The organism is Lentilactobacillus parabuchneri DSM 5707 = NBRC 107865 (genome assembly GCF_001435315.1).
Classification (GTDB): Bacteria; Bacillota; Bacilli; order Lactobacillales; family Lactobacillaceae; genus Lentilactobacillus; species Lentilactobacillus parabuchneri.
The window spans coordinates 230687-276450 of the sequence record NZ_AZGK01000003.1 but is presented as its reverse complement, the minus strand read 5'-3'; the positions used below and the strand labels follow the sequence as shown (position 1 = coordinate 276450).

Genomic DNA, 45764 nt, shown 5'->3' with positions numbered 1-45764 from the left:
CGACAACTATTTAAATATACCACGCTGATTGATTTGAGTCAACAACTTTTTTGAAACCAATTTGATTTGCTTAGTTGTCACTCACAAAACAGCATCTATAAATATATCGAAAATCTCATCATTCGTCAAGCGATTTTTAAAAATCGATCGTAAAATTTTTTTGTCAAACACTAAATTGGTACAGGAACGATTTTGAATGGCTGATCTGGGCAAACAAAAAGCAGAACAATATCACATTGTCCTGCTTGATCGAGCTATTTTAATTCGGGGGCATCTGTCTTGTAAAGACTCATCGTGGACTTGCCACCATTTTTTGCCTCAATACTGGTTGGATGTTGCTTTTGTGCATTTTTCAGGTTCTCCAATGCTTTGGTGTATTGATAGGTGAAGTCTTTACGATCAACTTTCTTGAATCCTTTTGGTGTGTAGAACCGTAACAAGTCACCCCAAATGACACGATCGGATAATGATAATTCAGTCGTCACGTGGTTTTGGATACTGGCAATTTCCATTTTTTGCTTGCCAACCGGGTGGATTTGCTTGCCGGTCTTAGTCAAATAAACATCGCCGCCAACTTTTGTATACTTCGGTGTTACAAAGTCCCCATCTCGGAAAGCAACGCGTTGGTCGTGCTGCTTGGATAACAAATCAGTCCCAAACTGAATCGTATTGTTGTTTTTGTCACCCAGCAAATGCAAGATCGTTGGTAAAACGTCAATTTCGCCACCATACGCGTGGTTAACGCCACCCTTTAGACCTGTCGCGTGAATCATAAATGGAACTTTCTGGAATTGTGCTAAATCATAATCGGTAATAGACTTCTTATGCAACAACTGAGCAATTGCAGGCCGATGGTTATTTGAAATGCCATAGTGATCACCATAAACGACAATCATACTATTTTTCATCAACCCACTCTTACGAAGGTAACTCATAAATTCACCAAACGCCTGGTCCAAGTAATGAGCCGTTTGGACGTATGGATCGACAGTCTTGTCGCCAGTTTTGGTTGCTGGAAAATCAGTATTTTGTTTATCCAACAAATAAGGATAATGGTTGGTTAAGGTAATCAGCTTCGCGTAAAACGGTTGTGGAAGCTGTTGAATGTAACTTGCAGCATCCTTAAAGAAGATTTTGTCTTTCAGACCATAACCGACACTATACGACGGTTTGGTCTTGTAGTACTGAGAGCTAAAGAAATAATCATAGCCCCACGATTTATAGGTGCTGTCCCGATTCCAAAAACTTGGGACATCCCCGTGAAAGGCTGCAGTCGTATAACCCTGTTGGTCCAAAATAGCCGGTGCGGCCTGATACGTATTTTGCGCACCATAAGTCACCATTGCAGAACCCTGCGGTAAGCCATACAGGGAGTTTTCAAGCATCATTTCAGCATCGGACGTCTTCCCTTGGGCAACCTGATGATAAAAGTTGTCAAAACCAATGGTATTCTTGTTATGGAAGAACTTGTTCAGATTAGGCGTAACTTCTCGGCCATCTACTTTATAGTCAATCAAGAATTGCTGGAAACTCTCCAAATGAATGATAAAGACGTTCTTGCCCTTTTCTTTGCCAAAGTACACCGGATTGGCCTTGGCCCGCGAGTGTTTTAGGTACTTCAAAATACTGTCCATATCACTGGCCTTAGCCTTGGACCGGGTTGCCGATTCTTTTTGTGTTTGATAGGCATTGAATGCCGCATACTCATTAAGGCCAAGGTATTTAACGATGTAGTTATTATCAAACGTTCGGGTCAACAGTCCGGAACGATCTGAGCTAGCCAGCCCATACTCACCACCCATTAAAATCAGCGACAAAACAGAAATTAAAAGTGCATAACGTTTCTTAAACGGTTCGGCATCAATCCTGATAATGTGAAATGCCAGCAAAATCACCAAGATAATAATATCCAGAAAAATAAAGAAGTCACTAAAATGAATAATTTCAGCCAGACTCTTGCCAAGATTGTTCTGGACGTTGCCACTACCTTTGATGATCCCAAGCGATAGAAAATCCGAGAATTCCCGGTAGTAAACAATATTGGCAAAAATCCAAATTGTCTCCAGCGTATCAATAATCATCATTAGCCAATACGACAGCCGGCCGCTGAAATAAAGGGCAATTCCAAGCGTCAGTAGTGCCGCAGGAATCGGATTAATTGCCAGGATGAATTCCTGAAGGCCGCCTTTCACCCCCAGTGTGAATTTAGTTTGATAAACGATGTACGTTTTAACACAAAACAAAATAACGACTAGTAAAAAGAAGCCGATCCTGGTATTTAAGAGATTTGAAAATCGATATTTCTTCTCCGTTAACATTCCTGTTCCTCCAAATATTTCTGAAAACCACACATTTACGCCGGCTTATCAGAATCATCAACTTTATCTGGTTTGAGCGCCAGAGCAAACGCCCCGGCAGCCATCCCAAAGTAGTACGTTAAAATCCGCCAAATGATCATCGCTAATACGAGTTTGCTGTTACTGGATATAAAGCTGTGAAATAGCGATTCAAAACTAAATTCAGCCCCTCCTGACCCTCCTGGAATCGGAAAGAGCGAAATGATCATGACGATCATAATGTGAAGACTGGTAACCATAATCACGTTGGCACCGGTCACCCCCAGTGCCAGCATGATGAAATAGGGAATCAGATAGTAAAATGACAGTTGAAAGAAAGTCAACACCACCACTTTTAACAGTAGCTTTGGCTGTCGCCCAATTCGGACACTTTCTTCAAACAGATTATCAATTTTGGCGTACATTGTATCCTGCATCGAATAAAATTTTTCATCCTTAACAAACCATTTAACCGGATGAAATAGCAGTTTAGCTAATTTTTTAGTGAATGTGGGCCAATACATGATTAATAACAGGCCGACAATGACAAAAAAATGAATCAAAAACCCAAAAAGGACAAATAATGCCAGAACCTGTAATCTACTGGCAACAAAGTGAAATCCGATCACCAAGCTGAAAAAAAAGTTAACCACAATCATTGCTTGATAGACCACAAATTTCATCAGCAGCACCGAACTAGCCTTACCACCATCGATTCCGGTCTGAAGCATGACGATCAACTGACCGGGCTGGCCGCCTGAAGAAAAAGGGGTAATCCCATTAAACAATTGCTCAACCAGCGGGACTCGTATGGCATCCTTGAATGTAAAGTGTTTGACCCGATTTGACACTAAAACCTTGGTAATCACACCTTCGATCAAAAGATAGAGACAGATACATAAAAAGGCAACCAATATCCACCACAGATTGAGGGTCAATACATCGTGAATTAATAAACTGAGCTTAACGTCCCTCATTGAGTAGGCAATAATTGCAATCCCAATTAATACCATTGTCAAGAGCGTAATTTTATTATTTCGTGACATGATTAACCTTCCTTAGCTTGCTCATTATAAAAATCGTACCAAACTTTGGCTAAATGGTTTTCAGAATAACGTTCGCTGGCAATTTTTGTTGCAGCTTGCAACTTGGCCAACTTATCCGGATCCAAAAGAAGTTCATTGAGCTCCGTATTCATTTCAGACACGTTGGCTGCGGGGAGATAATAGCCGCTGATAATCGATTGGTAAAGGTCCAAGTCGCGCAGCATGACGGGTGTGTTCGTTGAAAAAGCTTCCAATACCGACATTGGAAAAAGTTCATTATAAGAAGGTAAAAGAAACAAATCAGACATATTATAATACTGAACCATCTTTGAGCGCTCAATAATCCCCGGAAATGCCAAGTTACTTGGTGGGTCCTTGACAATTTTTTCGAGTTCCGCATAGCCTTCGGTAATTTTGCCGAATGAAAAACCACCCGTCCAAATAAATTGGACACCGGGATTTTGTTTGGCCAGCTTAACGAAATCCAAAACACCCTTTCGAGTTTGGATCTGCCCGCTACCAAGAACGGTGAACCGTTTCGGATCGTAGCCATGTTTGACCCGCAATGACGCTTTAGTTGCAGCGTCAACCGGGTAAAACGTCTCTTTGCTGACAAAATTTGGAATATAAGTGATCCGCTCTTTGGGAATTCCGTATTGTTCCAACTTGGGAATAAACGATGGATTGACAACCACAATATGGTCCATCCGTTTATAAAAGGCGATCACATATTTATAAAAAATCGCTTTGAAGGGTTGTGGAATTTTGATGCTTCCCTCTAGTGTTTCAGGGATAAAGTGCACATAGCCAATCTTTCGACCGCGCTTTTTGGAAAATGTTGACAGATAAAAGCTGGGATTAATTGTATGATAGTGGCTAATATCCGCGGGGGCATAGCTGTTTATTTTGATTTTAAAGTCGTCAGGAAAGTGATCCTTTAGCATTCTCACGAGTTCCAAATAAGCACTGCCGACGCCTTGTCCTTTCACCTTATCTGCGGTTGAGAACATATTAATCTTTAACATACAAACTCCTTACAACAAAAATTTAATCAATATTGGTGGTCGCATCTTTTTGAAGTGCCTGTTCAACGACAACATCATGGTAAAAATTAATCACCCGCTTGCCGAAGGTCTCAGCAGAAATTGCGTTGAGCTTGGTCTTCAAAATTTGCTTGGCTTTGGGTGTTTCCACATCAATTTCGTGTTTCAGATACTGTGTCACAATTCCCACAAAATCATCGTCGTGTTCAAACGTCTGACCAAGTGTCTCAGTACTTAAAAGTCCGTTGGTGTAATCACTGGCACTGACGACGACCGGAAGTCCGGCCGCCAGCGCTTCAATATAGGTCAACCCCTGTGACTCCGATTTGGAAGTTGAAACAAAGACGTCGCAAGCCCGATAAAAGGCGTTGACGTGATCATTTTCAACCTCGCCGGTGAATATTACGTGATCATCAAGCTGTTGATCATGCACCTGCTTCATTAGATCATCTTTCGCAGGGCCGTCGCCGACAATCATTAGGACTGCTTTTGGAACCTGCTTGAGAATTTGCGGGAGGTAGTCAATGATTTCTGAAATATTCTTTTCATAAGCCAGACGGCTAACTGAAAGCATCAGCGGTGTGTCCGGTGAAATGTGATATTCGCTTCTGATATCCGTCTTGATTTCTTCCGCGTACATATCAACGTCAATGCCAGTTGGGATGATGCGCATCTGACTTTTGACACCATAATCGGTGAGCTTGTCCAGCACCCGATCACTGGGGGCAACAACGCCGGCCAGATGATAACAAAACGCCAAAGTTCCCTCTTTAACGTGAACTGGTCTCAACAATTTACCATTCGCCACGTAATGCAGGTAGTCTTCATACATCGTGTGATAGGTGTGGATGCAGGGAATATTTAAATTCTTGGCAACAAACTTGCCAATCATCCCCATTGAAAATTCGGTCTGCGTATGCACAATATCCAAGTTTAATTCCTTAGCAATTTCATAAGCTTGAAACAAGCCCCGCACAGCAATTCGCCGGTCGGTAAATGAGATAAATGGAATGCTGGAGAACCTGAAAATATTTTGCTCGTAGGTATCTTTATCAACGTGAGGATCTGTCGTTGTGAAGATATAGACCTGGTTTCCCTGTCGCTCAAGTTCATTTTTAAGGGTCTTAATCGAGGTTGCAACGCCGCTAACCTGTGGAAAATATGTATCTGTAAAAATCCCGATATTCACGGCTGACACCCCTTTCTGGAAAAGTCTGATTCATTTTCTCAAATCGTGAAATACATCATTGCGTGCTTGCCCTACATAGGGGTATAGTCTCACAATCATTGTAATTATATTGGTTTGGTTCTGCTATTGCAAACCGCCAAAACGAAAAGAACAAGCCGTTAATAGACGGTCTGACGCCCTTAACAGCTTGTTCTTTAAGTTATTTATAAATCTATTGGCCGTCATTAAGCGCCTGATGGATGAAGGCAACCACTTCTTCGCTGGTACTGGCCATGGTCAGTGCCTTGTTGGCAAGCGTCACCATTTCCCTGGAATCCAAACGCCGGATCAGCGCCCGGGATTTCAAAATCGACGATGCATTCATCGAGAATTCATCGAGGCCCATTCCGACTAAAATTGGAATGGCCAACTGGTCGCCAGCCATCTCACCACACATGTACGCAGGTAAATGGTTGTCATGACAGGCATCGATAATATTCTTAATTAATCGCAAAACCGCCGGGTTGTATGGTTGATAAAGGTACGAAACGTGACGGTTACCACGATCGGCCGCCATGATGTATTGAATCAAATCGTTCGTTCCAATACTCATGAAATCAACTTCATTGGCAAACTGATCGGCTAAAATAGCCGCTGCCGGTACTTCAACCATAATCCCAACACGGACTGGCTTAACCGGCACCTTTTCACGAATCAGCTTAATTCGTTCCTGATTCAGAATTGTTTTTGCCCGCTGCAGTTCGTTAATCGTCGTAATCATTGGAAACATGATGGACAACTTTCCAAATGCAGAAGCGCGCAATAATGCCCGCAGCTGTGTCCGGAAAATATCCGGTTTATCCAGGCTCATCCGGATAGCGCGGTAACCCAAAAATGGATTATCTTCCTTAGGAACCTTTAGATAAGGTAAATCCTTATCGCCACCAATATCAGCGGTTCGAATAATCACCGGTTTGTGGTCCATCGTCTCCAGAACCTGCTTATAGACCTTGAATTGCTCATCCTCTGTCGGAAGATGATTCGTATCCATATACAAGAATTCCGTTCTAAATAAGCCAATTCCTTCAGCCCCGTTTTCAACGGCCCCTTGAAGATCGTCCAAAGTACCGATGTTGGCAGCCAAAATTGGATGCTTCCCGTCTGAAGAGCTGGTCGTCTGAAAACGCAGATTGGCTAAGCGATTCTGACGTTTTTGGTAAGCAGTCTGTTTTTGAGTAAATTCTTCTTTTTGCGCTTCTGTCGGATTAACAATCACATTTCCGGTTGATCCGTCAACAATGACGGTCTCCCCGTTCTTAATTTCAGAAAGCGAACCGGTGAAGCCAACAACGGCAGGAATTTCTAATGAGCGTGACATAATTGCCGAATGAGACGTCCGACCTCCCATGTCTGACACGATTCCTTTAACGTAAGTCGGTACAAATTGCGCCGTATCACTTGGGGTCAGGTCGTGAGCAATTATAATCACCGGTTGATGAATGAGCGCCGGGTCAACTAATGGCACACCCAGCAAGTGGCTCAAGACACGCTTGGTAACATCATGAATATCACTGGAACGTTGTCTAATATACTCATTATCGGTCATTGAATCAAAGATTTTGATATAACTATCAGTCACCTTGGTCAATGCATACTCAGCGTTCAGCTTATCCTTCTCAATGGTCGACTTAATCCGCTTCAGTAGTTCCGGGTCGGATAAAATCGCCACATGAGCTTTAAAGACCTCAGCTTCATGGCTGCCGAGGTCTTCAAGTGTTTTTTGTTGAATTGTTAAAAGCTCGTCTTTTGAGACATCGATCGCAGCATAAAGCCGCTTAATTTCATCAGAGGCATCAGTAACCGTTCGCTTCTTGAAGCTTAGATCAGGTTCAGTTAACCGAAATGCAGACGCAATCGCAATTCCGTCACTTGCGGCAATCCCCTTAAAGGCTTTCATGAAATTATTCAGTCAGTCCTTCTGCTTTCATTGATTCAGAAATGGCATCAATTGCTTGTTTTTCGTCGTCACCGTCCGCGGTAATTGTAACGGCAGCACTTTGGCCAACACCGAGTGACATCACACCCATAATTGACTTCAAGTTAACAGACTTGTCTTGATATTCAAGTGTAATGTCTGAGTTAAACTTGCTTGCTGTTTGTACCAAAAGTGTTGCTGGACGTGCGTGAATTCCAGTTTCTGCAATGATGTTATATTGACGTTTTTCCATTATTAATCAATCTCCTCTGATAAGACTTTAAATTTTGAAGATGGGACTCAAAATTTAGAATTTTTCTTTACTTAGTTAAGAATAGCAATATATACTGCAAAATACAAGTTTAAACTTAACCGCTTACAAGGTTTAAGATGATTTTTTTTCTGTTTGGTCCCGTTCGTAAATATACGTAATCACGCCACCCTCACTTGCGGTGCCGATAATTCGCTTCCGGTGGTCAAAATTCATGTAGGCGGTTTGAAACGTCATAAACGAATCGGGCCGAACCTCAATCTTGTCAATGTCTCCAGCCTCAAGCTGTCTAAGCAGCTGACTGTAGTCTGGTCGGTCTTGTGTCAAAGAACACATCTCCTTTCAAATGAATAAAAGTTCAATTACTTGATTACAAATAGTGTTGTTGTATAATATTTTCAAAGGTCAAAGTTGGTCAGTAACAGTTTGTCCTTCTTTATCCTTTATTTCTATATTAAAGGAGGAAAGCAATTAATGCTATGTCAAAATTGCCATAAAAATCCCGCAACCATTCATCTGTACACGAACGTGAATGGGCAAAAGCAAACCATTAACCTTTGCCAAAATTGCTATCAACTCCTCTCGAACAAACAAGGTAATACAGGAGGTGCTCAAAATATGGCTCAAGATCCATTTGGTTTTGGTGGATTAGATGACATTTTCCGTGCAATGCAAGGCGGAAACGTTGATCCAACCAATGGTCAACAAGTGCCACCAACCCAACCAATGGGACCCAACAATGGCGGCCCTAATCGCCCACAAAATGGCGGTCAGGGTGGCAATTCACTGCTCGGTCAGTATGGTATCAACTTAACGCAACTTGCAAAAGACGGCAAAGTTGATCCCGTCATCGGTCGAGATAATGAAATTCAACGTGTCATTGAAATCCTGAATCGACGTACCAAAAACAACCCGGTTCTCATTGGAGAAGCCGGTGTGGGTAAAACTGCTGTTGTTGAAGGCCTGGCTCAAGAGATTGTCTCAGGTAACGTTCCTTCCAAACTTCAAAACAAGCAAATTATCCGCCTTGACGTGGTTTCACTTGTTCAAGGAACGGGCATTCGTGGTCAATTTGAACAACGAATGCAGCAGCTAATCAAGGAAGTTCAAGACAACCCGGACATCATCCTGTTTATTGATGAAATCCATGAAATTGTCGGTGCCGGAAATGCTGAAGGCGGTATGGATGCCGGAAATGTCCTTAAGCCGGCTTTGGCTCGGGGCGAATTCCAGTTAATCGGTGCTACGACTTTAAAAGAATACCGTGATATTGAAAAGGATTCAGCACTTGCACGTCGTCTTCAACCCGTAACGGTCGATGAACCAAGTCCTGAAGAATCCGTTAAGATTCTAAAGGGAATTCAAAAGCGTTACGAAGATTATCACCACGTTAAGTACACCGATGACGCAATTGAAGCAGCCGTTAAATTATCCGATCGTTATATTCAGGATCGGTTCTTACCGGACAAGGCGATCGACTTACTCGATGAAGCGGGTTCCAGAAAGAATTTGACCATCAATGCGGTTGACCCACATACCGTGGATGAAAAAATTCAAAGTGCTGAAAAGCAAAAGCAGGCAGCCCTTAGGAGCGAAGACTACGAAAAGGCCGCTTACTATCGGGACCAAGTTACCAAGCTCGAAAAAGCCAAGAACACTGACAATGTTTCTTCAGCAGATACCCCACAGGTCACTGCGAAGGATATGGAACAAATTGTCGAAGAAAAAACTGAAATTCCAGTTGGCGAATTACAAGCCAAAGAACAACAGCAGCTTCGTAATTTAGGCCCTAACCTTGAGAAACACGTGATTGGTCAAGACGAAGCCGTGGAAAAAGTTGCCCGGGCAATTCGTCGTAACCGAGTTGGTTTCAACGGAACGGGACGTCCAATTGGCTCATTCCTATTCGTTGGCCCTACCGGAGTTGGTAAGACCGAGTTAGCTAAGCAATTGGCTTATGAACTGTTTGGCTCGAAGGATTCGATGATCCGGTTTGACATGTCTGAGTACATGGAGCCGCATTCAGTGGCCAAGTTGATCGGTTCGCCTCCTGGCTACGTTGGGTACGAAGAAGCCGGTCAGTTGACCGAACAAGTTCGTCGTCACCCATACTCATTGATTTTACTGGATGAAGTTGAAAAGGCACACCCTGATGTTCTTCACATGTTCCTGCAAATTCTTGACGACGGTCGTTTAACCGATAGTCAGGGCAGAACTGTTTCATTCAAGGACACCATCATCATCATGACCAGTAATGCCGGTCAGGGTAATGCGGAAGCCAACGTTGGGTTTGCTGCTGCGGCAAGCGGAAAGACTCATTCAATTATCGACAAGTTAACCGACTACTTCAAGCCGGAATTATTGAATCGGTTTGACGATATTGTTGAATTCCACGCATTGTCAAAAGACAACCTACAAAAGATTGTTTCGCTGATGATCGACGACGTCAACAGCATGCTTAAGCAACAAGGATTGGTCATCAACGTGACCGACAAGGCAAAAGCCAAGTTGGTTGAGTTGGGATACAATCCGGCAATGGGTGCTCGTCCACTTCGAAGAGTTATCCAAGAGCAGATTGAAGATAAAGTTGCCGACTTCTACTTGGATCACGAAAATGCTGCCACATTAACAGCTGACGTGGACAGTAAGGGCAACATCGTTATCAAGGCACCTGGGCAAGCACAAGCCCAATCAGCGCCAAAACCCGACTCAAACAAGACTGATAAGTAATTTGAATTAAATCGTGGTTTTACAAACCAAAGGTCCGAATAAAACGACATGTTTTGTTTGGACCTTTTTTGGTTTCAGCTATTCCCCAACTGAATTGGGGATTAAATAGCGGGTTTTGATCGACAGATATTTTTGGAAACTAACTTTGAGAACCGTCCACCAAGCTCAAAATTAAGGTCAAGTTATAAAAGTTTGGGCAATTTTTGATTTGAATGTCTTTGTCCAATCACCGACTATGCTATAATTTTCAGTAGAACAGTTCAGAACGGAGCGTTAAGTAATGAAGTTGATGGGTTGGCTTAAACAACAATTAAATATATTTGTGTCTCCGCGTTCCCATCGTTATTCAGGTCGGCGAGCGCATCGACGTGATTACCACTTAAAAAAGCGTCGGCGGCATGTTGATGTCGATTCACTTGCGGATGCCCAGCCAGATGCTCAATCTGACGTTAAACCGGTCACAGATGACTCAGATGGGTTAATAGGTGCGTCAACCCACACCCCAGATCCAGTTGAAACCCTTAAAATCCAGTCACACGTCACTTTCTTTTATCTGGATGAGGACGACAACCCCATCAAAGCCCCTGATATTTTAAGCGGCACCACGGGCGAGCGATTTTCACTCCAACTGCCCCACTTTGACAATTATTATTTGGTGACGATTACCAACTTTTCAACCTACTTTGAAGAGACGGATCAACGCGTCACACTCCGATACGCCTTAAAGGAAGGATTACCCGTCCTTGTCTATTACCTGGATATTGATACCGGTGAATTTCGTCATCAAGTCACGATTCATTCGGGAAAACTCGGTCAATCTTTTGACGTCGAGGAAAAATCCATTCCCGGATACCGCGTTATCAATAGAACCGGTAAGACCTATGGCCTATTTGATAAACAAATTCACAGAATTATTTTTTATTACCGCCGAAAAGACTGGCAGACTGTCCAGCCAGTTGAATATTACGTCCGTTTAAAAAAACGACATGTTGTGTTCAGCGAACCAAATGGTCACGAATTACAATCCAGCTTGCCAGCAAACGCCGTTATCAAGATTTTTGCCCGCATTGAAACAACTGATCATCAAAACTGGTTAAACATTGGCGGCTTTGAGTGGATCAAAAACAGCGACTTGGAGCCAAGTGATCCACCAATTAATCACTTTCTGCCGCCAATTACCAAAACTTCCAGAAATCCGGTCATGTGGTTTGGAACGATTGATTTTGTTTCCGACCAATCGGTGGATGTCTTCGATAAGCCTTACGGATCCCGAGTTGGTCAGTTGATGGCTGGCAGTCGAGTATCGATCAAAGCTCGCATTATCGATGATCAAGGACTGATTTGGTACGAGTTGGCAGATCAATCCATCATCTTTAACAAGTATGTCAACGTTGATTCTTAAAAAACCATTGGTTGTTGGTTAAAATGTAACAATACCAAGCAATTGATGAAGCTAAATGTCCTAATCGAGTTTGTGATTACGCAAACCGATTAGGACATTTTTTAACATCCGAAGTAAACGTTCAATTGAAGCGTCCGAACAGAAAAATTGAAATCAAGCTGATCAGTATGAAAGCCGCCGCGAACGCAATCATCATGATTGCCTTTTGTATTTTATCTTTTCCGAGAACTCGCTTTGTTCGTTGCGTTTCAACCTCACTTTCGGCTACGTAGGCCACAATTTCAGAAAATGTTTTGAGGTCTTGGCGGTTTTTCAAGCGTTCGAGCTTAAACGAGCTCAGTAACATGATCGCAAAACAAATAATCGGCAGAAAAACCACGGTTGTCGATTCTTCAAAATAGAACACCGGTCCAATCGAAATAGCGCCAATCATCGCAGCGATGAGCATGATCAATGTATAGACAGACATTGCCCGGTTTACTTGTTTATTGGACAACTTATCTTTCATAGCCTCCAAATCTCCTCTAATGAGTTCATCCACAGAAACGTCAAAAAGAACACTCAACAATAAAATATTTTGAATATCAGGATACCGTTTATTGGTTTCCCAATTTGAAACGGTTTGTCGTGACACATAAACTTTACGGGCCAATTCTTCTTGAGAAAGGTTCTGAATTTTTCGGTAAGTTTTAATTTTGTTTCCAATGTCCATTTCCTCAACCCCTTACTGAAATTATACCTGAATAAGAAAATATAATCTGTCATCAAAGTTAATCACCCAGCTAAAATTACCCATGTAAACAAACTTTGACACGACAGACTTCAATATTTGGCCTCAGGAGGAAAATTTCACAAAAAAAGCACAAACCGCAATCGCGCAGTTTGTGTTTTTTGATTTGCTATTTTATTAAATGATGCCTAACTATTACAGATTTTTATCCATATTAAACGTCAATTTGGACAACGTCAGGCCCTTTTCAATCAATTGATGATTGAACTTCTCAGTGGCAATCCGCATCATTTTAACGACATCGTGATTTTGGCCAGTCAAGTAATCCGTTAGTTCCTGACCCTTCAACGCCTGGCTTTCATCAATTGCATTTTGAACGTGTCGGCGCAACTGTTCCTTCATGTCGGTTAAGAAATCGACATCATCTTGGATAAATTCAGAATAGTGCGATTCAACCAACATCGACAGCTTACGATACATCCAGTAGGCGCTGACGTCATCGCAATGAACCGGCGTGTTGGCGTAGGTATCGTCGGTGTCGGTCGCATTGGCAAAGAACGGGACGTATGGTGAAAATGCCGGCACACCAAAGCATAACCACATAATCGCGTTACTATTATTATCAACGTCATTGCGAATTTGGAGGACATGGGAATTTTGGGTCCGGTTCATTGAAATCGGCCGGAATAACGTCTTGGTCGCCTCATTTCCGCGACTAAACGGATCGTAAGGTGTTTCATTGTAGTGAGACCCTAAGATGTATTCCACATCTTCAACACTGATTTTATGATCAGTATGACAAATAAACGGCAAGTCTGATGAGGTCGGTGACTGCTCAATTTCAGGGTTCAAATACTTCTGGCCAAACCAAACGCGTGGTGTGTTGTAATGGCGGTCCTTTTCGTTATCGGTTCCAAAAATATGACGGAAGTTAAACCCTTCCTTGTCAGTATTCAAGTGATACTTCTTAACAAATTTTTGAATGCCATCGGAGTACATAAAGTTGTCGGAATCTTTAAAATCAACTTGCTGAATTGCAACCTGGTTGGCAGCAATGGCATACGCGTCGTCTGGAATCCGTTGGGCAACCCAATGGTGACCAGTGACGATTTCCATATACCAAACTTCATGCTTGTCACTAAATAAGACACCGTTGCCTTCAGGTGACCCATATTTTTTAATCAGGTCGCCGAGATATTTGACACCATCGCGGGCGGAGTCAATGTATGGCAGAACCATGGACTGCAGTGAATCTTCAGCCAGGCCATCCTTAACCAGCGGATCAAACGCCAACGCCCGTTCATTTCCATAAACACTTTCGGTAGCACTCATCGCAACGTTTTTTTCGTTAAAGCCACTTTCGGCATAGACCCCTTCTTTGTCAACTTCGACATTTGGCGTCAATGAGTAGCGATACGCTTTCTTAGGAAGTGGTGCCTTAAACCCGTTTTGGTTGGATGCCCATTCGCCTTCTTGATGATCATTGGCCGGCTCAACGTAAAAACGCTGAGGGGTCAGTGGCAGGAATGTATCGTCATTTCTGGCAATCATCGTCGATCCGTCAATGGAAGCCTTTTTGCCGACAAGAACGGTTGTACATGCTGATAAATGTTTGGAAGCCATTGTCATATCTCTTCTTTCGAAATTTAAATTATAGTTTAGCGGTTAATTGAACATCTGGATATTTGTCCTTGAACCAACGCAGGGCAAATTCGTTTTCAAATAAGAATAACTGATTGCCGGCGCGATCCTTGACCAATAAGTTTCGTGATGACGACATCTTTTCGTCCAGTTGCTCAGGATCAATCCAGCGGGCAATTTTATGGCCCATCGGATCCATGTTAACTTCAGAATTATATTCGTTCTGCATTCTGAACTGGAACACTTCAAACTGCAGCTGACCGACTGCCCCCAAAATATAATCATTGGTGGTATAGGATTGATACAGTTGGACTGCGCCTTCTTGAACCAATTGGTCAATTCCCTTATGAAATGACTTTTGTTTCATGACGTTCTTTGCAGAAACGCGGACAAATAGTTCTGGTGTAAATTGTGGCAGCTTTTCAAAAGCGACTTTTTTCTTACCAGAATAAATGGTATCGCCAATCTGAAAATTACCGGTATCGTATAACCCGATAATATCGCCGGCAACAGCGGTTTTAACGTTCTCCCTGGTATTGGCCATGAACTCGGTCACATTGGATAGCCTCAGCTTCTTTTGCGTCCGATACAGGTTGACGTCCATCCCCTTCTCAAATTCTCCGGAACAAACCCGAACAAAGGCAATCCGATCCCGGTGATTGGGATTCATGTTGGCCTGAATTTTGAAGACGAAGCCCGAGAATGTCTCGTCATCTGGTTGAACAACGTCCCCATCTTCCGTCTTATGTGCACTCGGTGCCGGTGCGTACTTCAAATAGGCGTCAAAAAAAGTCTTGACCCCAAAGTTAACCAACGCGGATCCGAAGAATACAGGTGTCATATCTCCGGTCGCAATTTTGCCTTCATCAAATTGATTACCGGCCATATCCAAGAGGTCAATGGCGTCCTTGGCATCTTCAAACTGCTCGTCTTCAGCCAATTTCTCGTTGTTGATCGGATTGTTATTGTCATCCAAATCAACAATTTCCGATGGTTTATTATCTTTGGCATGATTATAGAGTTCCACGTTATGATTATAGCGGTCAAAAATCCCAGTCAGAGTCTTTCCCATGCCGATCGGCCAGTTCATTGGGTATGCTTCGATTCCCAAGACGTTTTCCAGCTCGTCAATCAAGTCCATCGGTTCACGACCGTCGCGATCGAGCTTGTTCATAAACGTAAAAATTGGAATTCCCCGCATTTTACATATTTGGAATAGTTTCTTGGTCTGCGGTTCGATTCCTTTGGCAGAGTCAATGACCATGACAGCTGAATCAACGGCCATCAAAGTCCGGTAAGTATCTTCCGAGAAATCCTCATGACCCGGGGTATCCAAAATGTTGATTCGTTTACCGGCATAATCAAACTGCATCACAGAACTGGTAACCGAAATACCACGTTTCTGTTCAATTTCCATCCAGTCGGATTTGGCATAGTTGCCGGTCTTTCTGGCCTTAACCGTTCCGGCCGAGCGAACAACGCCCCCGAACAAAAGCAATTGCTCCGTGATAGTCGTTTTACCGGCATCAGGGTGAGAGATAATCGCAAATGTCCGCCGGGTACTGTCTTCCTTTTCTAATTGTTGGGTATTCATATTTACTTCCTTTCAGACGAGTCAATAACTAATTAATTTTAACACGTTTTGGCCTTGACTCCTAGAACCCTCGCTTCATTCAAACAAAAAGGACTCATGCCATAGAAGTCCCACACAAGTCCTCGTAAATCAAATGATTCAGTTGCTTACATGCCACTTTCAACCTGGTGCATCACGTAGTTGACAACTTTTAATGAACTTAAGCCATCGTTAATCGCACAGAAACGATTGTAAAAGTTCATAAACTTCTCATTGGCAGACATATCGGGATGGGCCAGCGCATGGTCAATTTCTTCAAGGAGCTGCTTGGAATTGTTGGCAATCTTTCCGGGCAAGTCTTTTTCATAGTTGAGGTAGAATCCCCGGAGTTCTTCCTTGTACAAATGATAGTCGTAAGGGTAGAACAGAATTGGCCGTTTCAAGTAGGCGTAATCGAAGAAAACAGATGAGTAATCAGTGATCAAGAGATCGGAAACCAGGTACAAGTCACTAATATTTGGATAATCTGAGAAATCATAGACAAAGTCTGAATACTCGGAGATATCCAACGCATTTGAAATGAGATAATGCATTCTCAAGACTAGGACAGTGTCATCGCCAAATGATTGACGGAAATCGTCAAGATTAAATGGCAGTTCAAAGGTATACTTCCCCTTTTCGGCAAACTGGTTGTCCCGATAAGTCGGTGCGTACATGACCACTTTCTTATTCAGTGGGATTCCGAGTTGTTCCTTGATGGCGTTAATATCTTCCTTTTGAGTATTAATCAATTCATCGTTCCGTGGATACCCAATCTTTAAAATCTGGTTGTTGAAGCCAAAGGCCGAACGGAAAATCTGCGTTGAGTAATCATTTGGTGAAACCAGCGCATCCCAACGGTTTGCTTCTCGAACAAAGTTCTTGTGATACTTGGCCGTCGTAGTCCCCGGCATTGAAACATTTTCAATATCCAAGCCAAGCTTTTTAAGCGGTGTTCCGTGCCATGTCTGGATATAAGTCACGTAGTTCGGCTTCTTAACCCAAGTTGGGAAGCGGGCATTGCTAATCCAAAACTGTGATTTTTCCAAAACCCGGACCCATTTGTTCGTCCGACGGATCACATAGGCAATCTGATTCTCCTTACAAAATTTCTTCTGTGAGCGGTCAATTGACCAGATCATTTTGATGCCGGGATACAACGTTTTGAAAGTCTTATAAATTGCAAACGGACTGTCACTAACCTGACGACCCCCAAAGCTTTCAAAAATAATCGTTGTGTTCTCATATGGTGAGTGACCAGATTTGAACAAGAAACGCATTCGGACCAAGTTCAGCTTATCTTGAACCATGCGAATCACATCAACCACGGTTGACGCTTTGCCGCCCGCAGCCCCGAGCTTTTCAAAGACTGAAGCGCCTTGGAATTCTTTGACCAAAATGCCATTGTCAAAGCGCTTCTCAAGGGTAATCATACGGTTGCCGGGTTGTTTAATTTCAGTTGATTGACCTGCCAGAGATTTGGAGATAATCAAACGCTGCTTGATTTCTTTTCCGTTTAATTCATATTCAATGTAAAGCTCACCAACTGAATTCTGAGGAATATCCGTGAGTGGGATCGCTACCGTGAACATTCCCTCAAACAACTTTTTGGTGACCGGGTATTCCAATTTCCCGGCCGTTGTATGATTTTTAAGAATAATCCGCTGGTTCTTGATAATGGTGCCGTTAATCTTGTTGTAGCCAGTGATTTCCAAGTTTTGATCGGTCAAGTTGACGGAGTTAATCATAAATTCCTGATCGGATTGATGTGTCCGAAGGTTGAATAATGCCATCCCCTGCGCATCACTGTTAAATTGATAATAACTGGTGAGCTCTAACTGGTGGCGATCACTTAAATATTCACTTTCAACCTGGATAACGCTTTTGTTGGACAAACTATTGTGAATCAAAAAGATCTGCCATTCAAATTCAGTTTGATCTTCCGATTCAAAATGAAAGTCCTGCGCATCAATATTGACCCGGACAATGTTGTGGGTCAAGATCTTGCTGATCGGCTTCATGATTGATGCCAGGCTATTTTTTTCGACAAACAAAAAGTAGGCGTTTTCTAGTGAAGCCGAAACGTCCAGCAGTTCGAATTCCAGAACCTGTTTTCCCTTTTTTTGATGGACTCCTGATAATATCGCTCGCAATTTGATTTCCCCTTAATAATTAAAGATTCGTTTTCCAGGCAGGTACTTGGATGCATCGACAATGTTATCAATATCAATATACGTCCGGGCATCCTTAATATCCATGTTCAATAAGACCTGGTGATAAAAGGCGTTAATATCGTCATAGCGATGATAATCACTGTACGACAGTGCTTTGGTAAACGTTGACCGCCCTTGTCCTTCAAACGTTCGAAGCATCTCGTCGGTATTATTGGTTTTTTCATCGACCAATTCAGACAGATCTTGCGGAGCGGCAATAATTGAGCTTTGCGTCACACTGTAGGTGACTTTTTGATTTTTAATGTAGTTGGTGAATCGGTAGACGAGCTGCCCCTTGGCATTCAAAAGCAGACTTTCAACCAGATTGTCATCTTCAAACTTTTCGATTCCAAATAACTGATCTTGGTGATCATAGGTGTTGATCTGAATAACCCGACTGGATTTGTCAAATAACAGTGTATGTAGTCTAACGGCGTCATCCCCAAATAACGTTTCCGCAACAATGTCGCCATCGTCATCAATATACCTGGTTAGTGGTAATTTGCCAAGGTGGGCATCATAGGCTCTTAGATCATCGAGCGAAGGGTTTAAGAAATCGCCTTGCTTTAAGTCGATGCCTTCGTGATCCGCATAGATGTCCGCCAATGAGATCAACCGCACTGCCGGTCCGGCTGCCGGTAAATCAAGGCGGGTAAATTCACGTTCTGCCTGCCAAATTTCATCAAAATCAGTCATTGCCAAAAGGACAACGACTTGAAAATCCGTTGTGAGTAATGACATTAACTGCTTTTTAAAGGTTGCTTTTCGAATACCTTGAATGGATGTTACCAAAAAGATTGCTCGTCCCATAATTTCCTCCTGAATAATCAACTGCAAATGGGACAAAGGGCCCCGCGCGTCCTGCACGGCCAATATTTTTTCGAATCAACTATCCGAAAAATGACGGCCGTGCACCCGACGCGGCCCCTTTGCCCCACGTTCATGCGATATCACCATTGAGATTAAAGGGGCTGGCGGCAAAACATGAGTTTTGTCCCAGCCCCTTTTGAGTCACGAATGCTACCAAGCTAAAACGTGCGCCAAAAAGCAGCTCAACTCGGTCTTTATGCTTGCCAATCCTTAGTGTCGGTAAGACCTAAGTCTTCCTTGATCTTGGTCGTGGAAATGCCTTCGGTTCGAGGCAAATAAACAACTTCGCAATAGTCCTTTAAGAAGTCGAATTTCCCTTTCCAGTCGTCACCCATGACAAAAACGTCGATATCGCGATCTTGAACGTCGTGAATTTTTTGGTCCCAGTTGGTTTCCGGAATCACTTCATCGACGTATTTAATGGCTTCAAGAATATACTTTCGATCTTCGTATGACGTGTATGCTTTTTTACCCTTTTCAGCGTTAAACTCATCTGACGACAAGCAAACGGTGAGGTGATCACCAAGTGCCTTGGCACGCTTTAATAAGCGGACGTGGCCCTTGTGCAGCAAATCAAACGTCCCATACGTTATTACTTTTTTCATACAATCTCCTACTTAATCAATACTTTGAATGTTAGCTTAAAATAAACACATCTTAAATAGTAGCATAATCACGGTCAACGTCAATGTTTATTAAAGATAATTAACGTTTTTGTGTTATTCCAGCTGGTAAATATTATACAAGTGAACCACAATCACTTTTACCACAGCGTACAAAGGAACGGCTAAAATCATCCCCATCAACCCGGCAATGTTTCCGGCAGCCAACAAAATAATAATGATGGTCAGTGGATGAATTTCCAGCGACTTGCCGATCACGTTCGGATAAACCAGATTACCGTCAATTTGTTGAACGATTAAAACAACCACGATATTCCAGACAACTGACCAAAAGCCACCGTGAGAAAATGACACGATTAAGGCGGGTGCAATTCCAATGTAAGGTCCAAGGTATGGAATGATATTGCAAATTCCGGCAATCACACCCAACAACAATGCGTATGGCGTGCCGATAATCACATACCCAATCGCCGTGAAGGTCCCGACAAACAAACACTCGATCATCTGACCGGAAATATATTTGGAGATGGTGTGACTCATTTTACCTAATAAATCCATCGTTTGTTCACGGTGACGTTCGGGCAAGATATTCTTGATGGTCGGTGCCAGCCGATAACCGTCCTTAAGCATATAAAACAGGACAACCGGAACGGTTACGGCAATAATCACCACGTTGGCTGCCGCTGAAATGATCCCGCCTAACCCGGTCGTCACGCTGTTAAAGATCGTCTCGGCATACTTATTGACGTTGCGGGATAGTTTGTCTGTCATCGACGTAAGGTCAATGTTTTTCAAAAATGTTTGGGAATTGATTCCCTTAAACATCTTGTCAACTAACTGTTGGCCCTGTTTGGCAGCGTCCGGTAACTGGTTGGCCAACGTGATTAACTGATTGACAATCTTTGGAATAAACACCGTTGCGGCAAGTGCGACCAGCCCCAAAAGCAGCAAAAATACCAGGGTGGTCGCCCACGTCCGGGTAATATGGTGCTTGCCAAAGCGAACCTTCGTCAATAAATTGACAATCGGATTCAGCATATAAAACAAAATGCCGGCCAGAAGAATTGGAATAAAAACCGTCGAAAAGAAGATCGCAATTGGCGAAAACATAAAACTGATCTTGGTACAGATCCAAATAATCGCAACCACAATCAAAATTTCTAATGACCAAAACATGAGCGGAGATTTTTTTAATCGTTCGAGCATTTGTAGGCTCCTTACGTTTTTACTTTAGCACTGATTTTTTACTTATAAATTTCATTGTATCATAAAACAAAAAATGACCAGTGCAAAAATTGCACCAGTCACAAGAAGAATTCCTCATTGATTCTGACGAGACAACTCTAAGTATCGTTCATACCAAATGGCAATAAATTCTTTTGAGAACGGGCCCTTTTCATTTTCGATCCAGTCCACCAAAATTCTCACATTGCGTTTTAAGATATGATCGATCTCCGGTCCATAATTCCAACGCTTGCTAAATTCCAGATACTCATCGGCATCCAGTAATTTTCGCCTGCCGTCGGGGAAAACTTTGACATCCAAGTCATAATCAATATATTTTAACGCCTCTTTGTCAAGAACGTATGGGGAGGCCAAATTACAATAATAGGCAATCCCGTCGTCTCGAATCATCGCTACGACGTTAAACCAGTAATGTTTATGAAAATAAACCAGTGCCGGCTCTCGCGTTACCCAATGACGCCCGTCATCTTCGGTAACCAATGTATGATTATTACATCCAATCAGTGAATTTTCGTTTGTTTTTAATACCATCGTATCTCGCCAAATACGATGCAAGCTGCCATCATGCTTATAGCTTTGAATCGCAATGAAGTCTCCTTCTCCAGGTAATTTTTGAAGTCGTGGCATTTGAATACCCACTTTCTGACTAAGCTAACAGCATCGATTGTTACCAATCCATTTGTCATTATATCAGAGTGCGCATTAATATCGAAATTATTTTATTCAGTCAGTTTGGCAATGGCGATGGTGATGTCGTCCATCAAGAACCCTTTTCTAAAAAGCGCCTGTTTGGTCTTTTGGGTGCGTTCATATGGCTGCAGTTTGGCGTATTGCCGAAAGTACTTAGCGGCCACTTGATCAATCACGTCATGATCTTGTTCTGCCATCTCATCGGTATCGGTTTGGTTGATAATCTCTTCGATGTCCCCATACGGAAAGCCACGGCGCATCAGGAGTTCCTTGGTCTTGTTAAGGGCCATTTTGGCTGAATCACGTTTGTAGCGTTTCAACTGTTTTTCGGCAACTTCAACGCCAATTTCAATCACATCATCTGCCGAATAGTAATGGTCAAGTGCTGTTTCAACTTGATTGGCAGCAACCCGTTTATCCTTTAGATGACGGCGGATCCAATCCGGGCCATTCTTACGTTCCCGGACAACCGTCCGCACATAACTGTCGGCGTATCGTTGGTCGTCAATCAAATTTTGATCGACTAAAATATCAATCACTTGATTAATGGCCTCCGGATCGTCTGATAAGTCGGCCAACTTGTCTCTGACTTCGTACTCGGTTCGCAGGTTGTGGGCCAAATAGTTCAGTGCGCGACTATGTAATTTGGAAATGTTATCGGCGTTTTTTAGCTTGTCAATCAGCTGATCGTCAACTTCCATGCCCTTGAAGACCCGGTATTTAATCAAGACTTCTTCACTGATTGGAAATGCGTATTGACCGTCAACGTAGACGTTAAAACGACCCTTTCGCTTCTGCGCTTCGATTTTTGTAATTGTGTTTGCCATGAAAAAACCTTCCTTGTGGCGTGATTGAAATTCACTTTGACTTTTCAATTTGGTATACTGAAACCAATTTAAGATAGAGGATGAAAAATTATGATAACTGCTCACGTTGTTTACGCAACAATTACTGGAAATAATGAAGATATTGCCGACATCGTCACGGAAGCCTTTGAGGACGCCGGCGTCGACGTTAAAGAAACCGAAATTTCCCAGACCGATCCTGCCGCGTTCGAAGATGTCGATATTTGTGTCGTTTGCCCGTACACGTATGATGAAGGCGCGCTTCCTGAAGAAGGAATGGATTTTTATGACGACCTCAGTGAACTGAACCTTAAGGGCAAAGTTTACGGCGTTGCCGGATCCGGGGATGTCTTTTACGAGGAGTTTTACAACACCTCAGTTGACAAGTTTGAAGCAGCATTTGAAAAAACCGGTGCCACCAAAGGTTCAGACAGCATTAAAATTAATTTGGAACCCGATGAAGACGACATCAAAAAGCTTGACCAATTTACAGCCGACTTAATTGAAAAAGCGCAGCAATAGCACCTCGACGTTCTTTAAAGGGACTGTAGCAAATCACATTTTGCCGCAGTCCTTTTAATTTTGCCAAGGGCATCCCCTGTCCGTCGCAAAGCCTACTTTTTGGACCGCTTGATTCGCTTGGCTTTTTTCGGTCTGCTTTTTCGAATCCGTTGCGCTCGTTTCCAGACGGTTTCCAGAGCATCCTGCTGTTCTTGAATTTTGCCCTGGCGAATTTCTTGGATCGCCGCATTGACCACCCCGCCAAATAACATAATGATTCCCGAAAAGTCCAACCAGAACATCAAAACAATGAAGGTTCCAATCGTCTTATAGGCATCGATTCGGTGAGCAAAGAACCGCAGGTAAACGGTGAAGGCCTGAGCCAGTATCATCAATCCCAGCGTCGAAATCAACGCACCAACCCAAATGTAGCGGAATTTGACCTTGGCAGTTGGCACAAAGTAATACAAAAGGCTGAGCAGCAGCCAGGCGATCGCAATGGTCACGGGCCATTTCACCGTCCCAATCAAATTCAGGATCCGATGGGGGACGTTTAATATTGGGTTCAACCATTCAAAAAACATCTGACTGAAAGCAAAAACAATGATTAACAAAACAACGGCTAAGATTAAAACCAGCATCCAAACAAATGAAACCAGGCGATTTGAAATGGCGTTTTGGTTGGCCGCAACGCCGTATGTCTTGTTAATGCTGCGTTGAAATGCCGCAATCGCGCGACTGGCTGACCAAATGGTCACAATTAAACCAACTGACAACTGACTGGCACCGCCACTTTGAAGCGTTGAATTGATGATCGGCTCCAGCATCAAATAGATTCGATCAGGAAATAACGGTCGAATATAGACCTCAACTTCGCTGATTTGAATATGAAACATGTTCAAGACACTACCGATAATAAAAAAGATTGGAAAAATCGACAACAGTGTATAAAAGGCCAGCACAGCCGCAGAATCCGACACGTTTCCGGACGAGTACCGTTTGACGATAATTTCAATGAAGTTTTTGATGGTCACATATGCACGTTTCATAACTTATCGACTTTCTATCTTAGATTGATGAATGGTTGAACTGTTGTTGAATCGCGTTTAAAATTCTGAGTGAGGCATTGCCATCACCATACGGGTTCTTGGCTTCGGCCATCCGCTGATATTCTTTGGGATCATCCAACAGCCGTTCCATTTCGCGCTTAATCACCTTGGGGTCGGTTCCGACTAGTCGTAAGGTTCCGGCCTTGATCCCCTCTGGCCGCTCAGTAGTGTCTCGAAGGACCAGTACCGGCTTCTTCAAAGATGGGGCTTCTTCTTGGACGCCACCTGAATCAGTCATGATAAAGAAGCTTCTGGCAGACATGTTGTGAAAGTCCAACACGTCCAGCGGCTCAATTAAGTGAACCGCTTTGACGCCATCGAACACCTCATGAGCAACTTTTTGAACGGCAGGGCTCAAATGAACCGGATAAACGACTTCCACATCGGGGTGGCTGGCCAACACTTCTTTAATGGCTTCAAAAGTCCGCCGCATTGGGTCACCCTGGTTTTCCCTGCGATGCATGGTCAATAAGATCATCTTTGAATTTTGGTTGAGTTCATCAAATACCGAGTGTTGATAATCGGCCGTCACGGTCTGCTTAAGGGCGTCAATCGCAGTATTTCCGGTCACGTAAATATTTTTGTCAGGATGATTCTCCTTTAAGAGATTATTGCGGCTGAGCTGGGTTGGTGCAAAGTATAAGTCCGCCAGAACATCTGTTAATTGACGATTCATTTCCTCTGGGTAGGGCGATAACTTGTTCCATGTCCGCAAACCGGCTTCAACGTGTCCGACTTTAATTTGGTGATAAAACGCGCTGATGCTTGCCGCAAAGGTCGTGGTCGTATCACCATGAACTAAAATGATGTCCGGATTCGCCTTTTCAATGATCGGGTCCAACTCTGTGATGACCCGAGTCGTAATGTCACTTAGCGTTTGGCCCTGCTTCATGATGTTTAAATCATAATCGGGGTTAATGTGAAAGACCTCAAGAACCTGATCCAACATTTCTCGATGCTGCGCGGTCACCACTGTAATTGGCTGAAATTGGTTTAAATGTTGTTGCATTAACAGGATAATTGGCGCCATTTTAATTGCTTCTGGACGGGTGCCAAAAATCGACATGACTTTGATTGGTTTCATCAATTAATTCTCCTTTATTGTGATTCATTATAGCAAATATGACACGAAACTTAATAACGACTTAATTTTGTAAAAAAATCTCTATGGTATAATTTGTTAGATGTTCAAATTTTTGAAATAGAAGGTGAATCATCATTTTACGTTGACATGCTCTTTACATACTTCAATGTGAGTCCCAAGCGGGCGGCATTGTTCTTGAATTTAGTCAATCCAAACGAATTCAAGCTTACCAACAAAAGGCCACAAAAGCAAAGTCAAAAAGACACGTTATGGAGGAAATATTTTGAAAACGATCAGTCTAATTGTTCCTTGTTTTAACGAGGAGCCAACGGTTGAACTTTTCTACGACACAACAGAAACTGTGTTTGAAAAATTAAACGCATCCCACACAGAGCAGTACCACCCCGACTACCTCTTCATCAACGATGGTTCGGCTGACAAAACACTGGATGTGATGCGCAAATTAAACGCGGCCCATCCGGACGAAGTTCATTACATCTCATTCTCACGAAACTTCGGTAAGGAATCGGCATTTGCTGCCGGGTTAGCCAACGCACACGGAGACTATGTCGCCGTCATGGACGTTGACTTACAGGATCCCCCTGAGCTGTTGTTACAAATGGTGGATATTTTAGAGGACCCCGACCAGGATTACGACGTGGTTGGCTGTGTTCAAACATCACGAAAGCAAAACCCGATCCGGGCATTTCTATCTGCCAGTTTTTATAAAATCATCAATAAGATGTCTAAAGTTCAGATGAAACAAAACGTCCGCGACTATCGCTTGATGAGTCGCAAATATGTCGATGCCATTTTACAGCTGCCCGAATACAATCGATTCAGTAAGGGGCTGTTTTCTTGGGTGGGCTTTAAGACCAAGTACTTGGAATATGAGGGTGTTCCTCGAGCCGCCGGTGAAACCTCTTGGTCACTGATTCAGCTGTTTGAATATTCGATGGAAGCAATTGTCGATTTTTCTGACGTTCCTCTCAAAATGGCGACATTTGTTGGTGGCTTGACGTTTGTCCTTTCGATTATCGGTCTCTTTTTCGTCGTCATTCGAGCCCTGTTCTTTGGTGGTTCGGTTAATGGTTGGGCGTCAATGGTGTCGATCATTTTATTCCTAAGTGGTGTCCAATTGTTCAGTCTTGGAATTTTAGGCACATATGTCGGCAAGATCTATCTGGAAACCAAGCACCGGCCTAAATTTGTGATTGCGGAGAAACGGTAATGATTGAGAAGTTAAAAAGCTTATATAACCAATATCAAGAAGTGATTGCCTATTTATTTTGGGGAGTCTTAACGACTGCAGTCAACATTTTGATTTTTTCCGGGCTGCATTTATTTACCGGGATGAACTACATGATCAATAATTTCATCGCCTGGGTTGTCAGTGTCTTATTCGCCTACTTGACCAACAAAGCATTCGTCTTTCATTCCCCTTCTAAATCATTGGTCAGTGACCTCAAAGAAATGACGTCATTTTTCGGCGGTCGGGTGGCCACTCTGGTGATTGAATGGATCCTGCTTTGGATCGGAATCTCATTGATGCACCAAAATCAAATTTTAGTTAAAATATTTGAAAACGTAGTCGTAATTATTTTGAATTACTTTTGGTCAAAATGGGCCGTTTTCAAAAATAGTACGAACAAGACAACCAAGAATCAACCACGACAAGGACGGTGACGGAAATGCCAATTAACCGACAAGGATTAAGACGGAAACGACAAGAATTTCCAAAGGGCTATTACACAGTCAATGACGGCTTTAAATTATTGGGGATGGCAGTAGTCATGATCGTCATCCTGGCCGTTGTCGCAAAGATGCTGATGTAATAGAGCTGGATAGTGATTTTTGAATTTCTTACATCATAACTAAAAGGGCCTGTCGGCAAAACATAAGTTTTGCTGACAGGTCCCTTAATTTGCAGTCTTATTTAGCCAACGAATGTTCCAGCTGTGTCTGGCCAATCGTCATCAACCAACAGAAGAACCAGTAAATCACCGCAATCGTGATGTAAATCGTCATGTAATCTTGATTTGCACCGGCAACAATCTGAGCGTCCATGAACATTTCACTGACCGTAATCATTGCTGCCAGTGAAGTGCCTTTGAACAGATCAAGTAAAATATTTCCCAACGCCGGAATCGCAATTCGAAAGGCTTGCGGAAAGATAATTTTTGAAATGACCTTTCGATACGGCAAGCCAAGTGAATAGGCTGCCTCCCATTGGCCATAATCAACCGCGCTAAACGACGACCGGTAGACTTCTGATACAAAGGCACTACAGTTAATCGTAAAGGCAATGACGGCCGCAGGAAGCGCGTCGGCTCGAAAGCCAAAGTAAATGATAAACAGCAAGACCAGCATCGGGACCCCACGCATAAACGAGATGAATGCCCGTGCCGGATAATGAAGCCATTTGCGTTTGCTCAGTTGAGCCAACGTCAGAAACAGGCCCAAAATCAACGCCAGAATAAAGCTGATCGCCGTTAACGCAATCGACATCGGAAATCCCGCTAGAATGCGGGGAATCGAACGCACGGCCAGTGGCGCATTGAAAAAATTTGGAATTGACAAATATTTAATGATATCCAACAGCAACGCCACCCCTACTTAATGGTAAAGGTCTTTGAAATGTGAACGTGGGGCTGCTTGGTAACGTCTGCGTGATAGTACTTCTCAGATAACTTCTTGAGGGTGCCATCCTTCTTCAATTCCTTAAGCGCCTTATCAACCTGCTTTTGCAGCTTGGTATTGCCCTTCTTCATCAAAATACCAACACCCTTGCCGTCCTCATTAGTTGTGAAGTACATATTTGGCATAATCTTCAACGTGTTGTTTGGAACAGCAGCCAACGCTAATTTTTGAAGGTAATAATCATTCATGATCAAATCAGTCTTACCCGCTTCAACATCTTTTAGATAAACATCATTTGAAACGTTGTTGTAGTTAACCGTCTTGGCACCTAATTGCTTTGCAAGACGTTGGTAATTGGTCCCTGCCTCGCCAGCAGCTTTTTTGCCTTTAATATCGGCCCATGAATGAATGCCTGAATCATCTTTCTTTCGAACAATAATACTATTAAACGAGTGCTTATATGGCGTCGATAATGCAAATTCCTTTTTCCTTTGTGGCGAAACGGAGAAGTCATTGGCAGCCATATCAGCCTTGCCGGTCTTAACGGCAGTCTCTTGACCATCAACGTTCATTTCCTTAAAGACCACTTTTCTCCCCAATTTCTTCCCGACGGCACGCACAACTTCGACGTCAAAGCCGGTCAGCTTATTCGTCTTTTGATCATGATACGACGTTGGGTAAAGAGTCCCGGATGTGGCAACCGTCAACGGCCCTTTATCAGCCGCCTTCTTCTGGCCACAACCAGTGATAATCAATCCAAATACAGCAATCACACCGAGCAACATTAACCAGCGAAATTTAAATCTGCGCATGAATAATCAACCTCCTAAAGTTTTTGGTACCGTCATCATTATAGGCATGTGAAACCGATTTCACAAGCAGGAAACACAACTGATTTGTGACCGGAATTAAACAGTTAGAAGCTTGATAATTCATTAGTTAACAGTCCCGTCAAAACTAAAAACACCAGCGGTGAACTTAACGTTCGTCGCTGGTGTTTTTGAGGCTTTAAGAGCCTAATTGATTTTTACTGACCCCACCCGGACTCGAACCGGGATCAACCGCTTAGGAGGCGGGTGCCCTATCCAGTTGTGCTATGGGGCCAAAACAACTGCAGGTCAATTTTCTCATTTATCGGCAGTTGTGTAAAGAGGATTATTGTTCTGTGCGTTTATGATGCATCCCTTTTCGCTTGGAATGTTTGTGCTTCTTTTTGCCCTGTGGCTTGATTTGCGGACGCTTGTGGACTGTCTTTTTGGACTCGGACTTAACCGCTTCTTTAGTCCGGGGCTTTGGCGCGTGCCGATCGCTTTGATCATCCAAATTAACCGGTGTATCCGGCCGGGTATCGGAGAGCTGGTTGCCATCGAAATAAATGTTTTTCAGCTCGTAACCATATGGTTTAACCAACTTTTTCAGATCCCGGAGGTCATGATCATCCCCCATATTGATGACCATTCCGTCTTGGTGCATCCGTCCGGTCCGGCCAACCCGGTGAATATAGGTTTTCGGATCAGATGGCAAATCAAAATTCACAACCACTGGTAATTTATCAATGTCCATCCCCCGAGCAGCAACGTCGGTGGTCAATAAGAGGCGAACTTTTCCCTGGCGGAAATCTTTCAATGCCTTTTGGCGAACCGTTTGCCGTTGTTCACTGGTCAGCTGGGCAGCTTCTTTGATGTGGCGATGCGCCAAAAAGCCGGCCACTTTTTGAAGGGTATCCAACTTGTCAAAAAAGACGAGCGCCTTGAAATCCTTCAAGTGGAGAAATCTCAACAGCATCTGGGCTTTCTTCTTGTTGGACACCTCCAACAAAGTATGCGAAACAACGCCGCGGGTATCGTCAATATCAGATACATCATAGGTCTGAATATCTTGAATAAACCAGCGATTGATGTGGGTCAAAAGATCATTCTTGGTCGCAGAAAAGAATCCAAGTGACACTTCGTCCGGGGCCAAATCAACCAAGGTCCGAATTGAGGCCAACGTGTCTTCACTTAACAAATTGTCCGCTTCATCGATGACGATTGCCTGAAGTGAATCGAGTTTTAACTTTCCCAAATCAATCAGGTTCATAATCCGGCCGGTTGTTCCGACAATCACGTTTGGGTGATCTTTCAGCTTATCGATCTGGCGGGAAATGTTGGCACCGCCAATAATCCCCTCGACTGACAAGCCAATCAGCTTCCCCCATTCCAAAAGGACTTTTTGCGTCTGCATTGCCAGTTCGGCAGACGGTTCAATGACCAAAAGCGATAATCCGTCATCCGGTTGAATCTGTTCAAGTAATGGCAGGGCAAAAGCCACTGTCTTTCCTGAACCGGTTGGTGCCAGGCCAACCACGCTTTGGCCGTCTTTAAGGGGCTGGTAGACTGCTTTTTGAATGGCCGTCGGTTGTTGGTAGCCTAATTTTGCTGCATGGGTTTTAAATTCTTCTATCACGTTGTTTCTCCATTTTCTTGGTTAATTCTCTTCGCCGGTAAACGAAATGTGGGCGGACTGCCGCAACTGATAAATCAGCTGATTGACGTAAACACTCAACTGACGCCAGTAGGCATAATCCTTTTGGTTCTGTGAGTGATGCGGATCTTCGATGACGCGGGCAAAATCTTTTGCCTCTGGCAGCATTGGGTTCTCATTAATCGTGTTGCCAATCATCTGTTTATTTTGATCATCATCAATATAGATCACCGCGTTAATTTCGCCGGCATCATCAATTTCAATTAAGTCTTTCAAACCATAAATTTCGGACGTCATATGGGAATTGGTGATTTTTGAAAAGTTCAAGGTTACATTATACTCTGGATAAGTTAAAATTGCTGTTCCCTTGCCGTCAACACCGGAAGTGATCCGTTGTGGGAAGTAAACCGCATCTTCAGGCATTCCGAATAACGCAACCGCATCATAGACGGTGTAGACCCCCAAATCCTGCAAGGCGCCGCCGGCAAACTTCGGCGAGAAGACGTTTGGCACTTCTCCAGCTAAAACCTTATCGTAACGAGACGAATATTTCGAGTAGGTAAATTCTGCTCCCTGAACGGTTTTTAATTCGCCCAATTTCTTTTCAATCGTATGAAAGTTTTCAGTATGAATATTTCTGGCCGCTTCAAAATACAGGACCTGATCGTTTTCATCAAGCAGCTGTTGAATTGCCGCCATTTGCTTTTGGGTGCTGAAAGCGGGTTTTTCGACGATGACATTTTTGCCGGCTTGAATCGCTTTTTTGGCCTGGGCAAAATGAAGGCTGTTGGGCGACGCAATATACACCGTATCAAATGCCCCCTGGGATAAAAATTGGTCGAGGTCGGTGAACGTCTCCTGCGCGCCATTTTTCTCAGCAAAGGTCTTTGCCGTTTCTGCGTGCCTGGAGTAAACGCTGACCAACTCATACCTGCCGGACAATTTAACGGCCTCGACAAATTGCTGGGTAATCCAGTTGGTTCCGATAATCCCTAATTTAATCAATTTAACAACCACCCTTCTTAATTAAATTGTAACAAGGTTTTAACCCAATGAAAACGAAATCAGACACTCTCTGTTATATTTTGCAGGTATACTGGGACTCTAATCTGTATTAAGGGGATGATTTTTTGCGCAAACGCAGCATCTTTATCTTTATGATTTCATTTCTTTTCAGTCTTTTTCATACCCGAAAGGCCCCAAGTCACCAGCCGGATCCAGCCGATCCACTCTTTTTTGTCGGCACTTGGGAATATGTTGATCACAGAAATCGGGTCCACCAAATTGAAATCGGACCAGATCTGAAATTATTGATTGATGGCAAAGACATGTCGGCAAAGGTGTCACTGCTGACAAGATATGAATTATCTTATGTTGACAAGTTTGGCTATAAGTTGGAAATTCGGGGGAACGAAGCCAGACCCATCAAATTTTACGATGAGTCGGAAAACTATACGTACGATCTTAAATCAGCTAACGCAACCAAAAAACTTGAATGACGGCTCACCAATTTGGTGGGTTTTTTGTTTGGCTTGATGTTGACAATTGACCGGGCAGTTGAAGAAATGCCCGATCCGTTAGTCAACATAGCGATGCCACTGGCCCCGATTGCCATTAAAAACTGACATTGGCAGAAAAACCAACTGCCGATCCAATTTAAAGCCCGTCTTGGCATTTGCTTGAATGAAGGTGGCATCCGCGTTTGGCTTTCCTAATTTTCCATCCGTTACCCAAAACTGGGTCTTTGAAGTTGCCTTTAACTTGAGGTTCTTAATCACCTCATGAGAAGCGCAAATCACCACCGGCCGTTTGTAATAGTTCTTTAACAGCAGACTTAAGCGACTCAAGGATTTTCGCGCATTCTGCCAGTGAATTGAATTCGCATCAAACGTGCCATAATACTGCACCTGAATACAAATTGGCAGACTTCCTGTATTGTACTTAACCTGGCGGACGAAATTATTGAACTGAGAAGCCGGTGAACTGGTAAAACTAAAATAGTGATAAACCCCAATCGGTAACTGGGAACCCTGACTACGCTGGAAATTACTATCAAAGCTGTCGTCGGTATACGCGGCTCCCTGAGTCGCTTTTAAATACACGAAGTTGATTCCCTGGCTTTTTAAGCTTTCAAAATCGATGTAGCCATTGCTTTGATCAATGGCAACGCCACGAATTGGATACTTTTTTAACTGCTCATTTTCATGCCATTTGAGAAACAAAAAGCTGACCAAGAAAATGACGACCAACAAAAAAATGCCGAGAACAACCCTGCGCGTGCGTTTACGGCGCTGGTATGTTTCAGCATATATTGGTTGAATATCTCTTCGCTTCATATAAAGGTCATCTCAGTTTCCCGACTAACCGGTATTAGCCGCGAGTACTTTCAATAATATTTTGAACGTTGCGAATCGTATCTTCTGTCGCCGGGCCCATTCGAACCGTTGCCATCATAAACAGTGTGTCAACGATTGCCATTTGGGCGATCAGCGAGTACATCCCCTCTGAACGATAATTGGATTCATCACTTGACGAAATAAACGTGATGTCGCTGTGAAGCGCCAATGGTGAATCGGGGTAGCTGGTGATCCCAATCACTGGGACCTTTCGTTTCTTCAATGTTTCAGCCACTTTCAATGTTTGGCGGTTTTTACCGGAGTGAGAAATGACGATTGCACAATCTTCCTCCCCCAATTTTACAGCTTGCATCAACTGTACGTCAAAGTCCGGATAATAGGCGCATTCAATTGAGGTCCGCAAAAACTTGTGGTAGCCGTCAAGGGCAACCACTGAAGAGCCACCCAAACCAAATAGTCCCAGGCGCCGACAATGGATAATCCTTAATACGGCGCGGGCAAATTCATCTTCATCAATTCCGGTACGGGTGTCTTGAATCGCCCGCTGGCTGCTGTTAAAAATTTTATCGGCGATCGTTCCCAGAGAATCCTGGGCGTCAATATCCTTAAAGATCGGCAGATTCTGTGGTCGCAATTGCGTATAGGCCAATGCCAACGTAAACTCGCGGAAGTTACCGTACCCCAAGGTTTTTACCAAACGGGAGACTGAAGCGGTTGATGTTTCGGTCACCTCGGCCAAATCCTCGATATTAGCCTCCGAGGCAGCCTGTGGATTTTCCATGACGTATTTCGCAATTTTTTTATTGGTTCTGCTTAGATCATCAAACGATTGTTTCAATAATTGGACTGGCGAGCTCATAATGATCACCTTTCATGTATAATAAGTGCTTACTTTGTCTCATTGTAAATATTTTACAACAAATTTCTTGCATTGTGAAATTGTTTTTCATATAATTGTGGTTGCGTTTACAAGCTGGTAAATTCAATGGTCGAAATATTTGAAGTATACCAGTTAAGATGATATTTTTATTTGGAAGCGGTACCGAACCAATGCTTCACGATTGACATTGGTAGAACGACGCAGCGATTATTTTTTACCACGCGATCAGGCTTGTTTCGGCCGTGACTGTCACTAATAAAGAAGGGAAGTTATTGACATGGATTATACGCTAGGTGTTGATATTGGAACAACCAGTGTTAAGACCGTGCTCTACGATGTTAAGGGTAAGGTTCACGGATATTCCAACAATGGATATCCGCTTTATCAAGATACCCCTGATATGGCCGAGGAAGATCCAGAGGAAATTTTCTCAGCGATGTCTGACGGCATTACTGAAGTGATTCGCAAAGCAAATTTAAAGAAAGGAGAATTGAAAGGGATTGCATTTTCTTGTGCCATGCACAGTCTGATTCTGCTTGACGAGGATCACAAGCCGCTGACACGGGCGATTACCTGGGGCGATAACCGCGCCGTCAACTATGCGGATAAGTTAAAGGCCAGCCCCGAAGGCATGGAAATTTACAAGCATACCGGAACACCGATTCATCCAATGACGCCGTTAACCAAGTTAATTTGGCTGAGAAACGATGAAGCTGATTTGTTCAACCAAGCCCGCTGGTTTGTTGGGATCAAGGAGTACATTCTTTATAAATTATTCGGTGTCTTAAAAGAAGATTATTCGATCGCCAACGCAACTGGGATGTTCAACATTTACAACATGGACTGGGACGAACAAGCACTCAAGTTGGCTGGTGTCACTCGTGACCAACTGCCGGAGCTGGTGGATACTACCTACCAACTCAAAGGGATGCATGACGAATACGCTAAGGTTTTGGGAATCGATCCAAACACGCCATTTATCATTGGTGCTTCGGACGGTCCTTTGGCCAACCTGGGGGTTAATGCGATTCAGCCAGGCGTCATCGCCGTTACAATTGGGACTTCCGGCGCTGTTCGGGTCGTCACTGATAAGCCGCACACTGATCCAAAAGCCAGAGTCTTCTGTTATTATCTGGCAAAGGACATGTGGGTCATTGGCGGACCTGTCAATAACGGTGGTGTTGTCTTCCGTTGGGTTCGTGATCAACTCTGTGCCCCTGAAAAGGTGACTGCTGAACAAATGCACATTGATCCGTACGATCTGTTAACAGACATTGCCGCTAAGATTCCAGCCGGATCAGATGGTCTGTTATTCTTCCCATTCCTGGGTGGCGAACGGGCACCAATTTGGGATGCCAACGCTCGCGGATCATTCTTCGGCTTGAACCGTACCCATACTCGAGCCCACATGATTCGTGCCGTTCTTGAAGGGATTGTCTACAACCTTTACACGGTTGCATTGGCCCTTGAAGAAGTTGTCGGCCGTCCAACCAGCATCCAGGCAAGTGGTGGCTTTGCCCGTTCTGCACTTTGGCGTCAAATGTTAACCGATATCTTCGAGCAAGACGTTGCGATTCCCGAAAGTTTTGAAAGTACCGCTCTTGGGGCCGCAACGCTTGGGATGTACAGCCTAGGGTTGATTAACAGCTTAACTGACGTTTCCAACTTTGTCGGCACAACCGTTGTTCACCATCCGGATCCAAAGAATTTCCAAGCCTATCGGGAATTAATCCCAATTTATATCCGCTTAAGTCGTTCACTTCAGCCGGAATATAAGAACATCGCTGAGTATCAACGCCGTCATGAACATGAAGGCGAAGGGGCTAACAAGTCTGAATAGAGTTTGTAATGGTTTTTGTCATTTGAAAGGGGAAAAATTATGATATTAAAGCTACTAGCGCTGTTAATCGGAATCATCTTTTTGCTGGTTCTGATTATCAAGTTCAAGATTAATACCTTCGTTTCGTTGGTATTAACTGCTGTCGTTACTGCGATTATGTTACAAATGCCGCTTGGAAACATCGCCACTTCTGTCACAAACGGTATTGGGAGTCAACTTGGCGAGTTGTCCATGGTCTTCGGCTTTGGTGCCATGTTAGGGCGACTGGTATCGGATTCCGGTGGTGCGTATATGATCGCCGAGACTCTGATTAAACGTTTTGGTAAGAAACGTCTCCAGATCGCCGTTATGCTTGCTTCATTTATTCTTGGTATTGCATTGTTCTTCGAAGTTGGAATGGTTTTACTGGTTCCAATCGTCTTCGCTATTGCCGTTGAAGCCGGCGTTCCAATTCTTTATTTAGGAATTCCAATGGCCGCTGCTTTGTCAGTTACCCACGGATTCTTGCCACCCCATCCAGCACCAGTTGCCATTGCGCAAGTTTTGGGTGCCAACGATGGTAAAGTTCTCTTGTTCGGTTTTGTCATTGCTATTATTGCTGCATATATTGCCGGACCACTTTTCTCACGTGTCGCACAGAAGTATGCGCCTGACGCATTCAATCGTAAAGGTAACTTGTCTTCAATTGGTGAAGTTAAACAATTTACCCCTGAAGAATCACCATCGTTTGGTCTCTCTGTACTAACTGCCCTGTTCCCAGTTATCTTGCTGGCCATTGCCACAATCTATAAGCTAACTGTCAATGGTGGTGTGGATCCAAAGAACCCATCAGCACTTGATTCAATTATTGAATTTATTGGTTCACCAAGTATTGCAATGTTAATTTCATTATTCTTCGCAATGTGGTCCATGGGTTGGAATCGTAAGCGTTCAACTGCTCAAATCATGGAGTCACTTGAAAATGCCGTTAAATCAATCGCCATGCTGCTGTTGGTTATTGGTGGTGGTGGTGCCTTCAAACAAGTACTGATCGACGGCGGTGTTGGTAAAGCCGTTGCTCAACTGTTTATCGGTTCCCCAATTTCACCATTAATTCTTGGCTGGTTAGTGGCCGTTGTCCTTCGGATTGCTTTAGGTTCTGCAACCGTTGCCTCACTGACTGCCGCTGGTATTGTTGCACCACTGATGTCTCAAGCCGGTGTTGACCCCGCTTTGATGGTACTTGCCATTGGTGCCGGTTCACTTGCTGCATCACACGTTAACGATGCTGGTTTCTGGATGTTCAGAGAATATTTCGATTTGACAATTAAACAAACACTTGAGACTTGGACGGTTCTTGAAACAATTATTTCAATTGTTGGTATTATCATGGTTATGGGACTTAACCTGTTGTTCCACTAATCTCAACCACCCACAAGTTTTCTGATAAATGAATTAAGCGGCTGGACAAAACGAAACGTTTTGCCCCAACCGCTTTTTTTGATGCCACGCTTAAGTGACTATTATCTAAATACCCACAGTGTTATACTTTCAATGAAGATTGGAGGCGGTGGAATGAAGACGCTCTCGAAATGGCTCAAAATATACTTACTGAGTGGCTTGTTGTGCTTCATCTTTTGGCTGGGAACCCACTTAAAATCCGCAACTGGTGCCAGCCAATCCTCAATGATGTTTGATTACTATAACGTCATCAATGCCGGTTTGTTCTTCCCAATTTCCGCTTTTTGGCTGAAAACAATTGGCGAGCATGCCGGCCATCAATCCAGTTCGGTTGCAGCGCTTGATCGGGGTGTTAATGGAACCAGCTACTTTTTGGCGATTCAGGCAAGTAACGCCACAATCTTCATTCCTGGTGGCTTTGATTCAGTCCTTTTCCAATGGTTGGGCGCGTTTGTCATTGCCCTGATGAACTATATTTTTGCATTGCCCCTACTTGGATTATTGATACTGTCCAAACTATTTGGCTGGCGTCTGTTTGAACGACTCATTGTCAACTCACAAAAACGTGCTTATACCCACATGTTAAAGGCATCTCATTTCATTCACCCGATTAATCTGGCAGATTTAACGGCAATGGCAACTGATCCCCACGATCAAATTGTGTTTATTGGCCAGGCGGACGACCCTGTTAGTCGAACAGCGGCCCAAATTCTGCTGCCCGCCATTCAGTATAATGCGGTAACCGTTAACTATTTAGATGTTTCTGACATCCCCCAAGAAAAGCTCCGGCAAGTTCTCAACGTCTCAGCGATTCCACCACTCTTTAGAATCACCGGTCCACAATCACTAATTACCATTGATCTCAATCGGATCTCTGAAGCCATTCAACTCGCTGCCGAATCTCCTAGCGTTTCTTGAAGCCAACCAAAAAAGCGTTTTGACCCCAGTTCTCAATGACTGGGATCAAAACGCTTTTCCTGTTTGCTCATATTTATTTAACGACCGGAGTCGTCGTCAGTGCCTTCATTCGCACACCAATCAAATAAACGGCAAACACCTTAATTGAATCGCCTGGAATAAAGGCCAGATTTGACATTAACGAACCCGTCAGCGAAATTGGCGTCACAACCGACAACCAAAGCGAGCCAATTGCATCAACAATCAAGACGGCCGTTATCCAGATGACAATCAGTTGCCCCCCATGAACGGCTCACAATTGGCCTAGAGAGGCCGTAAGCCATCATTGCGGGCGTTATTAGCCAACCCAGCAAATAGCCCGCTGTCGTCCCAATAAAGACCGCTGGCCCTGCTTGACCGCCACTCAGAACTGGAAAGCCAAGAAATGCCAGTAACAAGAACATGAAAACGGCAATCGTCCCCTTTTTGGCACCCAGAACAATGCCGGCAAGCATAATCCCCAGATTCTGCATGACAATTGGCACCGGAATAAATCCTAATGGAATTGGGGGAATCATTCCTATGACAATAATTGCGGCCGTGATTAAGGCCGTTTGGACAATGTCTCGAATCTTCATTTAATGTCACCCTTCAAAAAGGCGGTTAAGCCACTTAAACAAGTCGATTAACCGTCAAATTATTAAAAATGTTAGCCACGGTACTGATTTTCCGGCAAATAGACTTTCGTCACTTCACCACTTGAAATTGTCGCAGTCTGGCCAGAATCTTTTTGAATCACCAACGCACCTTCATGAGTGAAATGATCAGCCACTCCAGTTACCGTTTGATTTCCCATGACAACCTCAACTCGTTTGCCCAGCGTCTCAGAAAGCCTTGCGTACTCCTTGAGAAAGGTGCCGCTCTCATAGGTTTGATACATATAAAAGAAGTTATCAATGATGCTGGCAGCAATTCGATTCTTATCAACTGAACTCTTGGTCACAATTGCGCCGGCCTTTTGTTGAATCTCGGCAGGAAAATTGTCGGAGTCAATGTTGAGCCCAATTCCGACCACAACGCTTTCGTGTGAGCCATCTTCCAGGCTTGTCACGGTCTCGGTCAAAATTCCGCCACACTTCTTATTGTGCACCAAGATGTCGTTAACCCACTTAACCCGGAAATCAGCGTTGGCGAAAAACTGTTTTAACGCCCGCACCACGCTAACGGCTGTGCCTGTGGTCAACAACCCGGAATGAATCGTAATCCGACTGTGAATCGGCAGCAGGATACTCATATAAATGCCACCCTTACTTGGAGAGTAAAAGTGTCTGCCGAGCCGGCCATGGCCTTTGGTTTGTGTATCGGCCAAAAAGACTTGCGGAAGTTCAACCTGATTAGCACTACTGAACTGCTTGGCATAGTCATTCGTTGACGCCACGCTGCTGAAGGTATGGATGTTGACCGGAAGCGTCGTCGTTCGATAATGGTCAATAACTTGACGATTAAACACCCGCGATTTTTGATAAGCATAGCCCAAGCCCTTTTTACTGGAAATCACATGACCGCATTCTTGGAGTTTCAAGATATTGTTGTAGACTGCGGGGCGGCTGATATCAAACTTTTTGGCAAGCGTATTTCCTGAAACGTAACGCCCGTTTGCTTTTAGCAGCGCCATCAAAATTTGGTCTTGGTGATTCATCATTTCCCACCCCACTCAAAACATCGTTAGATCTAAATTAAATGGACACCTTTGTCAACGTATACCACGTCACCGGTCATCCCAGTTGATAAATCACTCATCAAAAAGGCGGCAACATTCCCAATTTCATTGGTTGTGACACTCTTTTGATCAACGGTTCGTGATTCTGATTCCTTTAGCAAGTCACTGTGATGTTTGATCCCAGTAACAGCCAAGGTTTTAACCGCCCCAGCCGAGATGGCGTTCACACGAATGCCGTCACTGCCAAGATCAGAAGCCAAGTAGCGAACGTTGGCTTCAAGTGCAGCCTTGGCAACGCCCATCATGTTGTAATTGGGGATAGCCCGAGTCGACCCAAAATAAGTCAACGTCAAAATACTAGCTGGATTATTCAATACCGGCTGTGCGTAACGGGCAACCGAGATTAATGAATAAGCGCTAATATTTTGTGCTAAATCATAGCCTTCTTTTGTAGTGTTCACCAGACCAGAAGTTAACGTATCCTTGTCTGCAAAGGCAATCGCATGAATGACACCGTTGATTTTGCCATACTTTTGGCCAATTTCTTCAAACGCCTTCGAAACGTTGGCATCATCTGAAACGTCGCACTCAATCAAATCAAGGTCGTCAGGAACGAAACGTTCCAAACTCTTCTTAATGCGATCATTTTGATAAGACAAAATGACTTTGGCACCCTGATCCAAGATTGCTTGGGTACAGCCCCAAGCGATACTGCGTTTATTTGCAACCCCCATAATGACGATTGTCTTTCCATCTAAAAAGCCACTCATATTTGAGCCTCCAAATCTGTTCTTCAACTAAAAATTACGATAACGTTGAACACGGCGTTCAACCAGTTCATCAGCCGGCAGTTCAGCCAGGTGAGAAAACGCATCGTCCAGCATGTCAATCAGCGGGGTCAAATCATCACCGGATTTATATTCATGAATAATTTTATCAATAATACCATCTTTCAATAACGCTTCCGGTGTTAATTTAAGCTCTTCCGCCGCTTCTTGAACCTTGGATGAATCTTTCCACATAATGCTGGCGTAGCCTTCCGGTGAGAGAACCGAGTAGATGCTGTCTTCAAACATCCAGACTCGATCTCCTGTCGCCAAAGCAAGCGCGCCGCCGCTGCCCCCTTCGCCGACAATAATTGTCACGTAGGGAACCTTGAGCTGCATGCCCTGTAAAATGTTTTGCGCCACCGCTGATCCTTGACCATGGTACTCGGATTCAACGTCCGGCCAAGCCCCAGGTGTATTTACCAAGCTCAAAATCGGTCGGTGAAATTTTTCCGCCTGCTTCATCAAGCGAAGCGCTTTACGATACCCCTCTGGCGTTGGACTGCCAAAGTGGCGGGCAATGTTTTCGTCTGTATCTTTACCCTTTTGAATGCCAAACACCGTGATCGGCTTTCCCTTCAACAGGCCAACGCCGCCAATAATCGCCTGATCATCGGCTTCTAAGCGATCGCCGTGAAGTTCGAAAAAGTCGGTCGTCAACCCATGGATAAGTTCACTGGTGCCGATTTTATCCGGTCGGCGAGCTGCCTTAACCCGGTCATATGCAGTTTTATTAACCATATACATTCTCCTTTGTGTGCAGAGAAATCAATTTGGACAACGTCTGCTTCATGTCTTTTCGGGGAACAATCGCGTCAATAAACCCATGATTCATCACGGTTTCAGCGCTCTGAAAGTCCTTTGGCGGCTTTTGCATAATTGTCTGCTCAATCACCCGCCGGCCGGCAAAACCAACCAGTGCGTGGGGTTCAGCTAAAATGATATCGCCCTGCATGGCAAAGCTGGCCGTCACCCCACCAGTGGTTGGGTCGCAAAGTACAACGATATAAAAGAGACCTGCTTGACTGTGTGCTTCAACCGCACTGGATACCTTGGCCATCTGCATCAGAGAATGAATTCCCTCCTGCATCCGGGCACCCCCAGAGGCGGTAAACATGACAACCGGTAAATGCTTTCGAGTTGCCTCTTCAAACAAACGGGTAATCTTTTCACCAGTTGCACTTCCCAAGCTCCCCATGACGAAAAACGGGTCCATGATCCCGACACCAACCTGCTGGTGGTCAAGCGTTCCAATCCCGGTCAAGACACTTTCGTTAATGCCGGTGACCTTCTTGGCTTTTTTGACCTTGGCCAGGTACTTTTCGTCCGTGTAACGATCCGGAATCGTCATTTGCCGATCGATTTCTTCAAAGGAATCAAAAGTGATCTTTGCGCGCCGCTTAGCCGTAATTCGAAATCCGTAGCCACAATTGGGACAGGTTTTGTTTGACCCGGCCCGCAGTGAAAAAAACGTTGCGTGACAAATTGGACATTCGCGGAGAATATGGTCGGGAATACTGTCCATTCGCTTAACTAATTCTTCGTGGCTAGGCATATTAAACCGACTCCGTAACATGGAACCCCTCCTTGTCACTTAAAACATCATTTTCAATAAAACTGGTTGAATAAGTGCCCTGCTTGAACTGATCGGTCCCAATCAAAGCTTTCAAGAAATCTTGATTGGTCTGGATGCCTTCAATTTCAAGTTCGCCTAAAACGCGTTTCATTTTTGCAATCACGGCATCCCGATCATTTAAGTGGACAATCAGCTTGGCAATCATGGAATCGTAAAACGGTGAAATAAAGCTTCCAGCCGTTACCCCGGAATCAATTCGAACACCGAGTGAACCTGCCGGGAAAAGTAATTGACTAATTTGGCCGGGTTGAGGAGCAAAGTTGTTGGCAGGATCTTCTGCGTTCAACCGGCACTCCAACGCATGACCCTTGACAGCGGCATCTGCTTGGCTAAAGGCCAGCTTTTCGCCCGCAGCCACGGCCAGTTGGGCCTTGACCAGTTCGATTCCGGTCACTTCTTCGGTAATCGTGTGTTCGACTTGAAGCCGCGTATTCATTTCCATGAAATAAAAATGGTGCGCGTCGTCCATTAAGAACTCATAAGTCCCCGTGTTGGTATACCCTAATTTCAATGTCGCATTGGCAACAATTTCGCCTAATTGTTTTCGTTCTTCCGGCGAAATCAACAGGCATGGACTTTCTTCGATGACTTTTTGATGATTGCGCTGTAGCGAACAGTCCCGCTCTGGTAAATAAACCACATTGCCAAACGTGTCGGCAATGACCTGCATTTCAACGTGTTTGGCGTGGCGGATCAGCTTTTCAACGTAAATATCTTCGTCATCATAGGAAAGCCGTGCTTCTTGTTGTGTCTGTTCAAAAGCCGCTTGTAAGGCGTCGGGATCGTCAACTTCACGAATGCCCTTGCCACCACCTCCGGCAGCAGATTTTAACAAAACCGGAAAACCGATGTCTTCGGCGACACGTTTGGCCTGAGCGACCGTGCTGACAACGCCATCGCTTCCAGGAATCACCGGAACGCCGGCTCTTTTCATGGCTTCTCTGGCATTTGATTTATCACCCATCAACGAAATCAACTCATGACTGGGACCAATAAACTTAATGTGGCAGGTCTCGCACAGTTCGGCAAACTCCGCGTTCTCGGATAAGAAGCCGTAACCGGGATGAATGGCTTCACAGCCGGTCAAATTAGCCGCACTGATGATTTGGGCCATATTCAAATAAGACTCGCTTGGCTGCGGACCGCCAATACAAATTGCCTCATCAGCCAGGCGAACGAACAAACTGTCCTTATCAACACTGGAATAAACTGCCACGGCGGTAATATTCATGTCGTGGAGTGCCCGGATAATCTGTACGGCGATTTCGCCACGATTGGCAACTAATACTTTTTTAAACATCCGCTCACCTCTATTACTCAACTGCAAAAATTAAATCGGCATCACAAATTTTCTGCCCATCTCGGGTAATTGTTCCGTGACCTAAGCCGATATTGTGCTTGAGCTTTTTTAATTCCACTTCAAACTCTAAGCGATCCCCAGGACGAAAATCGTCTTGGAAAACGGCATCCTTGATACCACCAAAAAAGGCGTTTTTGCCGGAATACTCAGGCATTGACAAAATTGCGGCGACCCCCGTTTGGGCCATCGACTCAATCATAATTGGGCGTGGGACCACCAGATTGTCCGCTTTCTTGTTGGCAAAAAACCATTCGTTAATTGAAATCAATTTGACCGCCTTGGCACTCACACCCGGCTTGACGTCAAGAAACCGATCAATCATCTGGAAGGGATAGCGTTGTGGGATCACATCTTGTACATCTGGTTGCATCTTATTCCCCCTTGGTTACCTGAAAAATCGGTTGGTCATACTCAACCATACTGCCATCTTCAACCAAAATATTGCTGATGGTTCCAGAAACCTGACTTTTAACTTCATTGACCATCTTCATTGCTTCAATAACGCAAACCACGTCACCTTTTTCAACGTGATCGCCCTGCTTTTTGAACACAGGCTTATCCGGACTTGGCGCAAAGTAGACGACACCTACCAAAGGTGCTTTAATCTCAGAAACGTTTTGGGCGCCTTCATTTTCTGGTACTGATTGTTGAACAGGCACTTTTTGTTCATGCCCTGTACTATTAACTGCAGCGGACCCGGCTGCGGTCGTATTTTCAACAACTGCGTGCTGGTCCTCGTCACGTTTACTGAATGTCAATTTAAAATCATCTTGCGTCAGTTCGAAATTCTTCAATGAAGACTGGTCGAATTTTTCCAATAACCGTTCAATTTCTTTTTCGTCCATCATTCATCACAACCTTTAAAAGCAATTACGGCGTTATGGCCTCCAAAGCCGAATGAGTTGCTGATTGCATAGTTAACCGGTGCTTGATTATTGTCTTCGTTAACCAGATTAACATTGCATTCTTCATCTTGATTAACGACGCCCACGTTAACCGGCATCTGATTGCGTTGAATGGCACCGATTGTCGCCACTGCTTCAATGGCACCGGCAGCACCCAACGCATGTCCGGTCATCCCCTTGGTGCTGCTGACCTTAACGTGATCGTTGTTGGCAAAGACTTCGCTAATCGCTTTTGCTTCAGCGCTATCATTGGCATGGGTACTTGTTCCATGTGCGTTAATATAGTCAACTTGTGTTTCGTCAATCCCGGCTTCCTTGACAGCTTGCTGCATGGCGCGCTTAGCACCTTTTCCTTCAGGATCCGGCGCAGTCATGTGATAAGCATCACTCGTAGTTCCGTAACCGACAACTTCGGCAAGAATTTTAGCGCCACGTGCTTTCGCGTGATCATAGTCTTCCAGAATTAACGTCCCGGAACCTTCACCCAAGACAAACCCGTTTCGGTCCTTGTCAAACGGAATTGACGCTTTCTTTGGATCGGTTTCCTTCGACAAAGCAGTCAAAGCCGCAAATCCGGAAATCCCGATTTCATTGACTGATGCTTCAGTTCCACCGGCAATCATCACTTGTGCTTTGCCCTGTTTAATGTATCCAAACGCATTGCCAATGGCATTGGTTCCAGAAGAACAGGCAGTTACAATCGCCTGGCTGGTATTTCTAGCATTAAAAGCAATCGAAATGTTTCCGGCAGCCATATTGACAATCGAGTCTGGGACAAACAACGGTGATACCCGCTTTGGCCCCTTGTCATGCATCTTAATCACTTGTTCTTGAATCGTGGTTAAGCCGCCAATTCCGGAACCATAAATAACGCCAAGTTCTTCGGGGTCAACGCCGCCGTCAGCTAAGCCGGCCATCTCCATGGCTTCTTTTGCCGTGTACAATGCGTACGTACAAAAAAGGTCATTTCGTTTGGCAAATTTCTTATCGACCCGCTTCAATGGATCAAAGTCTTTTACTTCACCGGCGACGGTGATTCCAGTGGGTTCTGCATCAAATTTTGTAATTGGGGTGATCCCAACCTTTGAGGCAAATAGATTTTCAAGAAAGCTGTCCACATCGTTTCCGATTGGGGTAACAGCTCCCATTCCTGTAACGACTACTCTGCTCATTTAATTACTCCTTCAATCATCTAAATCGTCAATCCACCATCAACCGTCATCACTTGGCCGGTGATGTATTGATTTTCAATTAGAAATGACACGGCATCGGCAATCTCTGCCGGCTCTGCAAACCGTTTTAATGGAATCTGTTCATTGAACTCGTTTTGCCGCCGTTCACTCATCTTCTCGGTCATGTCGGTTTTGACCATCCCCGGGGCAACCGCATTGCAGCGGATGTTCCGAAGGGCACCTTCACGGGCGGCCGTTTTAGTCAGTCCAACCAATCCCGCCTTACTGGCAGAATAGTTTGCCTGGCCCAAATTGCCATGCAGTCCGGAAATGCTTGAGATATTGACAATAGCGCCTTTGCGGGCTTTTTGCATCACTTTCATGGCAAACTTGGTCATGTTAAAGGCACCGACCAAATTCGTCTCCAAAACTGCTTTAAAGTCCGCTAATTTTAACCGGCTCAACAGCTTGTCTCTGGTGATTCCGGCATTGT

The 45764-nt window shown here is 44.1% G+C and carries 43 protein-coding genes, 1 tRNA gene and 1 pseudogene (1 of these 45 cut by a window edge); 10 read left to right on the top strand and 35 right to left on the bottom strand.

The features are described from left to right. Positions 1-254: 254 nt before the first annotated feature. From FC51_RS05235 to FC51_RS05205, 7 genes are all read right to left on the bottom strand, one after another. The gene (locus FC51_RS05235; protein ID WP_057911099.1) at positions 255-2318 is read right to left on the bottom strand and encodes an LTA synthase family protein; all 2064 of its coding nucleotides are present in this window, start codon (positions 2316-2318) and stop codon (positions 255-257) included. A 35-nt stretch (positions 2319-2353) separates the two neighbouring features. After that, the gene (locus FC51_RS05230; RefSeq protein WP_057911098.1) at positions 2354-3382 is read right to left on the bottom strand and encodes a lysylphosphatidylglycerol synthase transmembrane domain-containing protein; all 1029 of its coding nucleotides are present in this window, start codon (positions 3380-3382) and stop codon (positions 2354-2356) included. Positions 3383-3384: 2 nt separating this feature from the next. Beyond that, positions 3385-4407, bottom strand: a complete 1023-nt coding sequence (locus FC51_RS05225) for a glycosyltransferase family 4 protein (RefSeq protein WP_057911097.1) — start codon at positions 4405-4407, stop codon at positions 3385-3387. 22 nt (positions 4408-4429) lie between these two features. Further along, complete coding sequence (locus FC51_RS05220) at positions 4430-5614, bottom strand: glycosyltransferase family 4 protein (RefSeq protein WP_171031853.1); 1185 nt, start codon at positions 5612-5614, stop codon at positions 4430-4432. A gap of 211 nt (positions 5615-5825) precedes the next feature. Then, entirely contained in the window at positions 5826-7550 is a 1725-nt protein-coding gene (ptsP, locus tag FC51_RS05215; protein ID WP_057911095.1) for a phosphoenolpyruvate--protein phosphotransferase, read from the bottom strand. A 4-nt stretch (positions 7551-7554) separates the two neighbouring features. After that, positions 7555-7821, bottom strand: coding sequence for a phosphocarrier protein HPr (locus FC51_RS05210; protein ID WP_057911094.1), 267 nt, complete (start codon positions 7819-7821; stop codon positions 7555-7557). 132 nt (positions 7822-7953) lie between these two features. Then, positions 7954-8166, bottom strand: a complete 213-nt coding sequence (locus FC51_RS05205) for a hypothetical protein (RefSeq protein WP_225355055.1) — start codon at positions 8164-8166, stop codon at positions 7954-7956. A 147-nt stretch (positions 8167-8313) separates the two neighbouring features. On the opposite strand from FC51_RS05205, the gene FC51_RS05200 reads away from it, so the two are divergent. Both FC51_RS05200 and FC51_RS05195 read left to right on the top strand, forming a co-directional pair. Then, positions 8314-10569 carry an ATP-dependent Clp protease ATP-binding subunit gene (locus tag FC51_RS05200; RefSeq protein ID WP_057911092.1) on the top strand — a complete coding sequence of 752 codons (2256 nt, stop codon included), beginning with the start codon at positions 8314-8316 and terminating at the stop codon, positions 10567-10569. Positions 10570-10849: 280 nt separating this feature from the next. After that, on the top strand, positions 10850-11971 hold the full coding sequence (locus FC51_RS05195; RefSeq protein ID WP_057911091.1) for a MucBP domain-containing protein: 1122 nt from the start codon (positions 10850-10852) through the stop codon (positions 11969-11971). A 121-nt stretch (positions 11972-12092) separates the two neighbouring features. Here FC51_RS05195 and FC51_RS05190 read toward each other — a convergent pair whose 3' ends face one another. The 9 genes from FC51_RS05190 to recX form a co-directional block, all read right to left on the bottom strand. After that, positions 12093-12683 carry a helix-turn-helix transcriptional regulator gene (locus tag FC51_RS05190; protein ID WP_057911090.1) on the bottom strand — a complete coding sequence of 197 codons (591 nt, stop codon included), beginning with the start codon at positions 12681-12683 and terminating at the stop codon, positions 12093-12095. A 213-nt stretch (positions 12684-12896) separates the two neighbouring features. Further along, the gene (locus FC51_RS05185; RefSeq protein ID WP_057911089.1) at positions 12897-14324 is read right to left on the bottom strand and encodes a C69 family dipeptidase; all 1428 of its coding nucleotides are present in this window, start codon (positions 14322-14324) and stop codon (positions 12897-12899) included. Positions 14325-14352: 28 nt separating this feature from the next. Continuing rightward, positions 14353-15936 carry a peptide chain release factor 3 gene (locus FC51_RS05180; RefSeq protein ID WP_057911088.1) on the bottom strand — a complete coding sequence of 528 codons (1584 nt, stop codon included), beginning with the start codon at positions 15934-15936 and terminating at the stop codon, positions 14353-14355. A gap of 146 nt (positions 15937-16082) precedes the next feature. Then, a complete protein-coding gene (locus FC51_RS05175; RefSeq protein WP_057911087.1) occupies positions 16083-18107 on the bottom strand; it encodes a CDP-glycerol glycerophosphotransferase family protein in 2025 nt (674 codons plus the stop codon). Positions 18108-18119: 12 nt separating this feature from the next. Next, positions 18120-18977 carry a hypothetical protein gene (locus tag FC51_RS05170; protein ID WP_057911086.1) on the bottom strand — a complete coding sequence of 286 codons (858 nt, stop codon included), beginning with the start codon at positions 18975-18977 and terminating at the stop codon, positions 18120-18122. 254 nt (positions 18978-19231) lie between these two features. Continuing rightward, complete coding sequence (gene tagD / locus FC51_RS05165; protein ID WP_057911085.1) at positions 19232-19642, bottom strand: glycerol-3-phosphate cytidylyltransferase; 411 nt, start codon at positions 19640-19642, stop codon at positions 19232-19234. Between the two features lie 114 nt (positions 19643-19756). Then, on the bottom strand, positions 19757-20866 hold the full coding sequence (locus tag FC51_RS05160) for an AI-2E family transporter (RefSeq protein WP_081037570.1): 1110 nt from the start codon (positions 20864-20866) through the stop codon (positions 19757-19759). A gap of 114 nt (positions 20867-20980) precedes the next feature. Further along, positions 20981-21532 carry a nucleoside tri-diphosphate phosphatase gene (gene ntdP / locus FC51_RS05155; RefSeq protein ID WP_057911084.1) on the bottom strand — a complete coding sequence of 184 codons (552 nt, stop codon included), beginning with the start codon at positions 21530-21532 and terminating at the stop codon, positions 20981-20983. Positions 21533-21624: 92 nt separating this feature from the next. After that, positions 21625-22422, bottom strand: coding sequence for a recombination regulator RecX (gene recX / locus FC51_RS05150; RefSeq protein WP_057911083.1), 798 nt, complete (start codon positions 22420-22422; stop codon positions 21625-21627). 90 nt (positions 22423-22512) lie between these two features. On the opposite strand from recX, the gene FC51_RS05145 reads away from it, so the two are divergent. Next, the gene (locus FC51_RS05145) at positions 22513-22962 is read left to right on the top strand and encodes a flavodoxin (protein WP_057911082.1); all 450 of its coding nucleotides are present in this window, start codon (positions 22513-22515) and stop codon (positions 22960-22962) included. Between the two features lie 92 nt (positions 22963-23054). Here the strand turns inward: FC51_RS05145 and FC51_RS05140 are convergent, their stop codons facing one another. Both FC51_RS05140 and wecB read right to left on the bottom strand, forming a co-directional pair. Next, positions 23055-23990, bottom strand: coding sequence for a YihY/virulence factor BrkB family protein (locus FC51_RS05140; RefSeq protein WP_057911081.1), 936 nt, complete (start codon positions 23988-23990; stop codon positions 23055-23057). A 19-nt stretch (positions 23991-24009) separates the two neighbouring features. Next, positions 24010-25134, bottom strand: coding sequence for a non-hydrolyzing UDP-N-acetylglucosamine 2-epimerase (gene wecB / locus FC51_RS05135; protein WP_057911080.1), 1125 nt, complete (start codon positions 25132-25134; stop codon positions 24010-24012). A gap of 283 nt (positions 25135-25417) precedes the next feature. Here wecB and FC51_RS05130 point away from each other — a divergent pair, with 283 nt between their 5' ends. Genes FC51_RS05130 through FC51_RS12430 form a run of 3 tightly spaced genes read left to right on the top strand, consistent with a single transcriptional unit; the run spans position 25418 to position 26969 of the window. After that, positions 25418-26365: a glycosyltransferase family 2 protein gene (locus FC51_RS05130; RefSeq protein WP_057911079.1), complete on the top strand. Its 948-nt coding sequence runs from the start codon at positions 25418-25420 to the stop codon at positions 26363-26365. Continuing rightward, positions 26365-26820 carry a GtrA family protein gene (locus FC51_RS05125; RefSeq protein WP_057911078.1) on the top strand — a complete coding sequence of 152 codons (456 nt, stop codon included), beginning with the start codon at positions 26365-26367 and terminating at the stop codon, positions 26818-26820. The genes FC51_RS05130 and FC51_RS05125 overlap by 1 nt, the downstream gene beginning before the upstream one ends. Positions 26821-26825: 5 nt before the next feature. After that, a complete protein-coding gene (locus FC51_RS12430) occupies positions 26826-26969 on the top strand; it encodes a hypothetical protein (protein ID WP_167547572.1) in 144 nt (47 codons plus the stop codon). A gap of 97 nt (positions 26970-27066) precedes the next feature. On the opposite strand, the gene FC51_RS05120 is transcribed toward FC51_RS12430, so the two are convergent. From FC51_RS05120 to FC51_RS05100, 5 genes are all read right to left on the bottom strand, one after another. Beyond that, the gene (locus tag FC51_RS05120; protein ID WP_057911077.1) at positions 27067-27732 is read right to left on the bottom strand and encodes an amino acid ABC transporter permease; all 666 of its coding nucleotides are present in this window, start codon (positions 27730-27732) and stop codon (positions 27067-27069) included. 14 nt (positions 27733-27746) lie between these two features. After that, positions 27747-28586 (bottom strand): transporter substrate-binding domain-containing protein, encoded by an 840-nt coding sequence (locus FC51_RS05115; protein WP_057911076.1) that lies wholly within the window; start codon positions 28584-28586, stop codon positions 27747-27749. 219 nt (positions 28587-28805) lie between these two features. Beyond that, a tRNA-Arg gene (locus tag FC51_RS05110) sits at positions 28806-28878 on the bottom strand. A gap of 51 nt (positions 28879-28929) precedes the next feature. Beyond that, complete coding sequence (locus FC51_RS05105) at positions 28930-30219, bottom strand: DEAD/DEAH box helicase (RefSeq protein WP_057911075.1); 1290 nt, start codon at positions 30217-30219, stop codon at positions 28930-28932. A gap of 21 nt (positions 30220-30240) precedes the next feature. After that, entirely contained in the window at positions 30241-31242 is a 1002-nt protein-coding gene (locus FC51_RS05100; RefSeq protein WP_057911074.1) for a Gfo/Idh/MocA family protein, read from the bottom strand. Between the two features lie 125 nt (positions 31243-31367). Here FC51_RS05100 and FC51_RS05095 point away from each other — a divergent pair, with 125 nt between their 5' ends. Next, on the top strand, positions 31368-31736 hold the full coding sequence (locus FC51_RS05095; RefSeq protein ID WP_057911073.1) for a DUF4828 domain-containing protein: 369 nt from the start codon (positions 31368-31370) through the stop codon (positions 31734-31736). Positions 31737-31814: 78 nt separating this feature from the next. On the opposite strand, the gene FC51_RS05090 is transcribed toward FC51_RS05095, so the two are convergent. Together FC51_RS05090 and FC51_RS05085 are read right to left on the bottom strand one after the other, a co-directional pair. Further along, positions 31815-32573 carry a GH25 family lysozyme gene (locus FC51_RS05090; protein WP_057911072.1) on the bottom strand — a complete coding sequence of 253 codons (759 nt, stop codon included), beginning with the start codon at positions 32571-32573 and terminating at the stop codon, positions 31815-31817. A gap of 34 nt (positions 32574-32607) precedes the next feature. Next, entirely contained in the window at positions 32608-33453 is an 846-nt protein-coding gene (locus FC51_RS05085; RefSeq protein WP_057911071.1) for a MurR/RpiR family transcriptional regulator, read from the bottom strand. A 298-nt stretch (positions 33454-33751) separates the two neighbouring features. Between FC51_RS05085 and gntK the strand changes: the two genes are divergently transcribed. The 3 genes from gntK (at position 33752) to FC51_RS05070 (ending at position 37672) form a co-directional block, all read left to right on the top strand. Then, positions 33752-35314, top strand: a complete 1563-nt coding sequence (gene gntK / locus FC51_RS05080) for a gluconokinase (protein ID WP_057911070.1) — start codon at positions 33752-33754, stop codon at positions 35312-35314. A gap of 39 nt (positions 35315-35353) precedes the next feature. Next, positions 35354-36715: a gluconate:H+ symporter gene (locus tag FC51_RS05075; protein ID WP_057911069.1), complete on the top strand. Its 1362-nt coding sequence runs from the start codon at positions 35354-35356 to the stop codon at positions 36713-36715. Between the two features lie 153 nt (positions 36716-36868). Further along, positions 36869-37672: a hypothetical protein gene (locus tag FC51_RS05070; protein ID WP_057911068.1), complete on the top strand. Its 804-nt coding sequence runs from the start codon at positions 36869-36871 to the stop codon at positions 37670-37672. 73 nt (positions 37673-37745) lie between these two features. On the opposite strand, the pseudogene FC51_RS05065 reads toward FC51_RS05070, so the two are convergent. The 10 genes and pseudogenes from FC51_RS05065 to fabG form a co-directional block, all read right to left on the bottom strand. Further along, positions 37746-38289: pseudogene (locus FC51_RS05065) on the bottom strand (biotin transporter BioY). 71 nt (positions 38290-38360) lie between these two features. Then, on the bottom strand, positions 38361-39353 hold the full coding sequence (locus FC51_RS05060; protein ID WP_057911067.1) for a biotin--[acetyl-CoA-carboxylase] ligase: 993 nt from the start codon (positions 39351-39353) through the stop codon (positions 38361-38363). Positions 39354-39382: 29 nt separating this feature from the next. Next, on the bottom strand, positions 39383-40141 hold the full coding sequence (gene fabI, locus FC51_RS05055; protein WP_057911066.1) for an enoyl-ACP reductase FabI: 759 nt from the start codon (positions 40139-40141) through the stop codon (positions 39383-39385). A 27-nt stretch (positions 40142-40168) separates the two neighbouring features. Continuing rightward, entirely contained in the window at positions 40169-40939 is a 771-nt protein-coding gene (accA, locus tag FC51_RS05050) for an acetyl-CoA carboxylase carboxyltransferase subunit alpha (protein WP_057911065.1), read from the bottom strand. Continuing rightward, positions 40932-41774: an acetyl-CoA carboxylase carboxyltransferase subunit beta gene (locus FC51_RS05045; RefSeq protein ID WP_057911064.1), complete on the bottom strand. Its 843-nt coding sequence runs from the start codon at positions 41772-41774 to the stop codon at positions 40932-40934. The genes accA and FC51_RS05045 overlap by 8 nt, the downstream gene beginning before the upstream one ends. Then, positions 41755-43134: an acetyl-CoA carboxylase biotin carboxylase subunit gene (gene accC, locus FC51_RS05040; protein WP_057911063.1), complete on the bottom strand. Its 1380-nt coding sequence runs from the start codon at positions 43132-43134 to the stop codon at positions 41755-41757. The genes FC51_RS05045 and accC overlap by 20 nt, the downstream gene beginning before the upstream one ends. Before the next feature lie 13 nt (positions 43135-43147). Next, the gene (locus tag FC51_RS05035) at positions 43148-43564 is read right to left on the bottom strand and encodes a 3-hydroxyacyl-ACP dehydratase FabZ family protein (RefSeq protein ID WP_057911062.1); all 417 of its coding nucleotides are present in this window, start codon (positions 43562-43564) and stop codon (positions 43148-43150) included. 1 nt (position 43565) lies between these two features. After that, positions 43566-44039: an acetyl-CoA carboxylase biotin carboxyl carrier protein gene (gene accB, locus FC51_RS05030; RefSeq protein ID WP_057911112.1), complete on the bottom strand. Its 474-nt coding sequence runs from the start codon at positions 44037-44039 to the stop codon at positions 43566-43568. Further along, the gene (gene fabF, locus FC51_RS05025; RefSeq protein WP_057911061.1) at positions 44039-45271 is read right to left on the bottom strand and encodes a beta-ketoacyl-ACP synthase II; all 1233 of its coding nucleotides are present in this window, start codon (positions 45269-45271) and stop codon (positions 44039-44041) included. Before fabF ends, accB begins: the two co-directional genes overlap by 1 nt. Before the next feature lie 20 nt (positions 45272-45291). Continuing rightward, positions 45292-45764, bottom strand: the 3' portion of a protein-coding gene (gene fabG, locus FC51_RS05020) for a 3-oxoacyl-[acyl-carrier-protein] reductase (protein WP_057911060.1). It continues 259 nt past the right edge of the window; only the last 473 of its 732 coding nucleotides appear in the window; its start codon lies off the right edge, out of view — the gene reads right to left on this strand; it ends in the stop codon at positions 45292-45294.

Excerpts from the sequence above, each read along its gene's own strand:
- FC51_RS05235 (WP_057911099.1), bottom strand. The coding sequence starts at position 2,318 with ATGTTAACGGAGAAGAAATATCGATTTTCAAATCTCTTAAATACCAGG.
- FC51_RS05230 (WP_057911098.1), bottom strand. The coding sequence starts at position 3,382 with ATGTCACGAAATAATAAAATTACGCTCTTGACAATGGTATTAATTGGG.
- FC51_RS05225 (WP_057911097.1), bottom strand. The coding sequence starts at position 4,407 with ATGTTAAAGATTAATATGTTCTCAACCGCAGATAAGGTGAAAGGACAA.
- ptsP (WP_057911095.1), bottom strand. The coding sequence starts at position 7,550 with ATGAAAGCCTTTAAGGGGATTGCCGCAAGTGACGGAATTGCGATTGCG.
- FC51_RS05210 (WP_057911094.1), bottom strand. The coding sequence starts at position 7,821 with ATGGAAAAACGTCAATATAACATCATTGCAGAAACTGGAATTCACGCA.
- FC51_RS05200 (WP_057911092.1), top strand. The coding sequence starts at position 8,314 with ATGCTATGTCAAAATTGCCATAAAAATCCCGCAACCATTCATCTGTAC.
- FC51_RS05195 (WP_057911091.1), top strand. The coding sequence starts at position 10,850 with ATGAAGTTGATGGGTTGGCTTAAACAACAATTAAATATATTTGTGTCT.
- FC51_RS05190 (WP_057911090.1), bottom strand. The coding sequence starts at position 12,683 with ATGGACATTGGAAACAAAATTAAAACTTACCGAAAAATTCAGAACCTT.
- FC51_RS05185 (WP_057911089.1), bottom strand. The coding sequence starts at position 14,324 with ATGGCTTCCAAACATTTATCAGCATGTACAACCGTTCTTGTCGGCAAA.
- FC51_RS05180 (WP_057911088.1), bottom strand. The coding sequence starts at position 15,936 with ATGAATACCCAACAATTAGAAAAGGAAGACAGTACCCGGCGGACATTT.
- FC51_RS05170 (WP_057911086.1), bottom strand. The coding sequence starts at position 18,977 with ATGGGACGAGCAATCTTTTTGGTAACATCCATTCAAGGTATTCGAAAA.
- tagD (WP_057911085.1), bottom strand. The coding sequence starts at position 19,642 with ATGAAAAAAGTAATAACGTATGGGACGTTTGATTTGCTGCACAAGGGC.
- FC51_RS05160 (WP_081037570.1), bottom strand. The coding sequence starts at position 20,866 with ATGCTCGAACGATTAAAAAAATCTCCGCTCATGTTTTGGTCATTAGAA.
- ntdP (WP_057911084.1), bottom strand. The coding sequence starts at position 21,532 with ATGCCACGACTTCAAAAATTACCTGGAGAAGGAGACTTCATTGCGATT.
- recX (WP_057911083.1), bottom strand. The coding sequence starts at position 22,422 with ATGGCAAACACAATTACAAAAATCGAAGCGCAGAAGCGAAAGGGTCGT.
- FC51_RS05145 (WP_057911082.1), top strand. The coding sequence starts at position 22,513 with ATGATAACTGCTCACGTTGTTTACGCAACAATTACTGGAAATAATGAA.
- FC51_RS05140 (WP_057911081.1), bottom strand. The coding sequence starts at position 23,990 with ATGAAACGTGCATATGTGACCATCAAAAACTTCATTGAAATTATCGTC.
- wecB (WP_057911080.1), bottom strand. The coding sequence starts at position 25,134 with ATGAAACCAATCAAAGTCATGTCGATTTTTGGCACCCGTCCAGAAGCA.
- FC51_RS05125 (WP_057911078.1), top strand. The coding sequence starts at position 26,365 with ATGATTGAGAAGTTAAAAAGCTTATATAACCAATATCAAGAAGTGATT.
- FC51_RS12430 (WP_167547572.1), top strand. The coding sequence starts at position 26,826 with ATGCCAATTAACCGACAAGGATTAAGACGGAAACGACAAGAATTTCCA.
- FC51_RS05115 (WP_057911076.1), bottom strand. The coding sequence starts at position 28,586 with ATGCGCAGATTTAAATTTCGCTGGTTAATGTTGCTCGGTGTGATTGCT.
- FC51_RS05090 (WP_057911072.1), bottom strand. The coding sequence starts at position 32,573 with ATGAAGCGAAGAGATATTCAACCAATATATGCTGAAACATACCAGCGC.
- FC51_RS05085 (WP_057911071.1), bottom strand. The coding sequence starts at position 33,453 with ATGAGCTCGCCAGTCCAATTATTGAAACAATCGTTTGATGATCTAAGC.
- gntK (WP_057911070.1), top strand. The coding sequence starts at position 33,752 with ATGGATTATACGCTAGGTGTTGATATTGGAACAACCAGTGTTAAGACC.
- FC51_RS05075 (WP_057911069.1), top strand. The coding sequence starts at position 35,354 with ATGATATTAAAGCTACTAGCGCTGTTAATCGGAATCATCTTTTTGCTG.
- FC51_RS05070 (WP_057911068.1), top strand. The coding sequence starts at position 36,869 with ATGAAGACGCTCTCGAAATGGCTCAAAATATACTTACTGAGTGGCTTG.
- FC51_RS05060 (WP_057911067.1), bottom strand. The coding sequence starts at position 39,353 with ATGATGAATCACCAAGACCAAATTTTGATGGCGCTGCTAAAAGCAAAC.
- fabI (WP_057911066.1), bottom strand. The coding sequence starts at position 40,141 with ATGAGTGGCTTTTTAGATGGAAAGACAATCGTCATTATGGGGGTTGCA.
- accA (WP_057911065.1), bottom strand. The coding sequence starts at position 40,939 with ATGGTTAATAAAACTGCATATGACCGGGTTAAGGCAGCTCGCCGACCG.
- FC51_RS05045 (WP_057911064.1), bottom strand. The coding sequence starts at position 41,774 with ATGTTACGGAGTCGGTTTAATATGCCTAGCCACGAAGAATTAGTTAAG.
- accC (WP_057911063.1), bottom strand. The coding sequence starts at position 43,134 with ATGTTTAAAAAAGTATTAGTTGCCAATCGTGGCGAAATCGCCGTACAG.
- FC51_RS05035 (WP_057911062.1), bottom strand. The coding sequence starts at position 43,564 with ATGCAACCAGATGTACAAGATGTGATCCCACAACGCTATCCCTTCCAG.
- accB (WP_057911112.1), bottom strand. The coding sequence starts at position 44,039 with ATGGACGAAAAAGAAATTGAACGGTTATTGGAAAAATTCGACCAGTCT.
- fabF (WP_057911061.1), bottom strand. The coding sequence starts at position 45,271 with ATGAGCAGAGTAGTCGTTACAGGAATGGGAGCTGTTACCCCAATCGGA.